At 54.1% G+C, this 55862-nt stretch carries 57 protein-coding genes and 4 pseudogenes (2 of these 61 only partly in view); 25 read left to right on the top strand and 36 right to left on the bottom strand.

Annotated elements, in window-relative coordinates; genetic code table 11:
* Window positions 1–545, top strand: partial view of a DUF2891 domain-containing protein gene (locus KGP22_RS10940; RefSeq protein ID WP_127730926.1) — the 3' portion only. It extends 451 nt beyond the left edge of the window; the window shows 545 of its 996 coding nt (coding positions 452–996); its start codon lies beyond the left edge, outside the window; its stop codon occupies window positions 543–545.
* A gap of 31 nt (window positions 546–576) precedes the next feature.
* Here the strand turns inward: KGP22_RS10940 and KGP22_RS10935 are convergent, their stop codons facing one another.
* Window positions 577–1992: an MFS transporter gene (locus KGP22_RS10935; RefSeq protein WP_223582312.1), complete on the bottom strand. Its 1416-nt coding sequence runs from the start codon at window positions 1990–1992 to the stop codon at window positions 577–579.
* Between the two features lie 117 nt (window positions 1993–2109).
* Between KGP22_RS10935 and KGP22_RS10930 the strand changes: the two genes are divergently transcribed.
* Window positions 2110–3015: a LysR family transcriptional regulator gene (locus KGP22_RS10930; RefSeq protein WP_223582310.1), complete on the top strand. Its 906-nt coding sequence runs from the start codon at window positions 2110–2112 to the stop codon at window positions 3013–3015.
* A 4-nt stretch (window positions 3016–3019) separates the two neighbouring features.
* Here KGP22_RS10930 and KGP22_RS10925 read toward each other — a convergent pair whose 3' ends face one another.
* Both KGP22_RS10925 and KGP22_RS10920 read right to left on the bottom strand, forming a co-directional pair.
* The gene (locus KGP22_RS10925; RefSeq protein ID WP_149366924.1) at window positions 3020–4474 is read right to left on the bottom strand and encodes a Cu(+)/Ag(+) sensor histidine kinase; all 1455 of its coding nucleotides are present in this window, start codon (window positions 4472–4474) and stop codon (window positions 3020–3022) included.
* Window positions 4464–5147, bottom strand: coding sequence for a copper/silver response regulator transcription factor (locus tag KGP22_RS10920; protein WP_111963563.1), 684 nt, complete (start codon window positions 5145–5147; stop codon window positions 4464–4466). The genes KGP22_RS10925 and KGP22_RS10920 overlap by 11 nt, the downstream gene beginning before the upstream one ends.
* Before the next feature lie 162 nt (window positions 5148–5309).
* On the opposite strand from KGP22_RS10920, the gene KGP22_RS10915 reads away from it, so the two are divergent.
* The 4 genes from KGP22_RS10915 to silA are packed head-to-tail and all read left to right on the top strand — an operon-like array spanning window position 5310 to window position 11478.
* On the top strand, window positions 5310–6695 hold the full coding sequence (locus KGP22_RS10915; protein WP_223582308.1) for an efflux transporter outer membrane subunit: 1386 nt from the start codon (window positions 5310–5312) through the stop codon (window positions 6693–6695).
* A gap of 28 nt (window positions 6696–6723) precedes the next feature.
* The gene (gene cusF / locus KGP22_RS10910) at window positions 6724–7065 is read left to right on the top strand and encodes a cation efflux system protein CusF (RefSeq protein ID WP_223582305.1); all 342 of its coding nucleotides are present in this window, start codon (window positions 6724–6726) and stop codon (window positions 7063–7065) included.
* Window positions 7066–7076: 11 nt separating this feature from the next.
* The gene (locus KGP22_RS10905; RefSeq protein WP_223582294.1) at window positions 7077–8327 is read left to right on the top strand and encodes an efflux RND transporter periplasmic adaptor subunit; all 1251 of its coding nucleotides are present in this window, start codon (window positions 7077–7079) and stop codon (window positions 8325–8327) included.
* A 10-nt stretch (window positions 8328–8337) separates the two neighbouring features.
* Window positions 8338–11478 carry a Cu(+)/Ag(+) efflux RND transporter permease subunit SilA gene (gene silA, locus KGP22_RS10900; RefSeq protein ID WP_223582428.1) on the top strand — a complete coding sequence of 1047 codons (3141 nt, stop codon included), beginning with the start codon at window positions 8338–8340 and terminating at the stop codon, window positions 11476–11478.
* A gap of 40 nt (window positions 11479–11518) precedes the next feature.
* Here silA and KGP22_RS10895 read toward each other — a convergent pair whose 3' ends face one another.
* From KGP22_RS10895 to KGP22_RS10880, 4 genes and pseudogenes are all read right to left on the bottom strand, one after another.
* Window positions 11519–12088 carry a hypothetical protein gene (locus KGP22_RS10895; RefSeq protein WP_111963558.1) on the bottom strand — a complete coding sequence of 190 codons (570 nt, stop codon included), beginning with the start codon at window positions 12086–12088 and terminating at the stop codon, window positions 11519–11521.
* A 15-nt stretch (window positions 12089–12103) separates the two neighbouring features.
* Window positions 12104–13069 carry a hypothetical protein gene (locus tag KGP22_RS10890; protein WP_111963557.1) on the bottom strand — a complete coding sequence of 322 codons (966 nt, stop codon included), beginning with the start codon at window positions 13067–13069 and terminating at the stop codon, window positions 12104–12106.
* Between the two features lie 154 nt (window positions 13070–13223).
* Window positions 13224–13328: pseudogene (locus KGP22_RS10885) on the bottom strand (AraC family transcriptional regulator); the annotation flags it as partial.
* Window positions 13329–13459: 131 nt separating this feature from the next.
* The gene (locus KGP22_RS10880) at window positions 13460–13969 is read right to left on the bottom strand and encodes an MFS transporter (RefSeq protein WP_223582292.1); all 510 of its coding nucleotides are present in this window, start codon (window positions 13967–13969) and stop codon (window positions 13460–13462) included.
* 289 nt (window positions 13970–14258) lie between these two features.
* Between KGP22_RS10880 and KGP22_RS10875 the strand changes: the two are divergent.
* Window positions 14259–15146, top strand: a pseudogene (locus KGP22_RS10875) (LysR family transcriptional regulator).
* Between the two features lie 22 nt (window positions 15147–15168).
* On the opposite strand, the gene KGP22_RS10870 reads toward KGP22_RS10875, so the two are convergent.
* Window positions 15169–16083, bottom strand: coding sequence for an AraC family transcriptional regulator (locus KGP22_RS10870; protein ID WP_223582290.1), 915 nt, complete (start codon window positions 16081–16083; stop codon window positions 15169–15171).
* A 264-nt stretch (window positions 16084–16347) separates the two neighbouring features.
* On the opposite strand from KGP22_RS10870, the pseudogene KGP22_RS10865 reads away from it, so the two are divergent.
* Window positions 16348–17355 (top strand): annotated as a pseudogene (locus tag KGP22_RS10865) (iron-containing alcohol dehydrogenase); the annotation flags it as partial.
* Here KGP22_RS10865 and KGP22_RS10860 read toward each other — a convergent pair.
* Window positions 17305–17487 (bottom strand): annotated as a pseudogene (locus KGP22_RS10860) (hypothetical protein); the annotation flags it as partial. The pseudogenes KGP22_RS10865 and KGP22_RS10860 sit on opposite strands and share 51 nt — an antisense overlap.
* A gap of 29 nt (window positions 17488–17516) precedes the next feature.
* Here KGP22_RS10860 and KGP22_RS10855 point away from each other — a divergent pair.
* The 3 genes from KGP22_RS10855 (at window position 17517) to KGP22_RS10845 (ending at window position 19478) form a co-directional block, all read left to right on the top strand.
* On the top strand, window positions 17517–18614 hold the full coding sequence (locus tag KGP22_RS10855; protein WP_223582288.1) for an alpha/beta hydrolase: 1098 nt from the start codon (window positions 17517–17519) through the stop codon (window positions 18612–18614).
* 106 nt (window positions 18615–18720) lie between these two features.
* Window positions 18721–18978: a hypothetical protein gene (locus tag KGP22_RS10850; protein ID WP_149366915.1), complete on the top strand. Its 258-nt coding sequence runs from the start codon at window positions 18721–18723 to the stop codon at window positions 18976–18978.
* 128 nt (window positions 18979–19106) lie between these two features.
* Window positions 19107–19478, top strand: a complete 372-nt coding sequence (locus tag KGP22_RS10845; RefSeq protein WP_223582286.1) for a DUF2255 family protein — start codon at window positions 19107–19109, stop codon at window positions 19476–19478.
* 355 nt (window positions 19479–19833) lie between these two features.
* On the opposite strand, the gene KGP22_RS10840 is transcribed toward KGP22_RS10845, so the two are convergent.
* The gene (locus tag KGP22_RS10840) at window positions 19834–20742 is read right to left on the bottom strand and encodes a LysR family transcriptional regulator (RefSeq protein WP_149366912.1); all 909 of its coding nucleotides are present in this window, start codon (window positions 20740–20742) and stop codon (window positions 19834–19836) included.
* Window positions 20743–20836: 94 nt separating this feature from the next.
* Between KGP22_RS10840 and KGP22_RS10835 the strand changes: the two genes are divergently transcribed.
* The 4 genes from KGP22_RS10835 to KGP22_RS10820 all read left to right on the top strand — a co-directional run bounded on the left by KGP22_RS10835 (window position 20837) and on the right by KGP22_RS10820 (window position 23296).
* Window positions 20837–21799, top strand: coding sequence for an NAD-dependent epimerase/dehydratase family protein (locus KGP22_RS10835; RefSeq protein WP_223582284.1), 963 nt, complete (start codon window positions 20837–20839; stop codon window positions 21797–21799).
* A gap of 75 nt (window positions 21800–21874) precedes the next feature.
* A complete protein-coding gene (locus KGP22_RS10830) occupies window positions 21875–22318 on the top strand; it encodes a PACE efflux transporter (RefSeq protein ID WP_223582282.1) in 444 nt (147 codons plus the stop codon).
* Window positions 22319–22412: 94 nt separating this feature from the next.
* A complete protein-coding gene (locus KGP22_RS10825; protein WP_127730896.1) occupies window positions 22413–22784 on the top strand; it encodes a VOC family protein in 372 nt (123 codons plus the stop codon).
* Window positions 22785–22933: 149 nt separating this feature from the next.
* Window positions 22934–23296: a DUF4406 domain-containing protein gene (locus KGP22_RS10820; RefSeq protein ID WP_223582280.1), complete on the top strand. Its 363-nt coding sequence runs from the start codon at window positions 22934–22936 to the stop codon at window positions 23294–23296.
* Window positions 23297–23334: 38 nt separating this feature from the next.
* On the opposite strand, the gene KGP22_RS10815 is transcribed toward KGP22_RS10820, so the two are convergent.
* Window positions 23335–24108, bottom strand: a complete 774-nt coding sequence (locus tag KGP22_RS10815; protein ID WP_223582426.1) for a DeoR/GlpR family DNA-binding transcription regulator — start codon at window positions 24106–24108, stop codon at window positions 23335–23337.
* 86 nt (window positions 24109–24194) lie between these two features.
* Between KGP22_RS10815 and KGP22_RS10810 the strand changes: the two genes are divergently transcribed.
* Together KGP22_RS10810 and KGP22_RS10805 are read left to right on the top strand one after the other, a co-directional pair.
* Window positions 24195–24779, top strand: coding sequence for a GDP-mannose pyrophosphatase (locus tag KGP22_RS10810; RefSeq protein ID WP_127730894.1), 585 nt, complete (start codon window positions 24195–24197; stop codon window positions 24777–24779).
* 304 nt (window positions 24780–25083) lie between these two features.
* On the top strand, window positions 25084–25776 hold the full coding sequence (locus KGP22_RS10805) for a LuxR family transcriptional regulator (protein WP_127730892.1): 693 nt from the start codon (window positions 25084–25086) through the stop codon (window positions 25774–25776).
* A 14-nt stretch (window positions 25777–25790) separates the two neighbouring features.
* On the opposite strand, the gene KGP22_RS10800 is transcribed toward KGP22_RS10805, so the two are convergent.
* Complete coding sequence (locus KGP22_RS10800; protein ID WP_223582278.1) at window positions 25791–26429, bottom strand: acyl-homoserine-lactone synthase; 639 nt, start codon at window positions 26427–26429, stop codon at window positions 25791–25793.
* A 437-nt stretch (window positions 26430–26866) separates the two neighbouring features.
* Here KGP22_RS10800 and tam point away from each other — a divergent pair, with 437 nt between their 5' ends.
* Window positions 26867–27625, top strand: coding sequence for a trans-aconitate 2-methyltransferase (gene tam / locus KGP22_RS10795; RefSeq protein WP_133295429.1), 759 nt, complete (start codon window positions 26867–26869; stop codon window positions 27623–27625).
* Window positions 27626–27630: 5 nt separating this feature from the next.
* Here the strand turns inward: tam and KGP22_RS10790 are convergent, their stop codons facing one another.
* The 6 genes from KGP22_RS10790 to KGP22_RS10765 form a co-directional block, all read right to left on the bottom strand.
* The gene (locus tag KGP22_RS10790; protein WP_223582276.1) at window positions 27631–28821 is read right to left on the bottom strand and encodes a cytochrome c biogenesis protein/redoxin; all 1191 of its coding nucleotides are present in this window, start codon (window positions 28819–28821) and stop codon (window positions 27631–27633) included.
* Between the two features lie 137 nt (window positions 28822–28958).
* Window positions 28959–30260 carry an ATP-binding protein gene (locus tag KGP22_RS10785; protein WP_149366907.1) on the bottom strand — a complete coding sequence of 434 codons (1302 nt, stop codon included), beginning with the start codon at window positions 30258–30260 and terminating at the stop codon, window positions 28959–28961.
* Complete coding sequence (locus tag KGP22_RS10780) at window positions 30257–30997, bottom strand: response regulator (RefSeq protein ID WP_223582274.1); 741 nt, start codon at window positions 30995–30997, stop codon at window positions 30257–30259. The genes KGP22_RS10785 and KGP22_RS10780 overlap by 4 nt, the downstream gene beginning before the upstream one ends.
* 44 nt (window positions 30998–31041) lie before the next feature.
* Window positions 31042–32037, bottom strand: a complete 996-nt coding sequence (locus KGP22_RS10775; protein WP_223582272.1) for an alpha/beta hydrolase — start codon at window positions 32035–32037, stop codon at window positions 31042–31044.
* A 145-nt stretch (window positions 32038–32182) separates the two neighbouring features.
* The gene (locus KGP22_RS10770; protein ID WP_223582270.1) at window positions 32183–32623 is read right to left on the bottom strand and encodes a GNAT family N-acetyltransferase; all 441 of its coding nucleotides are present in this window, start codon (window positions 32621–32623) and stop codon (window positions 32183–32185) included.
* Between the two features lie 12 nt (window positions 32624–32635).
* Window positions 32636–33106 carry a GNAT family N-acetyltransferase gene (locus tag KGP22_RS10765; protein ID WP_223582269.1) on the bottom strand — a complete coding sequence of 157 codons (471 nt, stop codon included), beginning with the start codon at window positions 33104–33106 and terminating at the stop codon, window positions 32636–32638.
* Window positions 33107–33224: 118 nt separating this feature from the next.
* Here KGP22_RS10765 and KGP22_RS10760 point away from each other — a divergent pair, with 118 nt between their 5' ends.
* Window positions 33225–33773, top strand: coding sequence for a GNAT family N-acetyltransferase (locus tag KGP22_RS10760; RefSeq protein WP_223582267.1), 549 nt, complete (start codon window positions 33225–33227; stop codon window positions 33771–33773).
* Here KGP22_RS10760 and KGP22_RS10755 read toward each other — a convergent pair.
* The 9 genes from KGP22_RS10755 to sad all read right to left on the bottom strand — a co-directional run bounded on the left by KGP22_RS10755 (window position 33761) and on the right by sad (window position 44128).
* Entirely contained in the window at window positions 33761–34675 is a 915-nt protein-coding gene (locus KGP22_RS10755; protein WP_111964594.1) for a bestrophin family protein, read from the bottom strand. The genes KGP22_RS10760 and KGP22_RS10755 overlap by 13 nt on opposite strands.
* A 201-nt stretch (window positions 34676–34876) precedes the next feature.
* Window positions 34877–36328, bottom strand: a complete 1452-nt coding sequence (locus KGP22_RS10750) for a tagaturonate reductase (RefSeq protein WP_223582265.1) — start codon at window positions 36326–36328, stop codon at window positions 34877–34879.
* Between the two features lie 117 nt (window positions 36329–36445).
* Window positions 36446–36973: a GNAT family N-acetyltransferase gene (locus KGP22_RS10745; protein WP_111964596.1), complete on the bottom strand. Its 528-nt coding sequence runs from the start codon at window positions 36971–36973 to the stop codon at window positions 36446–36448.
* Between the two features lie 82 nt (window positions 36974–37055).
* Entirely contained in the window at window positions 37056–38021 is a 966-nt protein-coding gene (locus tag KGP22_RS10740) for a sensor domain-containing diguanylate cyclase (protein WP_149366902.1), read from the bottom strand.
* Window positions 38022–38140: 119 nt separating this feature from the next.
* A complete protein-coding gene (locus KGP22_RS10735) occupies window positions 38141–39580 on the bottom strand; it encodes a GGDEF domain-containing protein (RefSeq protein ID WP_223582264.1) in 1440 nt (479 codons plus the stop codon).
* A gap of 113 nt (window positions 39581–39693) precedes the next feature.
* Window positions 39694–40050 carry a DUF4186 domain-containing protein gene (locus KGP22_RS10730; protein ID WP_223582263.1) on the bottom strand — a complete coding sequence of 119 codons (357 nt, stop codon included), beginning with the start codon at window positions 40048–40050 and terminating at the stop codon, window positions 39694–39696.
* Window positions 40050–40976, bottom strand: coding sequence for a glutaminase B (glsB, locus tag KGP22_RS10725; protein ID WP_111964600.1), 927 nt, complete (start codon window positions 40974–40976; stop codon window positions 40050–40052). The genes KGP22_RS10730 and glsB overlap by 1 nt, the downstream gene beginning before the upstream one ends.
* 62 nt (window positions 40977–41038) lie before the next feature.
* Complete coding sequence (locus tag KGP22_RS10720; protein ID WP_149366900.1) at window positions 41039–42628, bottom strand: methyl-accepting chemotaxis protein; 1590 nt, start codon at window positions 42626–42628, stop codon at window positions 41039–41041.
* 111 nt (window positions 42629–42739) lie between these two features.
* Entirely contained in the window at window positions 42740–44128 is a 1389-nt protein-coding gene (gene sad, locus KGP22_RS10715; RefSeq protein WP_223582262.1) for a succinate-semialdehyde dehydrogenase, read from the bottom strand.
* A gap of 98 nt (window positions 44129–44226) precedes the next feature.
* Here sad and KGP22_RS10710 point away from each other — a divergent pair, with 98 nt between their 5' ends.
* Window positions 44227–45105, top strand: coding sequence for a LysR family transcriptional regulator (locus KGP22_RS10710; RefSeq protein ID WP_223582261.1), 879 nt, complete (start codon window positions 44227–44229; stop codon window positions 45103–45105).
* On the opposite strand, the gene KGP22_RS10705 is transcribed toward KGP22_RS10710, so the two are convergent.
* The 3 genes from KGP22_RS10705 to KGP22_RS10695 all read right to left on the bottom strand — a co-directional run bounded on the left by KGP22_RS10705 (window position 45059) and on the right by KGP22_RS10695 (window position 47240).
* Window positions 45059–45541, bottom strand: a complete 483-nt coding sequence (locus KGP22_RS10705; RefSeq protein ID WP_111964604.1) for a GNAT family N-acetyltransferase — start codon at window positions 45539–45541, stop codon at window positions 45059–45061. The genes KGP22_RS10710 and KGP22_RS10705 overlap by 47 nt on opposite strands.
* A 91-nt stretch (window positions 45542–45632) precedes the next feature.
* Window positions 45633–46424 (bottom strand): PhzF family phenazine biosynthesis protein, encoded by a 792-nt coding sequence (locus tag KGP22_RS10700; protein ID WP_111964605.1) that lies wholly within the window; start codon window positions 46422–46424, stop codon window positions 45633–45635.
* Window positions 46425–46451: 27 nt separating this feature from the next.
* Entirely contained in the window at window positions 46452–47240 is a 789-nt protein-coding gene (locus tag KGP22_RS10695) for a PhzF family phenazine biosynthesis protein (protein ID WP_223582260.1), read from the bottom strand.
* Between the two features lie 177 nt (window positions 47241–47417).
* On the opposite strand from KGP22_RS10695, the gene KGP22_RS10690 reads away from it, so the two are divergent.
* Window positions 47418–48614 (top strand): sugar transporter, encoded by a 1197-nt coding sequence (locus KGP22_RS10690; RefSeq protein WP_223582259.1) that lies wholly within the window; start codon window positions 47418–47420, stop codon window positions 48612–48614.
* A 44-nt stretch (window positions 48615–48658) separates the two neighbouring features.
* On the opposite strand, the gene KGP22_RS10685 is transcribed toward KGP22_RS10690, so the two are convergent.
* The gene (locus tag KGP22_RS10685) at window positions 48659–49324 is read right to left on the bottom strand and encodes a MarC family NAAT transporter (RefSeq protein ID WP_032651801.1); all 666 of its coding nucleotides are present in this window, start codon (window positions 49322–49324) and stop codon (window positions 48659–48661) included.
* 255 nt (window positions 49325–49579) lie between these two features.
* Between KGP22_RS10685 and marR the strand changes: the two genes are divergently transcribed.
* From marR to marB, 3 genes are read left to right on the top strand one after another with little or no spacing between them, the layout of a single operon-like run.
* Entirely contained in the window at window positions 49580–50014 is a 435-nt protein-coding gene (marR, locus tag KGP22_RS10680) for a multiple antibiotic resistance transcriptional regulator MarR (protein WP_111964608.1), read from the top strand.
* Window positions 50015–50036: 22 nt separating this feature from the next.
* A complete protein-coding gene (gene marA, locus KGP22_RS10675; RefSeq protein WP_008502237.1) occupies window positions 50037–50417 on the top strand; it encodes an MDR efflux pump AcrAB transcriptional activator MarA in 381 nt (126 codons plus the stop codon).
* Window positions 50418–50450: 33 nt separating this feature from the next.
* The gene (gene marB, locus KGP22_RS10670; protein WP_223582257.1) at window positions 50451–50669 is read left to right on the top strand and encodes a multiple antibiotic resistance protein MarB; all 219 of its coding nucleotides are present in this window, start codon (window positions 50451–50453) and stop codon (window positions 50667–50669) included.
* A 32-nt stretch (window positions 50670–50701) separates the two neighbouring features.
* Here the strand turns inward: marB and eamA are convergent, their stop codons facing one another.
* Window positions 50702–51607, bottom strand: a complete 906-nt coding sequence (eamA, locus tag KGP22_RS10665; RefSeq protein WP_111964610.1) for an O-acetylserine/cysteine exporter — start codon at window positions 51605–51607, stop codon at window positions 50702–50704.
* A 194-nt stretch (window positions 51608–51801) separates the two neighbouring features.
* Between eamA and ydeE the strand changes: the two genes are divergently transcribed.
* Complete coding sequence (gene ydeE, locus KGP22_RS10660) at window positions 51802–52995, top strand: efflux MFS transporter YdeE (RefSeq protein ID WP_223582254.1); 1194 nt, start codon at window positions 51802–51804, stop codon at window positions 52993–52995.
* Window positions 52996–53041: 46 nt separating this feature from the next.
* Here ydeE and zinT read toward each other — a convergent pair whose 3' ends face one another.
* The 4 genes in view from zinT to urtC are tightly spaced (at most 52 nt apart) and all read right to left on the bottom strand, a layout consistent with a single transcriptional unit that may run on beyond the window.
* On the bottom strand, window positions 53042–53683 hold the full coding sequence (gene zinT / locus KGP22_RS10655; protein WP_223582252.1) for a metal-binding protein ZinT: 642 nt from the start codon (window positions 53681–53683) through the stop codon (window positions 53042–53044).
* A gap of 52 nt (window positions 53684–53735) precedes the next feature.
* Window positions 53736–54434 (bottom strand): urea ABC transporter ATP-binding subunit UrtE, encoded by a 699-nt coding sequence (gene urtE / locus KGP22_RS10650; RefSeq protein ID WP_111964612.1) that lies wholly within the window; start codon window positions 54432–54434, stop codon window positions 53736–53738.
* A gap of 9 nt (window positions 54435–54443) precedes the next feature.
* Complete coding sequence (urtD, locus tag KGP22_RS10645; RefSeq protein ID WP_133294404.1) at window positions 54444–55241, bottom strand: urea ABC transporter ATP-binding protein UrtD; 798 nt, start codon at window positions 55239–55241, stop codon at window positions 54444–54446.
* Window positions 55241–55862, bottom strand: partial view of an urea ABC transporter permease subunit UrtC gene (urtC, locus tag KGP22_RS10640; RefSeq protein WP_149366893.1) — the 3' portion only. It continues 452 nt past the right edge of the window; only the last 622 of its 1074 coding nucleotides appear in the window; the start codon falls outside the window, past its right edge — the gene reads right to left on this strand; the stop codon is at window positions 55241–55243. The genes urtD and urtC overlap by 1 nt, the downstream gene beginning before the upstream one ends.

Below are 55862 nucleotides of genomic sequence, written 5' to 3'. Positions count from 1 at the left end.
ATTACCTCGGCAAGCTCACCTATCCGATCCGCGTCGGGACGCACTACAACACCGCGTTTGCCCTCGCGCTGGCGCTCGATTACGGTCGCGCAGTGGGAGACAAGGCGCTTGAACAGGCGATTGTGGCAGCGGCGGAGCGGTTTTATCTCGCCGACACGCGCTATCCGGCTCATTATGAGCCCGGCGGAGACGAGTATATTTCCGGCGCGCTGACGGAGGCGCTGCTGATGAGCAAAGTGTCTGAAGACTTCCCGGCCTGGTTTGACGCGTTTCTCCCGGAGGTGGGTGCCGTTACGGCGCTGATGAATCCGGCGGAAGTGAGCGATCGCACCGACCCGAAAATTGCCCATCTCGACGGATTAAACCTCAGCCGCGCGTGGTGTATGAAGCATATTGCCAAAGCGCTTCCCGCTAACCATCCGGCGCAGCAGGCGCTGCGCGAGGCAGTGACTAAACATCTGGCCGCAAGCGTTGAGCATGTGGTCGGCAGCCACTACAGCGGCGGGCACTGGCTGGCGAGCTTTGCGCTGCTGGCGCTGGAGTAAATAAACGCGCTGCGCCGTGAGGCGCAGCCTGTTAAGCCGATGCCCGAACCGCAGGGCGCAGCCTGCTCAGGCTAAATAAGACCGATCCCGTTGAGGCAATCACCGCAATCCACAGCGCCAGATGCACGGCCCGGTCATCAAGCGTTTGATGATCTGACCCTGTCGTCACAGCCAGCAGCACCCCCACCGCGGCGGCACCGAGACACTGGCCGAATGTCCTGACGATAGAAAGCACGCCAGAGGCATAGCTGGCATATTCCCGCGCCACGTTAGAGAGCATTTCCCGGTTATTGGGACTCTGGAAGCAGCCAAACCCAATCCCACAAACCAGGCTGCGCAGGCAGATATTCCATACGGAAGGATTTGCCGGCAACGTCGCCAGCAGGACCAGCCCACCAACAAACACGATCAGCCCGAGGGTCGAGATCAGCGGCGCGGAAATGGTATCCGCCCAGCGACCCGCGTGCGGCGCGATCAGTACGATGCCAATCGGCCACGGGGTGAACAGCAGCGCGGACACTACAGGGCTGTAGCCATATACGCTCTGAAACAGGAACGGCAGCGCGACAAACGTGATCCCCTGGCTGACAAACGAGGCCAGCGAGGTCAGCGCGGCGAGGGTGAAGCGCCCGTTTCTGAACATCACCGGCGGCAGTAACGGATGTTGCGCACGCCGGATCCGCCAGGTAAAGGCGAAGGCGCTGACCAGCGCGAGAACGCCCCAGAAGATGGCCTGCGCGCTAATCTGTTGCGCCACGTGCTGAAGGCTGTCGGCCAGCATGATCGCGGAACCTAACAGGACGGCGGAGAGCACGGCGCCCGGCGCGTCAAAGGGAGTTCGGTCCACGGCCGATTCCCGCGGTAAGGCCCGCCATGCCAGCATCAGGGCGATGCTGCCCGGAATGAGGTTAATGGCGAACAGCCATTGCCAGCTCAGGGCGTCCAGTATTGTTCCTCCGAGCACAGGAGCAATCGCCGTGCTGGAGGCGATAAGCAGGGCGTGCAGCCCCAGAATGCGGCCAAGCAGTCGGCCAGGAAAAACCGAACGCAGGATCGCCGGGGCGATACTCAGGGTCGCCGCCCCGCCGATGCCCTGCAGGATCCGCATCCCGGTTAACATTTCCGGCGTTGTTGCCAGCGCGCAGCCGAGTGAGGTGAGCGTAAAGGTGGCAAGTCCGCTCAGAAAGACCGGGCGATAGCCCACGCGCGCCGCCAGCGCGGCGAAAATAGCCAGCGTCATCGCCGCTGACAGCAGATAGCCGTTGGCGAACCAGACCGCAACGTTCGCGGAGACCTGCATCGCCCTTGCCATAGAGGGGAGCGCGATGTTGATCATGGTGCCGTCAAAGACGCCCATCAGCGTGGTGGTCATAACGGCGGCCAGGACCCGGGCGCGTTCATGCCCGGGTAAACCTTCATCGCCAGGCTGGTTTGAAAAGAGCGTCATCGTCGTTACTCCGAAAAAGAATCGTGATGACGAAACTATAATCATGCGGTATACAGGGCGGAAGACGCAGCATTTGCACTTAATCATTGCGCGTAACGCCATATCTGAGGAGCCATCGTGTCCGATCCTGATTTTAACCTTCTGGTTGCGCTCGACGTTTTGCTGGCAGAAGCCAGCGTGGCGGGCGCGGCGCGACGTTTGAACCTGAGCACCTCCGCCATGAGCCGCACCTTGAGCCGGCTGCGGGAGGTGACCGGCGATCCTATTCTTGTACGGGCCGGTCGTCATATGGTGCTGACGCCCTGGGCCGAAGCCACCCGGGACCGCGCCAGAAGCGCCGTCTACGAGGCAAGGGCGGTTCTGCAGCCCTCCACCGACACGCTGAAGGTGGAAAATCTCGAACGGCTGTTCACCATCCGGGCCAACGACGGTTTTGTGGTGGCATTTGGGCCACTACTTATTGCGGCGGTGGCGGAGGTGGCGCCCGACGTCTGTATTCGTTTTTCGCCGAAACCTGAAAAAACGTCGCGCTATTTGCGCGAGGGGCTTGTCGACCTGGAGATTGGCGTGCAGAACAATATGGGGCCTGAAATACGGCTGCAAAGGCTCTTTCAGGATCGGTTTGTTGGCGCGGTGCGCAAGGGGCATCCGCTGTCATTACGGCATGATGTCAGCCTTGACGATTATGTCGCATGGGGCCATGTTGTAGCCTCTCCGAACGGATCGTTGCATGGGGCTGTCGATGACGCGCTGGCAGAACGGGGGATGAAACGCAAGATCGCCAGCGTGGTGCCCGGCTTTCCTACGGCGTTATCCGTGGCGCTGGCCTCCGATCTGATTGCCATGGTGCCTGCGTTGTACCTGCTCAATCAGCCGATGACCGAGCGCGTACACGTCTTTGAACTGCCCTTTAAAACCAGGACCATTACGGTGTCACAGATGTGGCATCCGCGCATGGAGCAGGACCCGGCGCACCGGTGGCTCAGAGAGAAAGTGCTGGAGGTGTGCCGTTCCGTGCGCTGAGCGCTCAGGCAACCTTTCCCGGCACGGTGAGGATGAAGCGCGTCGACACCGCATCCGATTCCACGCGAACTTTTCCGTTGTGCGCCGTGACGATGGACTTCACGATGGCAAGCCCAATTCCGCTGCCTTCGCCTTTGCGCTGCCTGGACGGGTCGACGCGATAAAAACGGTCAAACAGCTTCGACAGATGCGCCTGCGGGATCGGCGTACCGGGGTTTTCTGTCACCAGCTCAACGTTGTTATCCTGTGTTCTGATGGAGACCGTTACCGTTTTCCCTTCCGGCGTATAGCGCAGGGCGTTGGAGAGCAGATTATTGATTGCTCTCCTGAACATCTGCGGATCGCCTTCTATCAGGCAGGGCATCCCGTTAAATTTCAGAGCGATGTGGCGTTCTTCCGCCCAGGCTTCGAAGAAATCAAACACCTTCATGACCTCGCCGCTTAAATCAAACATCACCCGATCCGGTATAAGCTGATTATTATCCGCCTGAGCAAGGAACAGCATGTCGCTGACCATGCGGGTCATCCGGTTGTACTCTTCGAGGCTGGAGTACAACACATCTTCCAGCTCCTTTTGAGAACGGTTCTGGCTCAGCGCGATTTCCGTTTGCGTCACCAGGTTGGTGATGGGGGTTCTGATTTCGTGCGCGATGTCGGCGGAAAAGTTAGCCTGACGGGTAAAAACATCTTCAATCTTTTCGATCATCTGGTTGAAGGAGATGACCAGCTGCTCCAGCTCAACGGGGACGCGGGACGGCTCCAGCCGCGCGTCAAGATTTTCGGAGGTGATGTTTTTAATAGCGTTGCTGACGTTACGCAGGGGCAAATGTCCCTGGCGCACGGCGATGCGGATGACAAGAATAATCAGCAGGCTGATAACGGCGGCAATCGCCAGAAGGTTTTTTTTCAACGCCTCAAGGTAGTGCAGATGAAAATTAATGGAGAGCCCGATCAGCATCACGTAGCCCTGCGTTTTGCCCTGCAGCGTCGCCGTGCCTGAGGAGGCGATAATCCGGTACGTTTCCATTTTCATGTCGGACCCGCCGTGCATGGGGTCGGCCGGGCCTTCAACCGTCCAGAGAAACACATCCTGCGCGCGGCGGTGTTCGCTAAAGTTCGCCGTGTTCATCGCGGGGCGCAGTGCCGCTCCTTGCGCCGAGCTGAACAGGGTATTGCCCTGCGGATCCAGAAGCAGGACGGCCACGTTGCGGTAGCTGGCGATCGACTCTTTGATCTTGCTGATTTTCTTTTGGTCAGGATCGGCCGGTGACTGCAGGATGCGGTGCATCGCGGTGCTGATTTGCTGCAGGTCGCTGATATCCTGCTCGGCGAAGTGCTTTTCAACGGAATGCAGCATAAACCAGGTAAAGGCGAAAAAGGCCAGTATCGTGGAGAGGCTGATAAAAAAGGTCAGCCGCAGCGCAAGCGAGAACGGGCGTCGGAGGGGCTTAACGCGCATCCGGGACCTCCAGCATATAACCCACGCCGCGCACCGTCTGGATCAGCTTCGGTTCAAAATCGTTATCGATTTTCGCGCGAAGCCGTTTTACCGCCACGTCAATCGCGTTTGTGTCGCTGTCAAAATTCATGTCCCATACCTGGGAGGCAATCAGTGAACGGGGAAGCACCTCTCCCTGATGACGCATGAAAAACTCCAGCAGGCTGAACTCTTTGCTGGTTAACAGGATGCGGCTTCCGGCTCGGCTGACCTTTCTCGACACAAGGTCAACCGTCAGGTCAGCCACCTGAAGCTGGCTTTCGGCGATCACCGTATTTCCGCGCCTCAACAGCGTCCTGACCCGGGCGAGCAGCTCGGCAAAGGCGAAAGGCTTAATCAGATAGTCATCCGCGCCCAGCTCAAGCCCCTTAACCCGGTGTTCAATCGTACCGAGAGCCGTCAGAAGTAGTATGGGCATCCCTTTGCCGGCAGAGCGGAGCATGCGGACAATGTCCCAGCCGTTCACATCGGGCAGCATGATATCCAGAATCAGCAGATCGTATTCAGCGGTCATGGCGAGATGGTAGCCGTTCAGGCCATTAACAGCGTGGTCCACGACAAACCCCGCTTCAGTGAGCCCCTTGCTGAGGTACTCACCGGTTTTCATTTCATCTTCAACGATCAGTATTTTCATCTTGCTCCCCTGACTGGCTGCTGATGACATTCTATGGAGCCCGCAACCGTTCACAATGACTTACGTTAAAAATGACAACATTGTCATTATCCCGTCACCCGTCAAACAGGAAGCGTTCAGTAGAGTAGCCCTAAAAATACTCTGGACTTCATTTGAACCGCTATGTTCCTGTTAAAACGACTCAGCATCAGTACGGTATTTATCCTGGCGGGCTGCGTCTCGCTGGCCCCCGAATACCAGCGCCCGGCATCACCGGTACCCCAGCAGTTTTCACTTTCGCGCAACGGCCTGACGCCTGCGGTGGTGGGGTATCAGGACACCGGGTGGCGCAACTTTTTCGTCGACCCGCAGGTAGCCGGGCTGATTACAGAAGCGCTGAACAATAATCGCGATGTAAAAATGGCCGCTCTGAAGGTTGAAGAGGCACGGGCGCAGTTCAGCGTGACGGATGCGGATCGTTATCCACAGCTGAATGCCTCCTCGGGTATCATCTACAGCGGTGGGTTGAAAAGTGACAAACCGACCTCTCAACAGTACGACGCGGGTTTTGAGCTTAGCTATGAACTCGACTTCTTCGGCAAGCTGAAGAACATGAGCGAGGCCGGCCGACAAAACTATTTCGCCAGCGAAGAGGCCCGTCGCGCGGTGCATATCCTGCTCGTCTCTAACGTTTCACAGAGTTATTTCAACCAGCAGCTGGCGTTTAAACAGCTGCGTATCGCGCGGGATACACTGAAAAATTACCGGCAGTCTTATGCGTTCGTTGAGCAACAGCTGGTGACGGGCAGTACGAACGTGCTGGCGCTGGAACAGGCCCGGGGACAGATCGAAAGCACGCAGGCAGAGATTGCCAAAAGAGAGGGAGAGCTGGCGCAGGCCAATAATGCCCTGCAGCTGGTCCTCGGCACGTATCGCGCGCTCCCGGGCGAGAGCGGCATGAACGCCAGCGACGTTGCGCCGGTAAAACTGCCGCCTCATCTCTCCTCAGCGATACTGCTGCAGCGCCCGGACATTTTGGAAGCGGAGTATCAGCTTAAAGCGGCCGATGCGAATATCGGCGCCGCGCGTGCCGCCTTTTTCCCGTCAATATCATTAACCAGCGGGCTTTCAACTGGCAGTACGGAATTATCCAGCCTGTTTACCGCGGGCAGCGGGATGTGGAATTTTATCCCTAAAATAGACATTCCCATTTTTAATGCGGGCAGGAATAAGGCAAACCTGAAGCTGGCCGAAATTCGCCAGCAGCAGTCGGTTATTAATTACGAACAAAAAATACAGGCCGCATTCAAACAGGTTGCCGACGCGCTCGCGCTGCGGGACAGCATCAACCAGCAGCTTGCTGCGCAGCAGCGGTACCTTGATTCACTCCGCATCACTCTTCAACGTGCAGGTGGGCTATATTCCAGTGGTGCAGTCAGCTATATCGAAGTCCTGGACGCGGAACGTTCTCTTTTCGCTACACAGCAAAATATTCTCGACCTTATTTATGCCAGGCAGGTTAATGAAATTAATCTCTTCACCGCGCTTGGCGGCGGTTGGGTCGAATAACGTTATTTAATTAAACAGGAAAATAAGCATGCGCAATTCTCTTAAGGCCATTGTATTCGGAGCGACCTCCATTGTGTTTTCTGCCAGCATCCAGGCTGAGGTTCATCAGCACGAGGGGATGAACTCTACCAGCGAAGCGACCTCAGAGCAGCTCATCACCGGGACCGGCATCGTGAAGGATATTGATCTCACGAATAAAAAAGTCACGATTTCTCATGAAGCGATCCCGGCGATTGGCTGGCCCTCGATGACCATGCGTTTCACCTTTATTCAGGCTGACGAGAGTATCAATGCATTGAAAGTCGGCAGTCATGTTGATTTTTCATTTGTTCAGCAGGGCAATATCTCTTTACTGAAGAGCATTAAATAGCGAGAAACGGCATGGCCTCATTCAAAATAAAATATGCAGCCATGATAGTCAGCAGCCTTATTGCGGGAGGGCTGATATCCGTGACGGCATGGCAGACACTTTATTCATCTGAAAAAACAGCAAATAGCGTTGCGGAAAGAAAGGTCCTTTTCTGGTATGACCCGATGAAGCCTGACGTGAAATTCGACAAGCCCGTTAAATCACCATTTATGGATATGGATCTGGTCCCGAAATATGCGGACGAAAATAACGATAAAAGCGGTGGCGGTATCCGTATCGATCCGACGCAGGTCCAGAATTTAGGATTAAAAACGCAAAAAGTGACGCGCGGAACGCTGAATTATGCCCAGACGATCCCGGCCAATGTCAGCTATAACGACTATCAGTTTGTCATTGTGCAGGCGCGCGCGGAAGGCTTCGTTGAGAAAGTCTACCCGCTGACGACGGGCGATAAGGTAAAGAAAGGCACGCCGCTGATTGATATTACCATTCCGGACTGGGTAGAGGCGCAGAGCGAGTTTCTGCTGTTATCCGGCACCGGCGGAACGCCGACGCAAATCAAAGGGGTTCTGGAACGGCTTCGGCTGGCGGGTATGCCGGATGAGGATATTCAGAGGCTGCGTGAGACCCGCACGATCCAGACACGGTTTACCATCAAGGCACCGATCGACGGGGTGATTACGGCCTTTGACCTCCGTACCGGGATGAATATTTCGAAAGAAAAGGTGGTGGCACAAATTCAGGGGATGGATCCGGTCTGGATCGGTGCGGCGGTCCCTGAGTCCATTGCTTATCTGCTGAAAGATACCTCGCAGTTTGCTGTTTCGATACCGGCCTGGCCGGATAAATCCTTCCCGGTTGAAAAATGGAGTCTTCTGCCGAGCGTGGATCCAACCACCCGTACGCTGCAGCTGCGCCTGCAGGTCTCCAACAAGGATGAGCTGCTGAAACCTGGCATGAATGCCTACCTGAAGCTGAATACCCACAGTCAGGAAATGCTGCTCATTCCGTCTCAGGCCGTTATTGATACCGGCAAAGAGCAGCGCGTTATTACCGTTGATACGAACGGGAATTTTATGCCGAAAAGGATCCGCGTTCTGCATGAATCTCAGCAGCAGTCCGGCATTGGTAGCGGACTGGAGGAGGGGGAGTCGGTGGTGGTCAGCGGTCTGTTCCTGATTGACTCGGAGGCCAATATTACCGGTGCGCTGGAGCGCATGCGCCACGTTGAAGCCGCTGACGACGCGCATTCAGGCCATTAAGGAGACGATGATGATTGAATGGATTATCCGACGGTCAGTGGCCAATCGTTTCCTGGTCATGATGGGGGCGCTGTTCCTCAGCGTCTGGGGCACATGGACGATTATTAACACGCCGGTCGATGCCTTACCCGATCTGTCTGACGTGCAGGTGATTATCAAAACCCGCTATCCCGGCCAGGCCCCGCAGATTGTTGAAAACCAGGTGACCTATCCACTCACCACCACCATGCTGTCGGTTCCCGGCGCAAAGACAGTGCGCGGCTTTTCGCAGTTTGGTGATTCGTACGTGTACGTCATTTTCGAAGATGGCACCGATTTGTACTGGGCCCGTTCGCGCGTGCTGGAGTACCTGAATCAGGTTCAGGGCAAACTCCCTGCCGGCGTGAGCTCGGAAATCGGCCCGGACGCCACGGGCGTGGGCTGGATATTTGAGTATGCGCTGGTGGACCGCAGCGGAAAACACGATCTCGCCGAGCTGCGATCATTGCAGGACTGGTTCCTGAAGTTTGAGCTGAAAACGATCCCGAACGTGGCCGAAGTGGCCTCCGTCGGCGGCGTGGTGAAGCAGTATCAGATTCAGGTTGACCCGTTAAAGCTGGCGCAGTTCGGCGTCAGCCTGCCGGAAGTTAAGCAGGCTCTTGAATCGTCTAATCAGGAAGCGGGGGGATCGTCCGTAGAAATCGCGGAAGCGGAATATATGGTGCGGGCCAGCGGCTATCTGCAGACCATCGATGATTTCAATCACATCGTCCTGAAAACCGGTGAGAACGGCGTGCCGATTTACCTGCGTGATGTTGCCCGCGTACAAACGGGGCCGGAAATGCGCCGTGGTATTGCCGAGCTGAACGGGCAGGGTGAAGTGGCGGGCGGCGTGGTGATCCTGCGTTCGGGTAAAAACGCGCGCGAGGTCATAACGGCGGTGAAAGACAAGCTGGAGACGCTGAAGGCCAGCCTGCCGGAAGGCGTTGAGATTGTGACTACCTACGATCGCAGCCAGCTCATCGATCGGGCAATCGACAACCTGAGCGGCAAGCTTCTTGAGGAGTTTATCGTGGTGGCCATCGTCTGCGCGCTGTTCCTGTGGCACGTCCGCTCTGCGCTGGTCGCAATTATCTCTCTGCCGCTTGGCCTGTGTATTGCCTTTATCGTTATGCATTTCCAGGGGCTGAACGCTAATATCATGTCGCTGGGAGGCATTGCCATTGCCGTCGGCGCGATGGTGGATGCCGCCATCGTGATGATTGAAAATGCGCATAAACGGCTGGAAGAGTGGGACCACCGCCACCCGGGGGAGCCGATTGATAACGCCACCCGCTGGAAGGTGATCACCAACGCCTCTGTAGAGGTTGGCCCCGCGCTGTTTATCAGCCTGCTGATCATTACCTTGTCGTTTATTCCCATCTTTACCCTCGAGGGACAGGAAGGGCGGCTGTTTGGTCCACTGGCCTTCACGAAAACGTACGCCATGGCGGGGGCGGCCGCGCTGGCCATCATCGTGATCCCCATCCTGATGGGATTCTGGATCCGGGGTAAAATCCCCGCAGAGACCAGTAACCCATTGAACCGGTTGCTTATTAAAGCCTACCATCCGCTTCTGATCAGGGTGCTCCACTGGCCAAAAACCACCCTGCTGGTTGCGACCTTATCCATATTCACGGTTATTTGGCCACTTAGCCAGGTGGGCGGCGAGTTCCTGCCAAAGATCAACGAAGGCGATCTGCTGTATATGCCATCAACATTGCCGGGTGTGTCTCCGGCAGAAGCGGCCGCGCTCTTACAGACCACGGACAAGTTAATAAAAACAGTCCCTGAAGTGGCCTCTGTCTTCGGCAAGACCGGCAAAGCCGAAACGGCAACGGATTCCGCGCCGCTCGAAATGGTCGAAACCACCATTCAGCTTAAGCCTGAGGATCAGTGGCGACCCGGCATGACGATTGACAAGATCGTTAACGAGCTCGACAAGACCGTTCGTTTGCCTGGCCTGGCGAATCTCTGGGTTCCGCCCATCCGCAACCGCATCGATATGCTTTCAACCGGGATTAAAAGCCCCATTGGTATCAAGGTGTCAGGTACCGTTCTGGCTGATATCGACGCCACGGCGCAACGCATAGAGGCAGTCGCCAAAACGGTGCCGGGCGTGGTGTCAGCCCTGGCTGAACGTCTGGAAGGCGGGCGCTACATTGACGTTGATATCAACCGGGAAAAAGCCTCCCGCTACGGGATGACGGTGGGCGACGTGCAGCTGTTCGTCTCCACGGCCATCGGCGGGGCGACGGTGGGAGAAACGGTGGAAGGCGTCGCACGGTATCCGATTAATATTCGCTATCCTCAGGACTACCGAAACAGCCCGACCGCGCTGAGGCAGATGCCGATCCTGACGCCGATGAAACAGCAGATCACGCTGGGCGATGTGGCGGATATCAACGTCGTTTCCGGCCCTACGATGCTGAAAACGGAGAATGCCCGTCCTGCGAGCTGGATTTATATCGATGCCCGCGGCAGGGATATGGTGTCGGTGGTGAACGACATTAAGACTGCTATTAGTCAGAACGTAAAGCTGAGACCGGGCACCAGCGTCGCATTCTCTGGACAGTTTGAACTGCTTGAGCACGCCAATAAGAAACTGAAGCTAATGGTACCGATGACGGTGATGATCATCTTCATTCTGCTGTATCTGGCATTCCGTCGCGTGGATGAAGCGTTGCTGATCCTGATGAGTCTGCCGTTCGCGCTGGTCGGGGGGATATGGTTCCTGTACTGGCAGGGTTTCCATATGTCTGTGGCAACCGGCACCGGCTTTATCGCTCTGGCAGGGGTGGCGGCAGAATTTGGGGTGGTCATGCTGATGTATTTGCGTCATGCCGTTGAAGCGCATCCGAAGTTATCCCATCGGGAAACCTTCATCGTACAGGGACTTGATGACGCCCTTTATCATGGCGCCGTGCTGCGCGTGCGGCCAAAGGCGATGACCGTCGCGTTGATTATTGCCGGTCTGCTGCCCATTCTCTGGGGAACCGGTGCCGGATCAGAAGTCATGAGCCGGATAGCGGCGCCAATGATTGGCGGCATGATCACGGCTCCGCTGCTATCGCTGTTTATTATCCCTGCGGCGTATAAGTTGATTTGGTTGCGCAGGCTTAAAAAACCATAAAAAAACCGCCGTTAGCGGCGGGTTTTTACGTGATGAATGCTTAGCGCGCCTTGCTGATCAGTTTGCGCCAGGCTCTGTTATGCAGAGTAAATAGCAGCATCTTATAGAAAGCGGTAGAGAAGATGCAGCTGCCGCTAAGCCCCAGCATGACGGTACTCACCATCGCAGCGGCCAGACTGACGCCCGGAGCAGCGCTACCGCTCAGCGCGGCCAGCAGATAGGCTGCCGTTAATACCAGACTTATCACCGCCAGCGTAAGATGTAACCGCACGGCGCGCATGCTTCCTTTGCCAATCATAAACATCGTCACGCCGTTGATGCCTGCGAACAGTAGGGCGATCAGCACAATCCACACGAATACACGTTCGGCTGGCTGGCCGAGTGCGGCGAATACGCCATAGCCCAACCACAGCTGAGGAATCGCGAAGCTAACAATTACCCCGAGAGTACTTATTGCCGCCGGAATACCCATGGTGTGTAGACCCACAGGTTTGCCCATTTCTTCAGCCAACTGAGTCTTTAGCTGTTGCAGCTGTGTCGGGGAGGTATTGCTTATGCTGGTAGCCACCTCGTTACAGTGTTGCAGGCGACGGGTTAAAACTTTAAACATTTGAATACTCAGCGTTCAGTTAGGTAAAAATGATTGCAGCACACCAACCACATAGCGTCCTGACTGGACGGTATTTTGCGGATTGCGGATAGTCCCAGTGAGTGAGCTCCCCACAAAGGCCGATGCGTTGTTGACCGCACTCATCAGCTCGCGCTGCAGTGATTTTTGTAACGATTCGCTTGGGAAACGTTTCGGATAAACACCTGCGCGGATCGCGGCCTTTACCCCGGCACTGGAGATACCTGGATTCTGCGCTTTAATGATCTCTTCCGTGATGCGCTTACGCTCGGCACGGCTCAGGCTCTGGAACCAGGCGGTAACTTTACTTGAAGACGCCGCTTTCATCAGCTTGTACGTTTCTAAAGTACCTCTTAGCGCGGTTCCTGCCGCAGCAAGCGAAATAACATCCAGAACTGTCGTGGTAGCAACGTACCAGTCCTGGCTGTCAAGCCATGCAACGTCGGAACCATGGTCGTTATGGATAGCCAGCAGACGGCCCGCGCCAATCATGCATTGCGCTCCCGTAGCCAGCGTACCGGACAGGCTAATCGCCGCAATCACACCAGACCCGCCAGCGGTAAACGGTACTGCCGCACCGGCACCAAACGCCATGACAAGCGTAACAATCATCGCGCCACAGGCAAAACCGGTCGAGGTAATTTCCGTAGCAAGTGACGGAGTAGTTAGCGTCGCAACCACAGCTTTTTCTGCACTGATTTCCTTAGCATCTGGAATTTTACTGATGACTACATGGCTGACGGTGCTCTGATTCACATCAGCAATGCGTCGAGAGGGGCGAACCAGCCAGCGTTGCTTGCCATCATCAAAAATGATGCCGACATTGTAAAAATTACGCGAGCAGTCGAGTTGCGCGGCCAGCTTTTTAAAATCGATATCTGCACCGGCCTGTAGGCCAAGGCTTCGCGAGAGATCATATGAGGGAAGGGTGCTGTCAGGCGACTGCTGACCGGGTAAGTTCATCGAGGAAGCTCCTTCATTCCGTGAGGACTATTAATTAGCAGGATAATTTATTGAAAAAATTTATGATTCGAACACTAAGACTTAGATAATAGCAGCGTTAACTCGGTGATCAAATGATATTGCTTGACTTAAATGTAAACGATACCAGGGTGTATTAAAGCTTAGCGGCAGACTTTCTCAGCACAGTAATATCCCTCTTAGGTGATTGACCGAACATCCTCGTATATTCCCGACTGAAATGGGATAAGCTTTCGTAACCCGGTCCCGCGTCTTGAGTAGAACGCCAGATGGGTAATGTGAGTTTTTCTCACCATGAACTACTTAATATTGGCAACGGGGTATGGTGCCAGATAGCTTGAAAAGCCCCCTTTAAGGAGGCTAAGCGACGATTCATACAGGTACTGTTCTTAGCTTTGAGGTCCACAGAGTCAACATCGCTGAGAAAATAAGTATTCCTGCACTTAACGCAAATGTACTTTGAAAACCAAACTGATCAAACAAAATCCCGCCCACTGTAGACCCCAGTGCGATTGAGAACTGAACTGTTGCTACCATAAGACCGCCCCCTGATTCTGTATCTGACGCAGTGGCACTGGCAACCCAGCTCCACCATCCTACCGGTGCAGCTGTTGATAACACGCCCCAAAGTCCCAACAAAACACAGACGGTAGGAATATTGTTACCCATAGGGATCAGGATTACAGCGACTGTAGCCATGACAAGTGGTATCCCAACCAGTGTCTGATAAAGGCGATTTTTGATCACAAACCCAATCACTGTCGTTCCGGCAAGTCCAGCTACCCCAATCAGTAACAATATTAGCGTTACTTCATCAGAATTAACTTTCGTGACATTCTCCAGAAACGGTCGGATGTAGGTAAACAGAGTAAACTGCCCCATGAAAAAATGACCTTTTTATCCTGCGGGACTTCCTGCGCAAGTGCAGGGATTTGGTCATGCCCAAACAGAATTTTTACCGGCTTGTGATAGATGAAATCTTGCATAACAGTTACCTCAGGATCAGAGCCACAAACGCGTTATCAGAGTAATGACACGCTCACTATTGATGATGTGAAGGTAACATTTGATATAAAATTAATTAATCAGCATTTATTTCACTTACTTGTGAAAAATATTTGATAATTAACCATTGGCTGGTACGCTGGCTTCTCCCCTGGAGGAGGCGAGTGTGGATGAACTGAAAGTTTTTTTAAGCGTGGCCAGACTCAAGAGCTTTACTAAAGCGGCAGCAGAGATCGGTGTGACGCCCTCAGCTGTCAGCCATACAGTAAAATCCCTGGAAGAAAGGCTTGGGATCAGGTTGCTGGCCAGAACCACCCGCAGTATCTCCACCACAGAAGCGGGTGAAAGGCTCATCAACGAAATTGGCCCCTTGATGGAGCAGGTTGATGACGCAATTAGTCGGCTGAGTGAGCTTCGTGAAAAGCCCACTGGCATCATTCGCCTTACGGGTTCAGATGACGTTATCCAGTACCTGATCCGCCCGGTGTTGCCTGACTTCCTGAGCCGCTACCCTGACATTCAGATTGAAATCGGAATTGATTATGGATTTACCGACATCGTTGATCAGCGTTTTGACGCGGGGATCCGCCCCGGAGATGCGCTGAATAATGATATGATTGCCGTTAAAATCAGCCAGGACTGGCGGCAATTGATTGTTGCAGCACCGGATTATTTTCAACGCTATGGGAAGCCTAAAAAACCGCAGGATCTTTTGAACCACAATTGCATCAACGTCCGGTATTCCGACACGAGTGGTTTGTATGCCTGGGAATTCGAGAAGGAAGACCAGAAGTTCAGCCTGAAGGTGAAGGGGCAATATATTGCGAACAGCACGGTACATCAGCTTGATGCAGCTCTTGATGGCCTGGCGTAGCCTGCCTTCCAGAATATGTTGCGGATGAATATATCAGAAACGGCAGGTTGATTGTGGTACTGACCGAGTGGTGCCCCTGGTTTGAGGGCTACCACATCTTTTATCCTCACCGCCGACAGGATTCTCCCGCCTTTATGGCTTTCCTGCAAGTTTTGCGCAACCGGTACAATAACAGGATAAGGTAAAATACATTACGATAATACTAAAGCTTACCAGCTGACTTTCTCAGCACGGTTATATCCTTCTTGGGTGATTCCCCGAACATCCGCGTATATTCCCGGCTGAAATGCGACAGGCTTTCGTAACCGACAGCATAGGCTGCTGTGGTGACATCGTAATGTTCATTCAGCATCAGTCGCCTGGCTTCATTGAGGCGCAGCCATTTCTGATACCGTAGCGGGCTCATTCCCGCAAGCTGCCTGAAGTGTTGGTGGAAAGAGGGCGTGCTCATTTGCACCCGACTTGCCAGTTCTTCTACGCGTAAAGGTGATGCAATATTGGTCTTTAACCAGTCAATAGCTTTACCGATACGGTAGCCATGGCCGTCTACTGCTGCAATCTGTCTGAGATGATCGGACTGATCGCTCATCAAAAGCCGGTAATGTATCTCTCTTTGAATCAGCGGCCCGAGAACAGGAATAGCTTCAGGCTCGTCAAGCAAAGAAAGCAGACGGCAGAAAGGCTCCAGCAAAACATCAGTAATAATTCCTATACCGACACCCGTTCCCGCGTCTCGTTTTTTAACCGGCGGCAGGCTTCCCTGTGCAATTAATTCCATCAGTACGCGCTGGTCAAGTTTATAGGCTACGCCCACGCAGGGACGGGATGTCGAAGCCTGTAATACTTCCGAGCTGGCTGGCAGGTCAAGAGATGTGATCAGGAATTTTTCCGCATTGTATTCGTAAGGTTCACCACCAACCCACATGATCTTCGCGCCATCGGCCACCAGAACGATACTGGGAGGGACCAGGCAGCTCACCGGAGGAGCGGGTTCGTTTCGGCGGAACAATTCGAGTCCTTCTACGGCTGTAGGGAAATCACCGGTGCAGGGTGTGCGCTGAGCTATATCGACCGAAAGTTCACCCAGTAGTTTTTCAACCGACTTCTCAGAAATCATTCTGTAATGCCTCACATTTGTTACGCCTTTTGACGTTAACAACTTAGCAGCTATGAAAATTGAAATATACGCTTTGAGATCAGGTTCAGAGGATCAGGCAAATAATGCAGAGTATTTTAATAACACCCTTCATTAAAGACACTCAAAATAACAACACTGAAATGAGGCAGTGTCCTGTAAGTCAGGGTTCACCGCGAGCAAATTTAAACCGTTCAGGTTAAAGCCATTTTTAACTGTCAGGCAGGTTATCCGGAGGAGACATACGTGAAAGAGTTTACTTTCTACAACCCAACCCGAATCGAATTCGGTTCCGGAAAAGAGGATACTATCGGTGCACACATTGCCAGTGCTGGCGCACGAAAAGTCCTGCTGTGCTACGGAAGCGAACGTATTAAACGAGAAGGCCTGTTCGATACGATCAGCCAGAATCTTGCCGATAACGGCATCGAGTATATAGAACTTGGCGGTATCGTAAGTAACCCGGTGATATCCAAAGTCCGTGAAGGGGTGGAACTGGCCAAACAACATAACGTGGACGCTATCCTTAGCGTTGGCGGCGGCTCCGTACTTGACAGTGCTAAGGCTATTGCGGCCGGCGCACATTATAATGGTAACGTCTGGGATTTATTCGCTGGTAAAGGCGAGCTTTCCTCTGCTTTACCTTTGTTTGCCATTCTGACCCTGGCCGCAACGGGAAGCGAAATGAACCCGTATGCCGTTGTCACCAATGAAGAAACACATGAAAAATTATCGATCGGTAACGACTTTACACGACCGGTGGTATCCGTCCTGAGTCCGGCACTGATGGCGGGCGTCTCCCGCGATTACCTGGTCTATTCTGCCGCTGATATCATTTCACACCTTATCGAAGTGTACTTCACCGCAACCGTTCAGCCTGCAATTCAGTCGCGACTGGTTGAAGCACTGCTAAATACGGTAATTGAAACCACACAAACGCTCATCGCCAATCCGGAGGATGAGGCTGCGCGTGGGGAATTTGCCTGGGCGGCAACCCTGGCTCAAAACGGTTTGATCCTGTCAGGCTGCGCCGGATTCAGTTATCCGAATCATGCAATCGAGCACTCTTTATCCGCACTTTTCAACGTTCCACACGGGGCAGGGTTGTCCGTTGTTATGCCCGCCTGGATGAAATGGTACAAAAACCGAAATACACCGCAGTTTGAGCGTTTCGCAAAATATGTGTTCGGACTCAGTTCGGCAGACGACGGCATCGCAGCGCTTGAGAAGTGGTTCGAAGAAATTGGTACGCCAACACGTCTTGAACAGCTGAACATCAGGGAAGCAGATCTGCCCGCTATCGTTGAGAACGTCCAGATCAATGTCAAAGCGTTTGGTATCGCCAATGATTACCCACCGGAAGTTGTAACTGAAATACTCATGCATGCTGTCTGAAACATATCCCTCAATATCCAATGAAAGGTTTTAATATCATGACGCTAAAATCTTCAACGCGCTTTTTTAATGGCGCACTCCTTGCCGGAGCGATGGCTCTGATTTCAACAGAAGCTGCGGTCGCCCAGCCTGCACCAGGCACAGCAGATTCTTCAGTCCGTCTGGTTCAGACGTGGGATAAAACTTTCACAAGGAGCGAAAAAGTGGATCATCAAAAAGTTACTTTTAAGAACCGTTACGGCATTACGCTGGCCGCTGATGTGTATCTTCCTAAAGATCGCGGGAACAAGAAGCTTGCTGCGCTTGTGATTTCCGGGCCATTTGGCGCTGTAAAAGAGCAGGCTTCAGGTCTTTATGCTCAGACCCTGGCAGAGCGCGGATTCGTGACGCTGGCATTTGATCCGTCTTATACCGGTGAAAGCAGTGGTGAACCCCGCAATATTGCTTCACCTGATATCAATACCGAAGACTTCATGGCCGCAGTCGATTTCATTGGACTGCAACCTTATGTGGATCGTGAACGTATCGGTGTCATCGGTATCTGCGGCATGGGTGGGATTGCCCTGAACGCTGTTGCCGTGGATAAACGCGTAAAAGCGGTCGTTGCCAGCACCATGTATGATATGAGCCGCGTGATGTCGAAAGGCTACAACGACAGCGTAACGCCGGAGCAACGCGAGCAGGCGCTGGAGAAGATGAGCCTCCAGCGCTGGGAAGATGCGGCAAACGGTAAAGCTGCATACCAGCCAGCCTATAATAAACTGAAGGGCGGTGAAGCACAGTTCCTCGTGGACTATGCGGACTATTACATGACCAAACGCGGCTATCATCCACGAGCCGTCAACTCTGGTAACTCATGGTCCGTGACAACGCCGATGGCCTTCATGAATTTCCCGCTCATGACCTATATTAAGGAAATTTCTCCGCGCCCGATCCTGTTCATCCATGGTGAAAAAGCGCATTCGCTTTACTTCTCCAAAACGGCTTATGAAGCGGCAAATCAACCAAAAGAGCTTCTGATTGTTAAAGATGCAACACATGTCGATTTATATGATCGTATGGATAAGATCCCGTTCGATAACATCACTGCATTTTTCAACAAAAATCTTAATAAGTAAGCCATAGCACCGTCCGGTGTTTTCAGATGCAGTGTCTGTGCGACAAACGACAGACACTGCTCTCTTAGCATGGGGTGTTGTGTATTCCCCCTAAAGAGCGTGCCGAATGGATACTAAACAAACGTTTTCACTTAGCTATGATGGCCTGACCGGCGAATGCGTGAAGATGATAAAAGAACTTCAGACAAACGCAGACAGTCTTGATGGTATTGGATTTGCGCTCGAACAGGCAAAAATACAGGCAGTGCTGGTACTCTGGAGTCGACTGGCAACCGCAGGAAAGGCATGCCAGCTCAGTTTCATTATGGACCGCCAATATATTATTCAGTTGATAGTCGGTAATACCGTCGCTGAGATGCATTAATCCTAATTTTAATAACAGCCACTCTGCTGTTACTCGTGAAGCAGGCTCTAATTTCTCATGCAACATTAATTTATCGAGTTAATGCTGCAATAGAAAAAAAATAGCCGCATATGAAAGAGGAGAGGTTTATGTTCTGGAACTATGAAGTATTAACAAGAATAGATGAGGCCGATGACCTAAAAATCGCTCCGTATCATCCCGATATGAATACGACCGGTACGCCGACATGGATTTGGGAAGTGAAGGTGGGTAACCGACTTTTCGTCCGAGCCTATAGTGGTACCCGTTCAACATGGTATCAGGCTGCATTGTCCCAGCAGGCGGGTAAGATACTGGCTATTGGACAGGAGTTCGACGTCCTGTTTGCAAAACCATCAGACCCTGAGCTTGAAAGTAAAATAGATCAGGCTTACCAGAAAAAGTACTCCGGCAGCAGCTATGTTTCCGCAATGACAGGGACACGCGCCAGAGCGGCCACGATTGAGATTTTACCTTCGTGATTTCCTGTCGCAGTGATACTGCGTGTTCTGTGAGGCAAAAGTTAGTGGGAGTGTCTTGTGAACTTATTTACCACAGCAGGTGATTTAACATAATACACATTATGCGCACCGGTATGAAATCAGGGGAAATCTGGTGTTTTGTGGTCATCGTTAGCCTGGATGCCGATGGACTATTAAAGCGTCTTAGCTGACCATCTTATGTGCATCCAGCTTTTGCTCAACGTCTCAACCAAAGGCCGTGTTGAATACGCTCATCTGCCGCATCAGAACTTTGAACTGAACTTACGCATTTCACATCCCTTAAAACGCAGATAGCACGTCAGCTTGACGGTACTGTTCTTCCCAGCCTTATTATTTACCGTTTTGTCCTGTTGATATAAGCCTGCAAACCCTCCGCAAGATAATCAAACACCGTTTTACAGGCCTGGCTATGGCGTAAATCCTCATGCATCACCAGCCAGGTGTCGAGATGAAATGCAAAGAAATCAGGCATGACCCTCTGTAACGGCGGAGAAAAATCGGCCAGTTGTACCTGGCACATACCGATACCCGCTCCTGCACGAATGAGGTTTAATTGTGCAATATCACTGTCACTCCGCACGGTAAACAATTCACGGTTTAGCTGTGGATATTGTTTAAGTGCCTGTAAAATAAAGGGAGTCGTATTATCGAAACCCACGAGCGTATGGGTGAATAACTCATCAATACTTTCCGGAGCACCACATCGTGACAGATAGGCTGGCGCGGCATGCAGACCTATTTCAACCCTGCCCATCCGGCGTGCAATCAGTTGCTCCTGCACCGGCGTGGCCATGCGTACGGCAATATCCGCTTCCCGGTTCAGTAAATCCTGAACGCGATTAGACAGAACCAGTTCAATAACTATCTGCGGATATTCTTTCTTTATTTGTGCAATCACTGGAGGCAGAACCTCCGTGCCGATGATTTCACTGGCGGCGACGCGCACAATGCCTCGTAATCCGGTTGCGCCGGAACTGAAACTGGCTGCCGACCGCTCAATCATCATGGCCGTATTTTCCATCGACTGCGCATGGCCCTTCAGCTCAACGGCTGCATCCGTGGCCTGTAATCCTGTCTGTGAACGGGTAAATAAAACAAGGCCCAGGGCTGACTCCAGCGCCGCAATATGGCGCCCGGCGGTTGGCTGAGTAATGGCAAGCCTGCGTGCGGCCCCTGACAGAGACCCTTCCCTCATCACGGCCAGAAAGGTGCGATACCATTCCCACGGGATATTTAGCTTCATACAAAAATGAATACCTGCTGGCTTATATTATGCAATTACATTTAGCCCGTGCGGTCATTATGATGTCAAGCAGATATCCAATAAGGGTCAAACGATGAAAAACACAAATAAGGTACTGATACTGGGCGCAACGGGTGGGATCGGTGGCGAAATAGTCCGCAAATTGATCCGTGATGAATGGGATGTGCGTGCATTGCGCCGCAGCGCTCCGAAAACTGACGATCGCAACAAAAGCATTCCGTGGATAAGTGGTGATGCGCAGAATGCAGAACAGGTTGAGGCAGCGGCGTCCGAATGCAGCGTTATTATCCATGGCGTAAACCCGCCGGGTTATCGAAACTGGGAACAGCTGGTTTTGCCCATGCTTCATAACACCATAAATGCAGCGGAGCGAAACGGTGCGTTAATCGTTCTGCCGGGCACGATTTATAACTACGGTCCGGATGCTTTTCCCCTCTTACGCGAGGATTCTCCTCAGAATCCGTTTACCCGAAAAGGCGCTATACGGGTGCAAATGGAGCAGGAACTCGCAGACTATGCGCAGCGTGGCGGAAAGGTGCTGATTTTACGTGCAGGTGACTTTTTTGGTCCCCATGCCGGCAATAACTGGTTTTCGCAGGGATTGGTCAAACCGGGGCAACCGCCGAAGATAATTCAAAACCCCGGGAAAACCGGCGCAGGCCACCAGTGGGCTTATCTGCCGGATGTCGCCGAAACGCTCGTTGCACTGCTGTCGCGTCGGGAGGAACTCGAACCGTTTGCCAGTTTCCATATGCGCGGGCATTGGGATCCTGACGGGACAGCGATGACTGCCGCCATAAAGCACGTCGCGGAGCGTGCCGGTATTCAGGCGAAGGTGAAATCGTTTCCCTGGTGGCTTATCTCGGCGATAAGCCCCTTTAATACCACACTGCATGAAATGCAGGAGATGCGTTATCTCTGGGAGCAGACAATAGAAATGGATAATTCAAAACTGGTTTCCTTTTTGGGCCATGAGCCCCAGACCCCACTTATTGAAGCTGTACATTCCACATTAGCGGGCCTGGGCTGCATTTAACATAACCTGTGCGTTTAGAAAGGGTTGAACGATGTCTGATATACTTTAGCTTTTGAAAAACGTAGCCCTAAGCAAATGGAAATTGAATTAAATAAAAGTGTTAAAGAGAGAATTTTCCACGCAATCATTTTTGAAGTGATGGCCAACATTATTATCGCGCTGTCTCTTGCCTGGCTGATGAACGTGTCGATACTCCAGTCGGGCTCGTTGTCCGTGATATCCGCCCTTACCGCAACGGTCTGGAATTTTATTTTTAATAAACTCTTCGACTCGCTGCAGAAAAAATACCGCTTTCAACGGACGTTTCTCATTCGAGCGATCCATGCTGTAGGTTTTGAAACGGGACTCATCATCACCCTAATTCCTGTCGCGATGGTTATGCTGAATCTTACAGTGACTGAGGCATTTTTTGTTGAGATCGGTCTTGTACTGTTTTTCCTGCCGTACACGTTACTGTTTAACTGGATTTACGACTACCTGCGCTGGACATTTGTTGGGCGGAAACGGTCTGCTATGTAGAGAGATATCTGTCACATTGACACGCCTTTGATCGTATTCGACTCCTCTCACCTTCTATACTCTTCATTTCTCTATCTCTTTTGAGGAGTCGATAATGTTCGATCATGTGAAATTCGGCGTCAGCGATTATGAAAAAAGTAAAACTTTCTTCCTCGAGGCGCTTCGCCCGCTTGGGGTAAAAATCATCGATGAAGGCGCGCCGGAGTATGGTGTTGAAATGAGCTCCGGGGACGTTTCACTTTGCCTTTTCCATACAAATGACAAACCCGCGCCCCTGCATCTGGCGTTTGTGGCTAATACGCGTCAGCAGGTTGATGATTTTTTCCATGCCGCGCTTCGCGCTGGCGGACGTGATAACGGCGGGCCGGGATTGCGTTCGTACGGTGAAAATTATTATGCCGCTTTTGTCATCTCACCTGATGGTCATAACATCGAGGCCGTGTGCCATACGCCGGAGAGCGAGTAGCTCAACGAGTCTTCCAGTAACCGTCAAACGATTTACTCATGCAGTTTTTTGCACGATATTGCACGAAATACTGTATTCCTGGCCAGTGATGTCGTAAAGTCTCGTCTGTAAATGTGCATTTTCATGCAATAACACTGACAGAGGTATTTATGACACAACAGTTGATTTTAATTGCCGGTCCCTATCGCAGCGGTACCGATGGCGTTCAAGCACGAATTGATGAGAATCTGGCGCGTCTCGAAAGCGCAGCATTAGCCGTTTACCAGCGTGGCCACATTCCGGTCATTGGTGAATGGCTTGCTTTGCCGCTGGCAAAAGCCGCAGGCTCAATGACGGTGGGTGATGAAATCAGCGAAGCGATGCTGTACCCCGTTGCTCACCGGCTCATCGCAAAATGCGATGCGATTTATCGTATTGCCGGTGCGTCTAAAGGTGCCGATATGGATATTGAAGTAGCCCGAAAATATGGTCTCAGCGTTTATACCGCGCTTGAGAACATTCCAGAAGCTTAATCCGGAACGCCAGCCAGCCCGTGGTCAAAGGCTGGCTGTCAGAGGGGGTCAGGATCTGAGGTCAGCACGACGGATACGCCCTTTTCCGATACCGCGCGGATCCAGTCCTTATCTGTACCGTCTTCAACAACGATGGTATTTACCGAAGACACATCGCCAATCACAAACGAAGACGCGGTGTTGATCTTTTCCGGAGAAGCCAGAACGACCGTCTCCGCGGCTCTGCCGGAAAATGCACGTTTGATGCATGCCTCTTCGAAATCACCGGTTGTCAGCCCCGCGTCAGGATGAATGCCGGTCACGCCCATAAAGAACAGGTCCGCATGTATATTCGCAATGCCTTCGATGGCCGCAGCGCCGACCGCAACAATTGAATGTTTATACAAGCGTCCGCCGATCAAAATCACCTCAACAGAAGGATGATCAACGAGCCCCAGAGCAATACTCGGGCTGTGCGTCACCACGGTGATGCGCAAGTCAGGAGGGAAAAACGTAATCAGCTCGGAGGTTGTCGTGCCACCGTCGACAATCACCACCTGGCCTGATGAAATTAGCAGTGCCCCTTTCCGGGCCACCCTTTTTTTGGCATCCATCTTAACGGATTGCCGTTCGGCAAAAGGAGCAATAGCGGAAGATGACGGCAGCGCGCCGCCGTGAACACGCTGCAAACGCCCTTCTGCCGCCAGCTCGCGCAGATCGCGCCGGATGGTATCTTCTGAGACGTCAAAGAGAATGCTGAGCGCTTTTGACTGTACCTGACCTTCGGCACCAAGCTTTTCAAGGATCAATTGTTTTCGCTGACTGGTGAGCATCGTGAATTCCTGATGTTGCATGTTTCATCCTGAACATGCATGATAATGCTGTTTATGATCATTACTCTACGTAAGGAGGGACATTCGTGCAATCAAAACGTGCAGATGTGCGCATCATCGACAGTGAAACCCTGTCAGACAACTGGTACATCCTCAAAAAATACACCTTTGACCTGCAGCGGCGTGATGGTGAATGGCAGCGGCAGCATCGGGAAGTCTATGACCGTGGCAACGGCGCGACGATTCTACTCTATAACCGTGAGAAAAAGACGGTGATCCTGACGCGCCAGTTCCGCTTCCCTGTCTTTATCAACGGCCATGAAGACGATTTAATTGAGGCAGCAGCAGGATTGCTGGACAACATGGATCCCGAAAGCCGCATTAAAGCAGAAGCGGAAGAAGAGACCGGATTTCACGTTTCGCGCGTGCAGAAAATCTTTGAAGCCTATATGAGCCCAGGCTCCGTCACGGAGAAACTCTACTTTTATCTTGCCGAGTACCAACCACATGACAGAACCAGCGCAGGCGGCGGGATCAAGGCTGAAGGAGAAGATATCGACGTGCTGGAAATGACGCTTGAAGAGGCTTTACGCAGCATTGAAACGGGCAAGATTGTCGACGGTAAAACCATCATGCTGCTGTATCATGTTGCCCTTAAAGGTATTCTGTAACCTACTGGTTTAAATCCTGATTTATAGACGTATGTAAACGGTATGCTTGTACGTTACGCGTAAGAAAAGGGAAAACCTCCTAAATTTTGCAGCTACTATATTTAGTGAACGATTTCGCAATTCGATAAAATCATCAACAATTCCCTGAGTCATCTGCATTTACCATTCAAAAATGCCAAACGTTCACAAGGCTGCCCGCTGAGGTAGCCTGTCTTATCTGTTGTCTGGATTAAAATGCGACTCGCTACGGATAACGAAGCATATTATACTTGCTCCTCCATTCGAACAGGAGGCAGCAACTCACGTGAAGGATACATATTACAACGACATAACGATCAATACGCTAATTCAGAGTGAGCTTGACGCGTTTTTTGAGGATTTCAAAGGGATCGTCTTCGCCTACGCTATTATGAACAAGAAAGATCCTTCACAGATGAGGATAATCAATAATAGCCCTGAGTGGTTTAATATCTACCTTGAAAGAAAATACCAGTTCATTGACCCTGTCATTATTAGGGCTTTGCGCTGTGTTGAAGATTTTTTCTGGGAAAGTGATGTCGTACTGTCGGATGGTTATAACCTGACACGCATTTTCGACGAAAGTGTCCAGTATGATATTTACCAGGGACAGACGTTTCCTCTGCATGACTATCTGAATAATCTTGTTGTCTTATCCGTCATCAGTCCTAAGCATTCTGGCATTGACATAGAGAAGTATCGGCCGCAATTTCTACGCTTCCTTGTTCAGTTACATCAGAAGACACTCAATCTGTATAGTCAGCATCAGCAGAAAAAGAATGTTTTCTTGTCGCCACGTGAGCGCCAAATCCTTAAATGGGTCAGTGCCGGGAAAACGTACGCAGAAATTGCTGTTATTTTGTCTATTGCTGAGCGCACCGTTAAATTCCATATGGGCAATATAATGAAAAAACTCGGTGTGAATAATGCCAGACACGCAATAAAACTTGGAACGGAACTCCGGTTACTGGAGGAGTAAGCCTCAGCCACTGGTTATAAATGGTGTAGATGCTCGAGCATTTCACGAAGCCAGTGACTGGATTTATCTTTGCTAATAATGTCTTCAATAATGCCTATACTGGCAGGCATGTAAATATAGTAAATAACCTCCCCTTTTTCAGAAACACCGCGCTGAATAACTTCAACTTTCCAGTTAGCATGGCGAAATATGGCATACATCCCACGGCTGGCTACTGCGTACATCCCATGATATTTATTCTTAATGCAATAAATAATCATTGCAAGAAACAATGCTTTACTGGCGGGCACGCCCTGCAGGCTTGCGGAGTCTCGTATTTCTTTATCTAAAAATAAACGACTCACTTCACAGCAGGGAACATCTTCTGGAAAAACAATGGGATTATCGAAATAGTTGTGAAAGATCTCGCTTATCATTGTCGGCTGCGTTGCGTTAATAAATCGCGCGCCACATAGCAGCTGCCCATCATACATACCCAGTAAGTATGTCGTGTTATGGGAATCAAATTGATCCTTTTCCATACCTTCGACGCATTCCACCTTCCAGTCGAGTCGCTCCCGAAAAGTTTTTCTTCTGAGTCTGTAGAGTTCGCGCGCTAATGCTGGTGGTAAATCATCGTAGTCGTGTAAAAAAAATTCAATGACAGAATTCATTCTCTTGTTCCTGATAATAACACCTGAAACTAGTTTCACCTGTCTCTTAGGACAGCTTTCATTGTGCCGCATATTCCCTATACTTAAAAAGTACCTGACCACGAAGTTCTCGCAAAACTAAGCGGTCAGGAGGTCAAAGACCTATGAAACACCAGGGATATACCCATCGATTATTATCTAATATTTAAAGTTTCGGGTACAGAACATAAGAAGCACTTTGCCGATAAAATATTAAAAAACAATAATCATAAAATTATTACAATAAAAACATTGCCCCTTAATCCTTTAAGGGGTAATATTTCCTTTTTCTTATTTTTTTTCCTCTCTTTTGTTTCACAGAAACTGCGGAATTCATCTGCCCTGAACCTCTCCCGTACCGCTTTGAAGGCGCCTGCCTGTGCTATTCTTGCAGAAGCATGCCAAACGGAGAATTGATGATGACCGACTGGAACCCTTCTCTTTACCTGCAATTTGGCGCAGAAAGAACGCGTCCAGCTGCAGAACTGCTCGCCAGAATTCCTCTGGATGAGATCGCTACCATCGCTGATCTAGGCTGTGGACCAGGAAACAGCACGGCGCTGTTGAAGCATCGCTGGCCATCTGCACATATCACCGGGGTCGATAACTCCCCTGCCATGCTTGAGGAAGCACGCGCAGCCTTACCTGACTGCCACTTTATTGAGGCCGATATCCGTCAGTACAAGCCTGGCCAGCCGCTGGGCCTGATTTATGCCAACGCGTCGCTGCAATGGGTTCCGGACCATTACGATCTCCTGCCACATCTTGTCTCCCTGCTTAAGCTAAATGGCGTACTGGCGATCCAGATGCCTGACAACTGGCTGGAACCGACCCATGTGGCGATGCGTGAAGTGGCGCTTGAGCAAGACTACCCAGACCGTGGCCGCGAGCCTCTGCCAGGCGTACATGCTTATTACGATATTCTGTCGGAGGCTGGCTGTGACGTGGATATCTGGCGGACGACCTATTATCACAAAATGAGCTCTCATCAGGCCATTATTGACTGGGTAAGCGCCACCGGCCTGCGGCCCTGGCTCCAGGAACTGAATGAAAGCGAGCAGAAACGTTTCCTGAAACGCTACCATGAACTGCTGGAAGAGCAGTATCCGCTTCAGGAAAACGGGCAGATACTGCTGGCTTTCCCCCGGTTGTTTATCGTGGCTCAACGCCAGCCCTGAACGGGCTATGACCGAGCTTCTTTGAGCAACTGCTGGATAACCTTTTCCTGTTGCTCATAGTCCCCCTCGCCAAAGGCGGTATAGCGCAGCTGCCCTTTGGCATCAAAAAAGTAATGCGCTGGCCAGTACTGGTTGCCGAAAGCATTCCAGATTTTATAGTTGTTATCCGTGACCACCCGATACGGCAGTTGCCATTTATTCACCGCATTTTTAACCGACGAAAGCGGTTTTTCCCAGGGGTATTCCGGGGTGTGAACTCCGATCACCACCAGACCCTGCGGTTGGTACTTAATGGCCCACTCCCGCACATGGGGGAGCGTATGCTGGCAATTAATGCAGTCCCACGTCCAGAAATCAATAAGTACAACCTTCCCGCGTAACGATTCAGACGTGACAGGGTCACCGTTCACCCACCCTGTTCCACCGCTGAGCGAAGGCAGCTGACTGCTGGGCTCTGTAATCACTATCGGCTCAAGCTTCACCGGCGTGGCTGTGGGTTTCGTCAGATTTAACAGCGCGGTTTCAAGACGGTCCGAGACGCCGTTTGCCCCTTTAAGCAGCGAAGTCATCCCCGTCGCGTTAAATGCGACGGTCGCTAACATCACAACGCCTGCACCCTGTCGCAGCTTTTCCATTAGCGCCGATTTTGCCCTTAAAGGTGCCATCAGCGTGCGGCCTCCAATGACGAGTAATCCCAGCATCATTGCGCATCCGCTGCCATAGGCGGCCAGCAGAGCGCCGGTGGTAATAGCGGAATGCCCCGCAATGTTAATGCCGAAAATCGCACCCAGAATGGGACCGGCGCAGGGAGACCAGAGCAGTCCTACAGCAAGCCCGGCCAGAAAAGCCGATGCCATTCCGCGCGTTTGCCCGCTTCGGGTGTTGAGAACATTACCCGCGCTGACGGCCGGTCCCGCAATACGCTGGGCGAAAGACGGAAAAATTAAGGCTAGCGCGGCAGTGGCCAGAATGACGAGCGCGACCCAGCGCCCAACGATGGTTGCCTCTGCGATCCACTCGCTGGCGACGGTGACGGCCATCGCCACCAGGGTAAACATCACGATCATCCCAGCAAGCAGGGCCAGAATATGCCGACGCTGGCCCTGGAAACCGGCGAACAAAAGTGGAATAACCGGGAGCGTACATGGGCTGAGCAGGCTTATCATCCCACCCAGAAAAGCGATAACCAGAAACATAGAAACCTCACAATACAAGTCCTGCGACGCTGCAGTGAGGCTATTTAAGCGTGCGGATGTGTTCAGGATATGTGTAAATGCGAGGGTTTTGTCTGGCTCTGTATCGCCCAGGCAGAGAGATACAAAGCCGTACAATTTTACTCACGGCGCAGTAGCGTAATGGAGACGTCCAGCCCGCCCCCGTTACGGTTCGCCAGCCTGAGCTTTCCTTCCAGCTGAGCGGTGAGCTGCGCGGCGATCGCCAGTCCGAGTCCTGTCCCGCCAGTCTCGCGGTTGCGCGAGGTTTCAACCCGATAAAACGGCTGTAATACCGCATCAAGCTCGGCTTCGGGGATCCCCGGACCGTCGTCCACAATGTGAATAATGACCTCGCTGTCTGATGAATCGTCAATTGAAATCGCAGCATGCTCGCCGAATTTGAGGGCGTTATCCAGCAGATTGGTCATCACCCGGCGAAGCGCCTGCGGCCGCGTGACGATGGGCAAGCGGGCTTCGCCTGCCTGAAAGTGCACGTTTTTACCAATGTCCTGGTAATCGCAGGCGATGCTGTTGATCCAGGCGTTCAGCTCCAGCTTAAGCGACGTCTCCTCCAGTGATTCCGATGACCGGGCATACGCAATGCCCTCCCGCACCAGACGAGACATGTTATCAAGGTCGTTCAGGAGTTTGTCGCGAAGTTCAGGCTCTCCGGCCATTTCGACGCGGAGCTTCATGCGGGTAATGGGCGTCTGGAGATCGTGAGAAATCGAGGCCAGGATCTGCGCGCGTTCCCGGAGATAAGACTGAATGCGCGCCTGCATGGCGTTGAAGGCATGCGCTGCCCGCTGCACCTCAAGCGGCCCTTTTTCCGTCATTGGCGTGCTGGCCGCCGGATCCAGCGCATCCACCGCGCGGGTAAAGTGTGAAAAAGGCCGCACGACCTGCCGCACGGCTATCCAGGAGCAGACAGCCAGAACCAGCAGCTGCAGGATGAGAACGACCGGTAGCCAGCTGGCGACGGGCGGCATGCGCGGGATCAGGTCGATGGTCAGCGGTGCGCCATCGCGTAACGTAAGATGGGCCTGAATATGCGAAATGGCGCCGGGAACCGCGGTAAAGCTAAGCGGGTAATGCGCGGCAAGCGTCGCTTTTAAGGTTCGGATAGCATCTTGCGAACGCTTATCCGTCGGCGCTGCGCCAGGTTCCCCTGTGCCCAGAATATAACGATAGTTACCCCGTTCAAGCCGCGGCAGCCAGGCGGCACGTTCGCTCGCCGGTAAGCGGTCTAATATGGCGACGCTGGTTGCGACATCGTTTTCCAGATTACCAAGCATCACCGTGCGGGCGCTGTGCATGCGTTCAACCATGACCAGCGTCAGGCTCAGGGCGTTAGCCAGCAGCAGACCGGCCAGCACGACGAGCAGCAAACGGGCCAGCAGCGAGCGTGGCCAGAGCCTCATTCGTTAACCTCTTTGATGGTCACTGGCATCGTAAAAACGTAGCCTTCGCTGCGCACGGTTTTGATATAAGCGGGCATGCGGGCATCTTCGTTGAGACGCTGGCGAACCCGGCTAACCAGCAGGTCGATTGAGCGTTCAAACAGCTCGGCGTCTCGCCCCTGCGTCAGGTTGAGCAGCTGGTCACGGGTCAGCACGCGCTGCGGATGGTCAAGGAAAACGCGCAGCAGCCGATACTCCGCGCCGCTGAGCGCCACAATTACCCCTTCCGGATCGATTAAGTGGCGAGCGACGGTATCGAGCTGCCATTCACCAAACATCACTAGCCGCCCTGCTTCCGTCACCTGTAGATTGGGCGGCATCGTGCGAAAACGCCGTAAAATCGCTTTGATACGCGCCAGCAGCTCGCGGGCGACAAATGGTTTCACCACGTAGTCATCCGCGCCCATCTCCAGACCCAGGATCCTGTCCGTCTCCTCGTTGCGCGCCGTCAGCATCAGGATGGGGAGATCTTTATGTTTCCCGACGCGCAGCTCTCGACACAGCGTAAGGCCGTCATCGCCGGGCATCATGACATCCAGCACAACCAGGTCGATATGCTGTTTATCCAGCACGATGCGCATCTCTTTGCCGTTGGCCGCGCCCGTCGCGCGAAAACCAGACTTAGCGAGGTAATCGACAATCAGTTCACGAATATCCCTGTCGTCATCGACGACAAGGATATGATCAATATGCTCCACCGAAATCTCCAGACCGAAGGGTAACGTACTGAAAATAGCACATTTCAGAGTTTGTCAGCGTCAACAACGGCCTTAACGAAATCCTGCGGGTCTTCCTGAGGCGGGTTGTGCCCTACGGTTGCGCCGAAGGTGCGGTGCTCGTACTTACCGGTAAATTTACCCGCATAGGCCTGCGGTGCAGGATGCGGCGCGCCGTTGTTCCCACCTTCGATGGTGATCGTTGGAACGGTGATATTCGGCAGCGTGGCCAGTTTTTGCTCGTAGCTGTCGTATTTGCGCTCGCCTTTTTCCAGCCCTAAGCGCCAGCGATAGTTGCTGAGCGTCACGGCGACGTGGTCCGGATTGTCGAGGGATTTGGCGCTGGCGTTAAAGACAGCATCGCTAAATTTCCAGTCAGGCGATGCCTGAGACCAGATTAAACGGGCGAAGTCATGCGTGTTTTTCGCATAGCCTTCAGCACCGCGCGCGGTGGCGAAGTAGAACTGATACCACCACTGCTGCTCCGCTTTTGGCGGCAACGGCTGTTTGCCAATCTGCTGGCTGCTGATGAGATACCCGCTCACTGAAACAAGTGACTTAACGCGCTCGGGCCACAGCGCCGCAACGATATCTGCCGTTCGGGCACCCCAGTCATATCCTGCAAATACCGCCTGCTTAATATTCAGGGCGTCCATCAGGTTCACAATATCTTTCGCCATGGCTGAAGGCTGGCCGTTGCGCGGCGTTTGGGCTGACAGGAAGCGCGTGGTGCCATAGCCGCGCAGAGAAGGCACAATAACCCGATAGCCTTTTGCCGCCAGTGCGGGCGCAACCTCGGCGTAGCTGTGAATATCATAGGGCCAGCCGTGCAGTAAAATAACCGGCTGACCGTCTTTCGGGCCGAGGTCGACATAACCGACGTTCAGATCGCCGGCGTTAATTTGCTGCGGATGATCAAAGGCGGCCGCGATATTCGTGCCGGTGACTTCAGCCTGACAGGACATCACGGTGCCAAGAGAAATGGTCAGTGCAAGGGTCGAGTACGCGAGTTTGCTAAACATGTTGGTATCTCCGGTTGATTACAATTCACGGGGATATAACAACACTGCAGTGTATAGCGGATATGTGCGAAAGCGGGTTTATTGCAAGCCTGTGTATGTATCCGGGACCTTGATACAGTGTGATACAAACACAGGCGTTGTCGCCTTAAAGGGAGAGGCGATAGCGGACGTAATCGTCAGCCTCACCGTATTTGTCATAGAGTTTACGCGCCGGGTTGTTCTCCCGGGTGACCCAGTACAGTTTTGACCACCCTTCGAGCTTGCCTTCCTCAATCAGGGCGTCAATGAGCGCTTTACCTGCTCCCGCCCCGCGTTCATCGGCATCAACAAACAGATCTTCCAGGTAGCAGATGGGCGCGGTAGACCAGGTTCCTTCATGCAGAATACACATCGCGAAACCGATGACCTTTTGGTCCTTCTCTACCACCCGGCAGAACATCGGTGAATGCGCTGAGAGCGCCCTTTCCCACGTCGCTGCGGTGACGGATTCCTCGAGGTAGCAATCATAAAAATGGGTATAGCCATCCCACAGCGGTCGCCATTGGGAATAATCGTTTTCGCTTAGAGGTCTTACCGTGACGGCCATGTGTTCCTCACATTACAAGTCGATCGCCATTTCGAAACAGCGTAAATCAGACCCCGCCATACGCGAGTGATGATAGTTTTCGCGCAGCGTGACAAACCCCAATTTCTGATAAAACAACTGGGCGTTAGGCGTTGCATCCAGCCTCAGACGGGTTATCCCCCGGCTACGGGCTTCATTTTTGAGCGCCTCGATAATCCGGGTCGCCATCCCTTTACCGAATGCCGCGGGCAAGGTGAATATCGCCTCCAGACAGTGGGTATCCAGATCCAGATAGCCGGTCGCCGCAACGTCGCCCTTTTCATCTTCCACCACGTAAAAAGGGTATTCAATGACCATCTGCCGATAGCGTTCGGGCATGAGATCCGGCGTCCAGCGCGCAATGACGTCGGCATCGTAACTGGTTTTACAGCCGTGACGAATCGCCTGGTTGCGAATGTTCCAGAGTGTTTCGGCTTCCTGCGGGTTGGCTCGTCTCAATGCCATAGTGACCTCTGCAAATGATAGTAGGATGGAAAGGTGAGCTAGCTGAGATAGAGTGCTTTTAAGATGAAAATACCAGAACGCAAACAAAAGCATAACGCCTAAATAGGGAGATCCGCGCATGACGATACCGACGCTCACGACAGAACGCTTACTGCTGAAACCGCTGGTAGCGGAAGATGCCGTCCAGATACAAACGCTTTATCCGCGCTGGGAGATCGTCCGTTATATGGTCTCCTCCGTGCCCTGGCCCTACCCGGATAACGGCGCGGAAAACTATGTCAACAACGTGGCGCTGCCGGATATGGCAAAAGGGATTGCCTGGTTCTGGAGCATCCGGCGACGCGATATGCCGGATGAATTGATGGGCATTATTTGCCTGTACGACGTCGAGGACAACAACCGCGGGTTCTGGCTCGCGCCGGAATTTCAGGGGCACGGATATATGCGCGAAGCCAGTATTGCCGCGACGGATTACTGGTTCAATACGCTAAACAAACCCGTATTGCGCGCACCGAAAGCCGCCGCCAACAGCCGCTCCCGGCGTATTTCAGACAGTAGCGGCATGCGGCTTATCAGGACGGAAAAGAAAGCCTACGTCAGCGGGATGCTGGACTCCGAGCTGTGGGAAATCACCCGCGAAGAGTGGAACGCCCGTCAGGTCAGCTGATAATGTTTATCCGGCATCAGCCTTTCCGGGATGTTCTCTTCATCGTTCATCTGCAGCAGATCGCGTTCCATCATATTGCAGATGGCGTCCAGCGGCAGGTCATTATCTTCGGTGCCAAATGGATCTTCCAGCTCTTCCGCCAGGGTGTCCAGCGAGATAAAGGTGTAGGAGATCAGCGCCGAAACGAAGGGCGTCATGTAGTGCAGGTCCACAACCAGCGCGAACGGCAGCATGATGCAGAATAGATACACAGTGCGGTGCAAAATCAGCGTATAGGCAAACGGCACCGGCGTGGTTGCAATGCGCTCGCAGCCGGAAAGGACGATAGACATGTCGTTCAGACGATTGTTCAGGCTATGGAACAGAATGTCTGAGAGTTGCCCGTTTCGCCGCCGCACGGCCAGCCACTCCCCCATGATCAGTAAAATACGGTTCGCCGGTGAGTTGGCGCTCATCACGTGACGTAAATCATCCGCAGCAAGATAGCGAGAGAGTTGCTCGGCGTTCAGCTCCCGGCGCAGGGTCATGCGCAGGCAGTTGGCAAAAGCAATCTGCAGGCGGACAAATTCGCCCAGGTGCTTATCGTCAGGCAAGGTGTTTTTTACCTCGCGAAACAGCGAGCGTGCCGCTATCATCAGCTGCCCCCAGAGCAGCCTCGCCTCGACGTAGCGTGAATAACAGGCGTTGTTTCTGAAACCCAGAAAGATAGCGATCGCCACGCCGAGAATGCTAAATGGCGCCACTGTAAATTTGATCCCCAGCGAGGTATACCACGGCAGCATAAGGATAACGGCGATAGAAAGCAGGAAGTTGAGCAGCAATCGGGTATAGATCTTGGGAAGTACCGAACCGTGCCAGACAAAAATCAGTTGTAGCCAGTGCTGTTTAGGACGAACGATCATAGTGAGTTTCAGGAAAGAAAAGAGCGAGGCTATTAAACGTGATCCCCGTCACCGTTGCAAGCATGTTAACGGAACATTGCATTTTCTCCCCTGAGTAGCGAAAACCGCACGGTGCTGCATGTGATTTTTTAAAAACAAAGCACATAGTATGTTGTAACTAAATGGTACCTATTCAAACCCGGCCGAAGCCGGGTGAACGCATTAGCAAAGCGGTTTAACCGCGGCGCGCATGCCCTTAAGCAGAATGGCATCCAGATCCAGCGTCACCTGGTCGACAAGACCGTTCACCTGCGTCAGATCCTGTTCCCAGTGCTCACTCACGCTGAGCACCGACTGCACCAGTTCACGGGTGCTCAGCTGCCGATCGCGGTGCTGCGCCCACAGCTGCTGATAACGTTCCAGCCAGCATGCATCATCCTGCACCGGATAGCTCTCCCCATTACGCTCCGCGCGATAAAACGCGATCAATGCGGCCAGAGCAAACGTCAGGCGTGCTGGTAATTGCCCCGTCGCCTTCTGCCCTGCCAGCAGCTGCGGCAGGATGCGGGTGCGGTATTTGGTCATGCCGTTAAGCGCGATGGAGAGTAGCTGGTGTCGGATGTAGGGGTTTCGAAAACGCCCAGTTACCGCACTGGCGAAAGATTCCAGTTCTTCACGCGGCAAATCGAGGACCGGAATGATTTCCTGATAAATCGCTTTTTCGACGAACGCGCAGACCTCGGCATCATTCATCGCCTCGCCTACCGTATCCAGCCCGGCCTGGAAGGCGACCGGCACCAGCGCCGTGTGCGCGCCGTTCAGAATGGCCACCTTGCGTTCTTTGTAAGGCCCGATGTCATCGACAATTAGCACGTTTAACGGGTACTTATCCAGACGAAGTTCGTGCGCAAGGGATGCGGGCCCCTGGATAACGAACAGATAGAAATGTTCAGCCGTGTCCAGGAACCCATCGTGATAACCAAGCTCAGCTTCAAGCGCAGCCGCTTCATCGCGCGGGTAACCGGTCACGATACGGTCTACCAGCGTCGAGCAGAAGCAGTTGGCGTCGTTTAGCCACCGGAAAAAGGCCGCAGGCAGCGCCCATTCCTGCGCATAGCGCAGAACGAGTTCACGTAAGGCGTCTCCGTTGTAGTCAATCAGTTCGCACGGAATGATAATCCAGCCTTTATCCGGCGCACCGTTAAAGTGGCTGAAGCGCTCAAACAGCAGTCGCGTCAGCTTCGCCGGATAGCTCACTGCAGGGGCATCGTCGAATTTGTCACCTGCGTGGTAGCTTATACCCGCTTCGGTGGTATTCGAGAAAACAAACCGCATATCCGGATTGCGAGCCAGTTTCAGAAACGCGTCATAGTCATCGTAGACGCTGATTTCACGGTTAACGGAGCGGATAAGACGGCTCTCGCTCACCGCTTCCCCCTGCCCGTTCAGGCCACGAACGATAGTGGTATAGAGACCATCCTGAGTGCTCAGCGACGGTGGAAAATCGCTCTGAATAGGACGGACGATAACCACGCCGGCATTAAGATCGGTATGTTCATTTAGCAGGTCGATTTGCCAGTCGACAAACGCACGCAGGAAGTTGCCTTCACCAAACTGAATGATGCGTTCTGGGTATTGAGCACCGGGAAAATCACGACGGTTGAGCGTGTTCACAAGGGGTTCCTTTTATGATTAGTCATACAGCCTGATAAGATTGGTACGATAACTTATCAAAACTTAACGACCAGAAACCCTGTTTTGATCAATACGTCGCGTAGTTGTGCAGAATATTTACAGGAACTTATAAAACACGGACGTGGCCGTCATGGCACCGTCCGGCATCAGCGCGTAGCGCGGGATCTCACCAACCTTTTGCCAGCCGGCACGCTGGTAGAAGGTCTCGGCCCCGCTACCGGTGGAGGTATCAAGCACCAGAACCGAAATATCTCTGGCCCGGGCCTCAGCTTCCAGCGCTTCCATCAATGCCATCGCGGCCCCTTTCCGGCGCGCTTTCTCATGAACCAGCAGCTTTGCCACATCGGCCCGATGCGGCTGGTTTTCCGGCTGGTCTGTGATCAGCTGCACCGTTCCGATGACGCCGTCCTGCGCATCGACGCAGACAAGCACCAGCCGCTCGCCTCGCGCTACGCTTTCGGCAATACCGCGCCAGAAAATACGGGCCTTATCCAGGCTATAAGGGAGCATAAAGCTGACGGATGCCCCGCCGTTTACGCAGTTTTCGAGGATCCCGGCCAGCGCATCAATATGGGTAAGAATTTCGTCTCGGGTGAGGTTTTTGATTTGCAGTGAGGTATTCATTGTTTTTCCTTACGTTGAATACCATCACTGTGCATTTAACATCTTCTTAACGCAAACGGATCGAACATAGGCTTTTGTTATGTCACCGGGCGCGCTGGCGCTGCTGTTTCATGGCATACATCTTTTCATCGGCATCTTTTAACCACTGCTGCAGATCGTTGCCGTTATGATCGAATTCGCTGAGCCCCCATGAGAAGTGAAGCGACCAAGGGTGAAGCTTACGGGCGTTATAACTTTCTACCTGCTCGGCGAGATACTGCATAGCAATCCAGGCGCCCTGCTCATCCGTATCCGCAAACAGCACGGCAAACTCGTCTCCGCCAAAACGCACCAGCAGATCTGCTTCACGGAATGAGCTACGCATCAGTTGCGCCATGGCTTTCAGCGCCTTATCTCCCTCTTCATGGCCGTAGCGATCGTTAATTTCCTTAAAACGATCCAAATCCAGCCAGCCAAGCGTCAGCGGCTCAGCCCGGCGCCGGGCAACGGAAAGCGTGAAACGCACAAGCTGATTAAAGCCCCGACGGTTGAATAACCCGGTTAATTCATCCGTGGTCGCCGCACTGATGGCAGCAAATTCATCTTCCGCCAGCGCGCCCAGGTCCCCCAGCACGGCGAGGTCGGACGCTGAAAACTCACGGGGAGCGTAATCAATCAGGCACAGCGAGCCCACGCTCGCGCCGTCACGCAGGCGCAGCGGGAAGCCCGCGTAAAACCGCACGCGCGGCTCACCGGCCACCAGCGGATTATCCGCAAAGCGATCGTCCTGAAGCATGTCCCCCACCACCAGCGGCGCTTCGGTGAGGATCGTATGTCCACAGAATGAGATGTTACGCGGAACGGCGCTCGGTGCCTGACCATCAGCCGACTTGACGATCAGCGAATGCTCATCGATAAGATTGACCATCGCCAGCGGCACCTGGAAAAAGCGTTTTGCCAGACGCGTTAAGCGGTCAAACGCCGGGGAACTGTCAATCTCAAGCAAACCAGACTCGCGCAGCGAGTTGAGACGTTCCGTTTCATTTTCAGGGGTTGCAGGTGCTTTCATAATGTCTCCTGACGTAAAGCGTTACTAAAAGCGTAGCTTAAACAGAAACATTGTCAGTGTTCTGACGTCCTGTTAAGCCGCTTACTATTCACGTCAATGCCTTATGACGATTAACGCAGCTATGTTTCACTCCCGGAAGGCGTAGCAATTTGCTCGTCCGCCACCCGGGCGCTGGTACGGTTTCGACCCGCTTTTTTTGAACGATAGAGATGATCGTCCGCCTCGGCCATGAGCTTGTTGAAGACCTCGGTCAACTGCCATGACTCTGCCTTCCCACTTCCGAGGCCAATACTGACCGTCAGATAGAGGGTCTGGTGACGCCATGTAAAAGGATGGCTGGCCACGGTGGACCGGATACGTTCAGCCAGTTCAAAACCGTGCTGCGCGTCGCCTGAGTTGACCACCACAGCGAACTCTTCCCCGCCCATGCGCGCCACCATGCCGTCTTCGCCGACGACCTGCTGAACCTGTCGGGCAAACGACGCCAGCACGCGGTCTCCGCACTCGTGGCCGAAGTTATCATTAATGCTTTTGAAATAATCAATATCCAACAGCATGACGGTCAGAAAACGCGTATGGCGGTAGGTTTCTTCCTGCTTTAACGCCTCGTAAAGCCCGGAACGCGAGTAGACGTGCGTTAAAAAGTCATAATCCGCCCTCAGCGAAACCTGGCGGATCAGGGAATTAATCGCCGCCATGCTGACGGAAACCATCACCGGACAGATCGCCATTGTGGCGATGCCCAGCCGGGCTGAAAACATCATTGGCGTCGTAAACGGCGTCGCCACGGCAATGTTAATAATCGAATTGGCGACCAAAATGATTTCAGTGGCGCCCGTGATAAACGTCAGCAGGCAGGTCGCAGGCAGCGAGTAGCGAACCGCACACCAGATAAGTGCAGGCAGAGGAAACGAGAGGCTCCCCGCTCCGCCAATCACCACCGAAGCGACCACCGAGACGATCAGCGCCATCACAGGCAGCAACTGCTCCAGACGTAACCTGAGTTCACGCCCGGGCATACGTAACGTGAGCATACAAGGCACAACAAGCACGCCGGTTGAGAACTGCTCGCTAAACCAGTCGGCAAACAGCGGCCAGAAGGTGTGACTGTCAATCCCAACCGACCCCACCGCGCCGAGCAAGGCACAAAGCAGCGCGGCAATCAGGCAGTAGTTAAACAGGCGCAATGCGTTAAGCGGATCGGGGGTTTTCTTCATTAGCCGCTTGTCGCGCTGAATCAGCACGGCGACGGCAACGATAAAGATCATGTTAGAGAGGTTGATCACCGCTGAAGCGATCCCCCAGTTGGTCGTCACCGCGTCGTACAACAGCATCGCGACATAACATACCGCATAGTAATGCAGGCGATTCAGGTAAACATAGCGGGCGAAGATCCCTGCCATGACGCCATTCAGCGGCCAGAACAGAGAGAGGGCCTCAACGAGCCGTAACTCCGCGCCCACAAAATAGAATAAGGTGGTGAGGATAAAGATCGTCGATGCATTTCGCAGCGGCGTGTCAACCTGGAACGGCCTGAAGGCAGTAAGAGCAGAACGCATTAAATATCATTCCATATGAAAGCTTATGGCAATTATTGCGGTCGTAAGCACGATTGGGACTAACTTAGGATGCATCTATAACACAAATAACACAGGAGCATAACTCGTCAAATTTAGGCGTTCATTTGCAACACCAGCCAGTGATGAATAACGCCGACAATATAATTTTGCTGCTGCGCAGTGAGCGTTACACCCTGTGGAATGTTATGCCATTTTGCCAGACAGCCCCGACAACAGGTGGCCGTGGCATGCTGGGCGATAAACACCGGGTGTCCGCGCATGGGCGTCTGCTTGCCGTCGTTTGCAGGGTGTGCAGGCGCAAGGCGCTTTTCGACAAAATCCGCGGCATGCTGGTCAATGGTTTCGGGGCCTTTGTTCCAGCAGTACTGTCGTTCCTTATCGCCTAAGCGAAAGCGCGAGCGAAATGTCGATCGCGCCAGGCGGGAAAAAAGAGGATTAAGATCGGACATCAGTATACGGAACGTCCCAGACGCTGGGTCAGTTTCTCCAGAACCGCGACACCGGCAAGCGAATTTCCCGTTTCATCCAGTTCCGGGCTCCAGACTGCAATCGCCATTTCGTGCGGCACAATCGCCACGACTCCGCCGCCAACGCCCGATTTAGCTGGCAATCCAACGCGCCAGGCAAACTCACCGGCGTTTTGATACATCCCGCTGGTGGCCATCAGCGCGTTAACCTGGCGAGCCTGCAGAGGAGAAACCACTTCCTGATCGAGATGCGGCGCATGACCCTGATGCGCAAGGAACAGGAACGTCTGAGCCAGCTCAACGCAGCTCATTTTCAGTGCGCAGTAATGGAAGTAGTTTTGCAGGACGGTCGCCACGTCGTTGTGGAAATTACCGAAGGATTTCATCAGCCACGCGATAGCCGCGTTACGGGCGGAGTGTTCAAACTCCGAGCGCGCTACCAGCGCATCATAGGCAATATCGTCAACGCCCGAGAGCTGACGAACAATCTCAAGCATTCGCTGGCGCGGAGCGCTGAGGCGGCTTTGCAGCATATCGCAGACCACCAGCGCCCCGGCGTTGATGAAGGGGTTTCGCGGTTTCCCCTGTTCTATTTCGAGCTGAAGCAGCGAGTTAAAAGGCTGGCCGGAAGGATCTTTACCCACGCGCTGCCAAATCTCTTCTTCTTCGTACTGGCGCATCGCTGCAACCAGACTCAGCACTTTCGAAATGGACTGAATGGAAAAACGTTCAGTGGCATCGCCTGCCTGGAATCGCTGTCCGTCGATAGTACAGATAGCGATGCCCAGCTTATTCCCGCTTACCGAGGCAAGGGCCGGAATATAGTCGGCAACCTTCCCCTTTCCAATTAACGGACGAACCTGCGCCAGAATCTCGTCCAACATCTCATTATGGATGACCGCAGCCACACTTTGCTCCTTGCCCTCAGGCTAAAACGGGCTGCGAGTATAACAGAGGCTTATGTATTACGTCAGGCGCTAAGACGAAAACGCGAAACGGCCTGCAATAAAAGATCGGATTGCTTTTGCAGCCGCTCTGAGGCATCCGAGGCGTCAGAGACCAGCAAATCCGTCTGACGGGAGACCTGATTCAGCGCCTGAAGCTGACGCGTCATCTGGTGAATACTCTCTCCCTGACTGAGCGTGGCAGCGGAGATCTCATTAAGCAAACTGCTTAGATTACCCACCAGCCCGGTGACCTGCTGGAGATTCTCTTCCATCAGGGTGACGGCGCGGGAACCGTCTTCAATGCCCTGCAGCGAGCGGTTGATCAGCTCCTGTATGGTCTGCGTCGAGTGGCTGCTCTTTCTGGCCAAAAGACCGACCTCCCGGGCGACGACGGCAAACCCACGTCCCTGGTTTCCTGCATGGGCAGCTTCGATGGCGGCATTGAGCGCCAGGATGTTGGTCTGAAACGCCACGCTGTCGATCATCGCCACGATCCCACGCATCTCAGACGATCGGTCGACGATCGCCTGCATGGACGCGTTTACGGTTAACATCATCTGGTCGCCGCCCACGGCGGCCTGGCGCGCCTCATCGGCCCGCGAGCTGGCGAGCCTGGCATAGCCGGTATTCCCTTCCACATGGCTTTCCAGCGACGCGATATGCGCCGTCACATCCTCAAGCTCTTTCGCCTGACGCGCTGACTGCTGATACAGTTTCTGGTTACCCTCCGCGAGGGAGCCGATGTTTTCCACCATCGTGGCGGTGGCATGGCTGACCTGCGTCACCAGCTGCTGCAGGCCGTGCTGCATCGTGGCGATACTGTCGCTGAGCTGCCCTATCTCCCGGTTGAAGCGCATGACGTTGGGCGGCTTGCCGGAGAGATCCCCTGCTGCCAGCCGGTTGATATGCGCGATGAGTCGACGAAGCGGCGTAATCACCCATCTCGACATGCCGAACCACACGATAACCGCGATGGCGAGCAACAGCACAGGCGCAAACAGGAACAACGTTTGCAGGCCGGAGAGCTGCGCCATGAGGCTCTGGCGCCCCTTCATGGCCTGCTTCTCGCTTGCCTGCTGATAGCGCGCATAGTTGTCATTAAAATCAGACTGAAACGCCTGAGCAGGTACGGCAAAAAAAGCGTCGATGGTGTTGGTTTTGACCAGACCTTCAGCCTGCTCTTCGATCGCGCCGTAGAAAAGTTGATAGCTGTTCACCAGCGCGTCGTCTTTCGGCGGATTCAGCGCCAGCCAGGCCTTCCATGCCTGCTGAGAAATCTTCAGCGCCTTTTGCGCATCATCCATCAGGCTATGCCAGCTCCCGTCGGATCCGGTCTCTTTATCCTGCATAAACCAGACGCCGGACCGGTTAAGCAGGTCGCTTGCCGCCAGCAGGGAAACACGGGCCTGATCCAGCTTGCTCTGCTGCTGCCATGCCAGAAGGTTTTGCTGCTCGTTGCGCTGGGCGTCGTTCAGGGAGGCGTTAAGCAGAAATGACGAGGAGAGCTGCAGCGCGGAGAAAAGGCCAATAATGCAAAAGATCCCTGTCAACAGGCCAAAGTGACGGGGAGTAAGACGCTGCGCAATACGGCGAAAAATTTGCGTTAGGTTCATAATTAGCTTCATTTACAAGGCGTTAGACGCGAGCGAGTCTACGAAATGAAAATGACAGAACCATTGCAGATTAGTGACAACGGCCCTCGCTCTGAGGGCCGAAATTAAGGATTACACGCGATCCTTCCATACCGTCTGCGCGTTACAGAACTCGTGCAACCCAAAGTGGGAAAGCTCGCGTCCAAAGCCGCTTTTCTTCACGCCGCCGAAGGCCACGCGCGCATCGCTGGCGCTATAGCCGTTGATAAACACGCCGCCGCACTCCAGCTCGCGTGAGAATTTATCCGCAAGCTCTGCGTCAGCGGTGAAGACCGTCGCAGACAGGCCAAAGTCGCTGTCGTTGGCAAGCGTCAGGGCGTGATCCGCGTCTTTCGCGACCGTAATGGCCGCGACCGGACCAAACAGCTCCTGGCGGAACGCCGTCATCGACGGGGTAACGTTCGCCAGCACGGTTGGCGCGTAATAGTTCCCCTCACCGCCGATCTTCTCTCCGCCCAGCAGCAGCGTTGCCCCTTCTGCAAGCGTGGCCTGCACCTGCTGATGCAGTTCATCGCGCAGGTCAAACCGCGCCATCGGGCCCAGGTAGTTCTCTTCTTCTTCCGGCGCGCCCATCTTTAACGCAGAAACTGCATCGACAAAGCGCTGTGTAAAGGTCTTCGCAATACCCTCTTCCACAATAAAGCGTTTGGCCGCCGCGCACACCTGCCCGGTATTCTGATAGCGACCCGCCACCGCCGCCTTCACGGCAAGATCCAGGTCGGCATCGTTGAGGACGATAAACGGGTCAGAGCCGCCCAGCTCAAGCACGCATTTTTTCAGCGCGGCCCCCGCCTGAGCACCAATGGCTGCCCCGGCACGCACGCTGCCGGTGACGGTCACCGCTGCAATACGACGATCGTTAATCGCCTGGCTGACGCCGTCATTGGTGGCGTTCACCCAGCCGAACACGCCTTCTGGGAAACCCGCATCCGCAAAGATCTGCGCGATAAGATCCGCAGAGCCGAGCACGTTGGGGGCGTGTTTGAGCAGATAGCTGTTACCGGCCAGCAGAATTGGCACCGCGCCGCGCAGCACCTGCCAGAGCGGGAAGTTCCACGGCATCACCGCGAGAATCGGCCCCAGAGGACGGTATTCAATGACCGCGTTCTGGTTTTCCACCAGCGTAGGCTCCGCACGCAGCATCGCCGGGCCGTGCTCGGCATACCAGTCGCACAGACCCGCGGACTTTGCCACTTCCGCCCGCGCCTGCAGGATGGGTTTGCCCATTTCACGGGAGATCGTCTGCGCCATCTCTTCCGCGCGGTTTCGCAGCGCGGCGCCAAGATCGCGCAGCTTTTGCGCCCGGTGGGCAACGCTTTCTCGACGCCACTGCCGGTACCCGGCGTCGGACTGAGAAATTGCGCGGTCAACCTGTTCCGGCGTTGCCCAAGGCCAGGTTGAGAGGGTTTCACCCGTGGCCGGGCTGACAGAGAAGGCATGTGTAGCAGATGAATAAGTCATGTTGTTCTCCACGTGTTTCGGTTGATTAATTGTGGCTCACTCTGCTATTTCTTAAAAATGAATAATACTAACCACCTTATTCACGAAACGAGAACATTATGGATTTAACCCAGCTTGAAATGTTTAACGCCGTCGCACTGACGGGCAGTATCACCCAGGCGGCGCAGAAGGTGCATCGCGTGCCGTCTAACCTGACGACCCGCATTCGCCAGCTGGAAGCCGATCTTGGCGTTGAGCTGTTTATTCGTGAGAACCAGCGTTTGCGTTTATCCCCGGCCGGGCATAACTTCCTGCGCTACAGCAAGCAAATCCTCGCCCTGGTAGATGAAGCGCGCATGGTTGTAGCGGGAGATGAGCCGCAGGGGTTATTTGCCCTCGGCGCGCTGGAAAGTACCGCAGCCGTGCGCATTCCTGAAACGCTGGCGCAGTTTAACCAGCGCTATTCGCGCATCCAGTTTGCCCTTTCTACCGGGCCATCCGGGACGATGATCGATGGCGTACTGGAGGGAACCCTCAGCGCCGCCTTCGTCGACGGGCCGCTGTCGCACCCGGAGCTGGAAGGCATGCCGGTCTATCGGGAGGAGATGATGCTGGTCACGCCTGCCGGGCACGCGGAGGTCGCACGCGCCGCGCAGGTTAGCGGCAGCGACGTTTACGCTTTTCGCGCCAACTGCTCGTACCGTCGACACCTGGAGAGCTGGTTTCATGCTGACCGCGCCGCGCCCGGCCGCATTCATGAGATGGAGTCCTATCACGGCATGCTCGCCTGCGTTATCGCGGGCGCAGGCATCGCGCTGATGCCGCGCTCAATGCTGGAGAGTATGCCAGGGCATCATCAGATTGAAGCCTGGCCGCTGGCGGAAAACTGGCGCTGGCTCACCACCTGGCTGGTGTGGCGACGCGGGGCGATGACCCGCCAGCTGGAGGCCTTTATAGCGCTGCTAAACGAACGTCTTCAACCAGCGCCTTCTCCATAAACAGGCTGAGCGGGTCGTCAACGTACGGGGCAAACGCCGGGCGTAAATCGTATCCGCACTGTTCATAAAGACGCACCGCGGCGCGCTGTTTAATACCGGTCTCCAGCCGTACCGTGTGGCAATGACGGCTCAGGGCCTCATCTTCCAGGGCGGCCAGCAGCGTCTCGCCGAGATGCTGCCCGCGATGGGCCGGATCGATATAAACCCGCTTCATCTCGCCCGTTCCGTCGCCGTTGAGCACGATTGCGCCGCAGCCAACGGCCTGAAGCTGCTGGTCGCGAATGATCATCAGGATCAGCGAAGCTTCCGGCAGCGAAGCCAGATCGAGCAGATGATTACTTTCAGCGGGATAGAGTTCGCTCTGATAGCGGTCAAGCGCCGCGATCAGGCTAAGAATATCCGGGTGACGTGCAGATTCAGAGGTAATGGAATACATGGCAGGCTCCTTGCTTTTTTATGAGGCTAAATTTCAACATAGCGCAGGCCTGCCAGGGTGCTTCATAGTATTAACTTATCGCTCCGCCCTGTTAGCGCAAAAAGACACGCCCTTTCAGATACAGGGTGGCCTGACCGCCTATGAGCACGCGGTCGCCCTTCAGCTCGCAGCGCAGATCTCCGCCACGGTGTGACACCTGGCGAGCATTGAGCGACGTTTTGCCCAGCTTTTCGCTCCAGTAAGGGATCAGCATGCTGTGGGCAGATCCGGTGACCGGGTCTTCCGGCACCCCTTCGCCCGGGCAGAAGAAGCGGCTGACGAAGTCATATTCTTCTCCCGGCGCCGTCACGCAGACCATTTTATCCAGCGGAAGCAGCGCCCCAATATCCGGCGTTAACGCTTCCACCTGCTGCTGGCTCTCCAGCACCACCAGGTAATCACGTCCGACGCGCACCTCTTTTGCCTCAGTGATGCCCAGCGCGCTAAACAGCAGCGCAGGTGGGTTCTCGACAACCTCCGTTGACCACGCCGGGAAGTTCAGCGTCAGCCAGTCGCCGCTGCGTTTCACCGTCAGCTCGCCCACGAAGCGCGTGGTGAAGGTGATTTCGGTGTGCGGATAATCAAGGTATTCGAAAATAACGTGCGATGCGGCCAGCGTAGCGTGACCGCAGAGGTTAATTTCATCCAGCGTGGTGAACCAGCGCAGCTCAAACCCGCCGTCGGTGCGCACGAAAAAGGCGGTTTCAGACTGGTTATGCTGCTGCGCCATTTTGAGCAGCGTCTCGTCCGGCAGCCACTCTTCCAGAGGACATACCGCTGCCGCGTTGCCGCCAAAGGTTTTGTCGCTGAAGGCATCCACCAGATAAAAATCAATTTCCTGCATTGTCTCTTCCTCTCTTGTTATGGATATTTAGCGCAGAAAAACTGTGCCTTTCAGATAAAGCGTGGCCTGCCCGCTCATCAGCACGCGCGAGCCTTTCAGCTCACAGCGCACGTCGCCGCCGCGCGCGGAAACCTGACGGGCAAGCATGGCTGTTTTCCCCAACTGTTCACCCCAGTACGGGATCAGCATCGTGTGCGCGGAGCCGGTGACCGGGTCTTCCGGAACGGAAACGCCGGGGGAGAAAAAGCGGCTGACAAAATCGTATTCCCCCTCACCGCGCGCCGTCACGCTCACCTTATGCTCGCCCGGCGTCATCGCCGAAAAGTGTGGCGCAAGCGCCTCGACCTGCTGGCGATTTTCCAGCACGATCAGCCATGCACGCCCCTTACGGGCTTCAACGTAGCGGCTGATACCCAGCGCCGAGAGCATCTCCGGCGGAGGTGTCTCTTCATGGGTTGGACATGCCGGGAAGTTCAGCGTCATCCATTCCCCCTCCCGGGTTACCGTCAGGCGACCAGAGGCGGTGTCAAAGTGGATCCGCGAGTCGGGGTAATCCAGTTCATTAAACAGAACGTACGCAGCGGCAAGGGTGGCGTGGCCGCAGAGATTGACCTCTGTAAGCGTGGTAAACCAGCGTAGCTCAATGCCCCCTTTAGTGCAGACGAAAAAAGCCGTTTCCGACTGATTATGCTGCTGTGCCATCTTCAGCAAAGTCTCATCGGGCAACCATTCCTTGAGCGGACAAACGGCAGCCGGGTTGCCGCCGAACGTGATATTGCTGAACGCATCGACCAGATAAAAATCAATCTCCTGCATTGTCTTACCGCCTGTTTTTATTGTGTTGTTCTTTTATATTCAATGAAAACAGCGTTGCCGGCTACCGCTTTCACAAGGTAAATTTTGAGATCTGCATCACATAATGATTGAGTTTTCGCCGTTCAACGTTTTAAGATCGTCTCCTCTTCTTTTCAGCAACGAATCTCCGACATCCCTATGACAACGAACACAGTTTCCCGCAGGGTTGCGTGGCTACGCGTGGTCACGCTGGCCATTGCCGCGTTTATTTTTAACACCACAGAATTTGTGCCGGTTGGGCTGTTGTCTGACATCGCTGAAAGTTTTCAGATGGAAACGGCTCAGGTAGGCATTATGTTGACCATCTACGCCTGGGTAGTGGCGCTGATGTCCCTGCCGTTTATGCTGCTGACCAGCCAGATGGAGCGACGCAGGCTGTTGATCGGCCTGTTTGTCTTGTTTATTGCAAGCCACGTACTGTCGTTTATGGCGTGGAATTTTACGGTGCTGGTCATTAGCCGCATCGGCATTGCCTTTGCCCATGCGGTGTTCTGGTCGATCACCGCCTCGCTGGCTATTCGACTCGCACCGGCGGGTAAACGCGCCCAGGCGCTGAGCCTGATTGCCACCGGTACCGCACTGGCGATGGTGCTGGGTCTCCCGATTGGCCGCATCGTGGGGCAATACTTCGGCTGGCGTACCACCTTCTTCGCTATCGGCATGGGCGCGCTGGTGACGCTGGTGTGTCTGATTAAACTTCTGCCCGCGCTGCCGAGCGAACATTCCGGCTCGCTGAAAAGCCTGCCGCTGCTGATGCGCCGCCCTGCGCTGCTGAGTATCTACCTGCTGACCGCCATCGTCGTGACGGCACACTACACGGCGTACAGCTACATTGAACCGTTTGTGCAGGTGGTGGCGGGCTTTAGCGCCAACTTTGCCACCGTATTACTGCTGATCCTCGGCGGCGCGGGTATTATTGGCAGCGTGCTGTTCGGCAAGCTGGGTAACCGGCATGCCTCGACGCTGGTGAGCTGCGCTATTGGTCTGCTGCTGGCCTGCCTGCTGTTGCTGATGCCTGCCGCGGGCAGCGAAAGCAATCTGGCAATCCTCAGCCTGTTCTGGGGCGTGGCGATCATGATTATTGGCCTGGGCATGCAGGTGAAAGTCCTGGCCCTGGCACCGGATGCAACGGATGTCGCCATGTCGCTGTTCTCGGGAATTTTCAATCTCGGCATTGGCGCGGGTGCGCTGGTGGGAAATCAGGTCATACTGCATGTGTCGATGTCGGCAATTGGCTATCTGGGTGCCATTCCGGCACTGGTGGCGCTGATCTGGTCAGTGCTCATCTTCCGTAAGTGGCCGGTGGCGCTGGAGGAACAGGGGCAGCACGGGTAAGGTTTATTTATGCCGGGTAGCGCTGCGCTTACCCGGCAATCACATCAATGATAGGTCTTAATAATCTCCAGCACGCCGTTAATAATAAACTGAACGCCCATACAGACAAGTAAGAAGCCCATCAGACGGGAAATTGCCTCGATACCGCCCTTACCTACCCAGCGCATAATAGCGCCGGAGCTGCGCAGCGACACCCACACGATAAGACCGATAATCGCAAAAATCAGCGGCGGTGCCACCGTCAGCACCCAGTCCGGGAACGTTGCGCTGTCGCGCACCGTCGACGCGGAACTGATGATCATCGCGATGGTACCCGGCCCCGCCGTGCTGGGCATGGCAATCGGCACAAAGGCGATATTCGCACTCGGTTCGGTTTCCAGCTCTTCCGATTTGCTGGTCGCTTCCGGCGACTCATGCGCTTTTTGCGCCGGGAACAGCATGCGGAAACCAATGAAGGCCACAATCAACCCCCCGGCGATACGCAGGCCAGGGATGGAAATCCCGAAGGTATTCATCACCACCTGTCCGGCATAGTAAGCCACCATCATGATGGCAAACACATAAACCGAGGCCATCATCGACTGATGGTTGCGCTCGGCGCTGTTCATGTTCCCTGCCAGCCCGAGGAACAGCGCTACCGTTGTTAACGGGTTAGCCAACGGCAGCAAGACCACCAGCCCAAGGCTGATTGCTTTTATTAAATCCAACATAGTGCGTTGTCGTCCTTATCCATATTTAACACAGCAATTATAGGGGGAAAGTGTGACATTCAGCCATGGGCGCAACGTAACGATTATTTTCCTTCTGAAAAGATAACAGGAAGTTATCTCTATGATTTGAAACACCTTAAAAAAAGTTCATGAAACGTTTTAGCAATTCGTGGCATCGGCTGGTTCATTCAGTTGACTTATACTTGCCTGAGCAATAATATCTGCCGTGACTAACTACTTGCCAGGGCAACCATTGTGAAAAGCACCAGTGATATCTTTAACGACGTTGTTCCGCTGGGTCGTCTTATTCATATGGTCAATCAGAAAAAAGATCGCCTGCTCAATGACTACCTGTCACCGCTGGATATCACCGCAACACAGTTCAAAGTGCTGTGTTCCATTCGCTGCGAAGTGTGTATCACGCCGGTTGAGCTCAAAAAGGTGCTCTCTGTCGATCTGGGTGCGTTAACCCGCATGCTCGATCGTCTCGTCTGCAAAGGATGGATAGAACGAAGCCCTAACCCGAATGACAAACGCGGCGTACTGGTGAAGCTAACCAGCGATGGCGCGGCCATGTGCGAGAAATGTCATCAATTAGTAGGACAAACACTGCATCAGGAACTAACAAAAAACTTAACGGCAGATGAAGTGGCAACCCTTGAGCTTTTGCTGAAGAAAATCCTGCCGTAAACAGAAAAAAAGAGGTATGACGATGTCCAGACGCAATACTGACGCTATCACCATTCATAGCATTTTGGACTGGATCGAGGATAACCTGGAATCGCCGCTCTCCCTTGAAAAAGTGTCAGAGCGTTCGGGTTACTCCAAATGGCACCTGCAACGGATGTTCAAAAAAGAGACCGGCCATTCATTAGGTCAATATATTCGCAGCCGCAAGCTGACGGAGATTGCCCAGAAACTGAAAGAAAGCAATGAGCCGATCCTTTATCTGGCGGAGCGTTACGGATTTGAATCGCAGCAAACCCTGACGCGTACTTTCAAAAACTATTTTGACGTGCCGCCTCATAAGTACCGAATCACCAGCGTGCCGGGCGAATCCCGATACCTGTATCCGTTAAAACACTGTAGTTAATTATCGCCTGTAACAGACGTAACCGAGGAAATCATGAAAGTTATCGCCTCCGCCGCCCTCGCCTTGCTGGTGCTGTTCTCCAGCCAGACCTTCGCGGAGCAAACCCCTCGTGCAACGCAGCAAAATAATCCTGATTCGATGATTTTGCCGTCAGCACATGACCAGTCGCCTTATGATTTCAACCACATGGGTGCTGGTAGCGACAAATCCGACGAATTAGGCGTGCCTTATTATAATCAGCACGGCCTCTGATTCGTTTTTGCCCCGCAGATGCGGGGCTTTTTTTATGCCTTTTCGCTTACCCGCGTCGTCCGACGCACCCGCAGACCAAACACGTTAATGTACAGCCCGGCCATGATCAGCACGGCGCCAAACAGCTGCAGCGCGCTCAGCGTTTCATCCAGCAATATCGCCGCACTGGCAAGTCCTACCACCGGCACCAGCAGGGATAACGGCGCGACGCGCCAGGTTTCATAACGCCCCAGCAGCGATCCCCAGATTCCGTAGCCCACAATGGTGGCGACAAAGGCCAGATAGACAAGAGAAAGGATCGTGGTCATATCAATGTCGACAAGGCTGTTCAGCATCACCGCCGGACCGTCCAGAATGCACGACGCCAGCAGAAACGGGATAACCGGGATCAGCGCACTCCAGACCACCAGCGACATCACCGCCGGGCGCGCCTCGTGCTGCATGATCAGCTTGTTGAAGATATTCCCGCAGGCCCAGCTCAGCCCCGCAGCCAGCGTCAACATAAACCCGAGCAGCGCCACGTGTTGACCATTCAGGCTGGCCTCGATCAGCACCAGCACGCCGAACACCGCCAGGGTGATCCCCGCCAGCTGTTTGCCCTGCAGGCGCTCGCCAAACACAAACGCCCCGAGAATAATGGTAAAGAACGCCTGCGCCTGTAACACCAGCGAGGCAAGACCCGCCGGCATACCGAACTTGATGGCGCAAAAGAGAAACGCGAACTGGCCAAAGCTAATGGTCAGACCGTAGCCCAGCAGCAGTTTAAAGGGGATCTTTGGACGCGCCACAAAAAAGATGGCCGGAAAAGCGACCAGCATAAAGCGTAAGCCGGCCAGCATCAGCGGCGGCATGTTGTGCAGCCCCAGCTTGATGACCACAAAATTGAGCCCCCATACTACGACCACCAGCAATGCCAGCAGCCCGTCTTTACGCGTCATACCCTGCCCCTGAATTATTAATATTTTGTTAACACTTCAAGGTAACAGAAAAAAGCACGCTGCGAGAAGATCATTAATTCTGGCAGGCAGCTGAAGCACTTAGGGATAAATCAGGCGCTATACAAGCCCCTTATGTCATGGTAATCCTGTTAACACACATCTAATAAAAGCATAAGCAACTGTCGGGCAGGAATATGAAACCATCTCTCAGGCGCTCAACCGCAGCGCTGCTGGCATCGTCATTGTTGTTAACCATCGGTAGAGGGGCAACGCTGCCGTTCATGACCATTTATCTCACGCGCGTCTACAGCATGAGCGTTGAGAATATTGGTTATGCCCTGACCGTGGCGCTGACCATTGGCGTGGTATTCAGCCTGGGATTTGGCATTCTGGCCGATAAGTTTGATAAAAAACGCTACATGCTGATCGCGATCGTGGCGTTTATCGCCGGCTTTGTGGCGATCCCGCTGGTCAATAACGTCACGCTGGTGGTGCTGTTCTTTGCGCTGATCAACTGCGCCTACTCCGTCTTTTCGACGGTGCTGAAAGCCTGGTTCTCCGACGTGCTCACCTCCAGCCAGAAGGCGCGGGTCTTCTCGCTTAACTACAGCTTCCTGAACATTGGCTGGACGGTCGGCCCGCCGATTGGCACCCTGCTGGTGATGTACAGCCTGCAGCTGCCGTTCTGGCTGGCGGCCTTTTGCGCCGCCCTGCCGCTGGGCTTTATCCATTTCTTTGTACAGAAAAGCGTGGCGTTAGATACCGCAGAGGAGAAGACGCCGTGGCAGCCGTCGGTATTGCTGAAAGACCGCGCGCTGTTCTGGTACACGCTCTCGGGCCTGCTGGCGTCGTACGTGGGCGGATCTTTCGCGAGCTGTATTTCGCAATACGTTCTGGCCGCGCATGCGGACAGTGATTTCGCCGAAAAGGTGGTCGCCGTGGTGCTGCCCGTCAACGCCGCCGTGGTGGTGACGCTGCAATATGCGCTGGGCCGCAAGCTCTCAGCCAGCAATATTCGCCCGCTGATGACCCTCGCCACCCTGTTTTTTATCCTGGGGCTGGGCGGCTTTATGCTCTCCGGGGAAAACCTGGTTTACTGGGGCATCGCTGCCGCCATTTTCACGCTGGGGGAGATTATCTATGCGCCGGGTGAATACATGCTGATCGACAACATTGCCCCACCGGGAATGAAGGCGAGCTATTTCTCCGCCCAGGCGCTGGGCTGGCTCGGCGCGGCGGCAAACCCGATGATCACCGGTATTATCCTGACCAATCTGCCGCACTGGTCCTTGTTTGCGATCATGATGGTCGCCATCATCATGGCCTGGCTGATGATTCTGCGCGGGATGAGCGTGAAGGCATGGTGCGAGTCACCCAAAGCGGCGTAGCAAATGTAGGCCGGGTAAGGCGAAGCCGCCACCCGGCAATAAAGCATCAGTGGTGCAACATCTCCTCCACCACCTGCTCTTTGTACATCTCATTCGGGTAATAGGTCGGCCAGTTATCCATCTCTTTCAGCAGCGCCTCGTGGGAGGTATTGCCCATGAAAATGTGGAAGTGCGAAGAGGCCTTCGGTCCGATGGTGTGGTCGCTGAACTGCACAAATTTCGGCGCCTTGCTGCTGGCGTCCTTACACTCAAACAGATAGCGAACGCCTTTCTTACCTGACGCGTAGGTCAGAATTTTGTAACCGCTGTAATCATACTGACAGCGGCTGACCGCTTTGCCCTGATGGAATTCCATCACGTTATTTTCGATACCGATGGCATCCACGTCCGTCGCATAACCCTTACGGTAGTAATCTTTCACCTCGTCAAAGGATTTGCTTTTATCCTTCTGCGCTTTCTGCTTAAAGACCGGATCCAGCGAACCATCGAGCAGGAACGGATAGACCGACTGCCAGGTCCCGTCCCAGTCAGACAATGCTCTGTCCTTCACGTCCTTATCCTCAAACACGCCGTTCGCCGCCTTCTGTTCCGCTTCGGTCATCTGATGGCCGTGCGAATGAGCAAACAGCTGGCCGCTGACCAGCAGCGCCCCCAGAGTCATGGCAAATTTTCCAATATGTGCAGCCAAGATAACATCCTCATTCCGTTTTATAAGAATGAGGATGTTATATTATAACATTTCAGATCGCAACCAGGCCGCGAACGCCCTCCTGCTCCATGTTTTCACCCCGCCCGCGCTGAATAATCGTGCCGCGCGACATCAGCAGATAGCTGTCGGCCAGCTCGGCGGCAAAGTCGTAAAACTGCTCCACCAGCAGGATCGCCATGTCGCCTCTGCTTGCCAGAGTACGGATCACGTGGCCGATCTCTTTAATGACGGAAGGCTGTATGCCTTCAGTCGGCTCATCCAGGATCAGCAGCTGCGGACGGCTCGCCAGCGCGCGACCAATCGCCAGCTGCTGCTGCTGTCCCCCGGAGAGGTCCCCCCCGCGACGATGCTTCATCTCTTTGAGCACCGGGAACAGCTGCCAGATCTCCTCCGGCACCTGCTTCGCCTCGCGTGCGGAAAATCGCGACAGCCCCATCAGGAGATTCTCCTCTACGCTCAGGCGCGGGAAAATCTCTCGGCCCTGCGGGACATACGCCACGCCAGACTGCACCCGCTGGTGCGGTTTGCTATGGGTGATCGTTTTTCCCTGCCAGATGACCTCCCCGGTTTTGGCCGGGATCAGCCCCATCAGACACTTCAGCAGCGTGGTTTTCCCTACGCCGTTGCGCCCCAGCAGGCAGGTGACTTCGCCGGTGACGGCCTCAAAGCTCACGCCGCGCAGGATATGGCTGCCGCCGTAATATTGATTCAGTTCATTAACCTGTAACATCATCGCTCCTTAACGTCCCAGATAGACCTCAATCACCTGCTCGTTGGCCTGCACCTCGCGAAGTGAACCTTCCGCCAGCACGCGCCCCTGATGCAACACCGTCACGCGATCGGCGATGGTTTCGACAAAGCCCATATCGTGCTCAACAACCATCAGGGAATGCTTGCCTGCCAGCGTTTTGAACAGCTCTGCGGTGTATTCGGTTTCCGCGTCGGTCATCCCGGCTGCGGGTTCATCCAGCAGCAGAAGATGCGGGTCCTGCACCAGCAGCATGCCGATCTCCAGAAACTGCTTTTGTCCATGGGAAAGCAGCCCGGCGCGGCGGTCGCGTTCGGCGGTCAGCCGAAGTAAAACCAGCATCTCATCGATCCGGTCGAGCTGCGCGCCGTTGAGTTTTGCCCGCAGGCTCGCCCAGACGGATTTATCCGTTTTCATCGCGATCTCAAGGTTTTCCCACACCGTCAGCGCTTCAAAGACCGTGGGCTTCTGGAATTTACGCCCGATGCCCTGGCGGGCGATGGCCGCAGGCTCCAGCGCGGTCAGGTCAATGGACTGATCGTAAATCGCCCTGCCGCTCTTTGGCCGCGTTTTGCCGGTTATGACGTCCATCAGCGTGGTTTTACCGGCCCCGTTGGGACCGATCACGCAGCGCAGTTCGCCTACGCCGATATTCAGCGAGAGATCGGTCAGGGCCTGAAATCCATCAAAATTAACGTTAATGGATTCAAGCTGAAGTACAGGATCAGTCTGGTCCCGGTAGCGATCGCCGGGCAGCTGGCGGGTGAATAACCCTTCGGCTGGCTGCATTATTTTTCTCCCTTACGAAACAGTCCATAGACGCCGCGCGGTAAAAACAGCGTAACGGCGATAAAAATCAGCCCCAGAAACAGCTGCCAGTATTCCGGCATCGCGACGGTGAAGAAACTTTTCGCCCCGTTCACCAGCGCCGCGCCAATCACCGGCCCCACCAGCGTGCCGCGCCCGCCCAGCGCTACCCAGATGGCGGCCTCTATCGAGTTCGTCGGCGACATTTCGCCCGGGTTGATAATGCCCACCTGCGGGACATAGAGCGCCCCCGCCAGACCGCACAGCACGGCAGAAATCGTCCACACCAGCAGCTTGAACCCGCGCGGATCGTATCCGCAAAACGTCAGGCGGTTCTCGGCGTCGCGAACGGCGGTCAGAATGCGGCCAAACTTGCTCTTCGCCAGCGCAAATCCGCAGCCCAGGGCCAGGAGCAGCAACAGCACGGTCGCCAGAAACAGCGCGATACGGGTGGTCGTTTCCGTTACCGAAAACCCGAGCAGCGTGGTGAAGCCGGTAAAGCCGTTATTGCCGCCAAAGCCGGTTTCGTTGCGAAAGAACAGCAGCATCCCGGCATAGGTCAGCGCCTGGGTCATAATCGAAAAATAGACCCCTTTGATCTTC

The sequence above is a fragment of the Enterobacter sp. JBIWA005 genome (genome assembly GCF_019968805.1).
Lineage (GTDB): Bacteria > Pseudomonadota > Gammaproteobacteria > Enterobacterales > Enterobacteriaceae > Enterobacter > Enterobacter vonholyi.
Note: the sequence above shows the minus strand (reverse complement) of the source record. Positions and strands in the feature narration are given on the sequence as shown.

Bases quoted from the DNA above. Each gene is read 5' to 3' on its own strand.
- tam (WP_133295429.1), top strand. From the start codon at position 26,867: ATGACCGACTGGAACCCTTCTCTTTACCTGCAATTTGGCGCAGAAAGA.
- KGP22_RS10915 (WP_223582308.1), top strand. From the start codon at position 5,310: ATGTTCCTGTTAAAACGACTCAGCATCAGTACGGTATTTATCCTGGCG.
- KGP22_RS10925 (WP_149366924.1), bottom strand. From the start codon at position 4,474: ATGCGCGTTAAGCCCCTCCGACGCCCGTTCTCGCTTGCGCTGCGGCTG.
- KGP22_RS10855 (WP_223582288.1), top strand. From the start codon at position 17,517: ATGAAAGGTTTTAATATCATGACGCTAAAATCTTCAACGCGCTTTTTT.
- KGP22_RS10840 (WP_149366912.1), bottom strand. From the start codon at position 20,742: ATGAAGCTAAATATCCCGTGGGAATGGTATCGCACCTTTCTGGCCGTG.
- KGP22_RS10685 (WP_032651801.1), bottom strand. From the start codon at position 49,324: ATGTTGGATTTAATAAAAGCAATCAGCCTTGGGCTGGTGGTCTTGCTG.
- KGP22_RS10820 (WP_223582280.1), top strand. From the start codon at position 22,934: ATGACACAACAGTTGATTTTAATTGCCGGTCCCTATCGCAGCGGTACC.
- KGP22_RS10755 (WP_111964594.1), bottom strand. From the start codon at position 34,675: ATGATCGTTCGTCCTAAACAGCACTGGCTACAACTGATTTTTGTCTGG.
- KGP22_RS10830 (WP_223582282.1), top strand. From the start codon at position 21,875: ATGGAAATTGAATTAAATAAAAGTGTTAAAGAGAGAATTTTCCACGCA.
- KGP22_RS10735 (WP_223582264.1), bottom strand. From the start codon at position 39,580: ATGCGTTCTGCTCTTACTGCCTTCAGGCCGTTCCAGGTTGACACGCCG.
- KGP22_RS10800 (WP_223582278.1), bottom strand. From the start codon at position 26,429: ATGAATTCTGTCATTGAATTTTTTTTACACGACTACGATGATTTACCA.
- KGP22_RS10920 (WP_111963563.1), bottom strand. From the start codon at position 5,147: ATGAAAATACTGATCGTTGAAGATGAAATGAAAACCGGTGAGTACCTC.
- KGP22_RS10890 (WP_111963557.1), bottom strand. From the start codon at position 13,069: ATGAACTTACCCGGTCAGCAGTCGCCTGACAGCACCCTTCCCTCATAT.
- KGP22_RS10740 (WP_149366902.1), bottom strand. From the start codon at position 38,021: ATGAAAGCACCTGCAACCCCTGAAAATGAAACGGAACGTCTCAACTCG.
- KGP22_RS10895 (WP_111963558.1), bottom strand. From the start codon at position 12,088: ATGTTTAAAGTTTTAACCCGTCGCCTGCAACACTGTAACGAGGTGGCT.
- KGP22_RS10700 (WP_111964605.1), bottom strand. From the start codon at position 46,424: ATGCAGGAAATTGATTTTTATCTGGTGGATGCCTTCAGCGACAAAACC.
- cusF (WP_223582305.1), top strand. From the start codon at position 6,724: ATGCGCAATTCTCTTAAGGCCATTGTATTCGGAGCGACCTCCATTGTG.
- KGP22_RS10815 (WP_223582426.1), bottom strand. From the start codon at position 24,108: ATGCTCACCAGTCAGCGAAAACAATTGATCCTTGAAAAGCTTGGTGCC.
- silA (WP_223582428.1), top strand. From the start codon at position 8,338: ATGATTGAATGGATTATCCGACGGTCAGTGGCCAATCGTTTCCTGGTC.
- KGP22_RS10695 (WP_223582260.1), bottom strand. From the start codon at position 47,240: ATGCAGGAGATTGATTTTTATCTGGTCGATGCGTTCAGCAATATCACG.
- urtE (WP_111964612.1), bottom strand. From the start codon at position 54,434: ATGTTACAGGTTAATGAACTGAATCAATATTACGGCGGCAGCCATATC.
- KGP22_RS10935 (WP_223582312.1), bottom strand. From the start codon at position 1,992: ATGACGCTCTTTTCAAACCAGCCTGGCGATGAAGGTTTACCCGGGCAT.
- KGP22_RS10845 (WP_223582286.1), top strand. From the start codon at position 19,107: ATGTTCTGGAACTATGAAGTATTAACAAGAATAGATGAGGCCGATGAC.
- KGP22_RS10880 (WP_223582292.1), bottom strand. From the start codon at position 13,969: ATGGGGCAGTTTACTCTGTTTACCTACATCCGACCGTTTCTGGAGAAT.
- KGP22_RS10690 (WP_223582259.1), top strand. From the start codon at position 47,418: ATGACAACGAACACAGTTTCCCGCAGGGTTGCGTGGCTACGCGTGGTC.
- sad (WP_223582262.1), bottom strand. From the start codon at position 44,128: ATGACTTATTCATCTGCTACACATGCCTTCTCTGTCAGCCCGGCCACG.
- urtD (WP_133294404.1), bottom strand. From the start codon at position 55,241: ATGCAGCCAGCCGAAGGGTTATTCACCCGCCAGCTGCCCGGCGATCGC.
- KGP22_RS10720 (WP_149366900.1), bottom strand. From the start codon at position 42,628: ATGAACCTAACGCAAATTTTTCGCCGTATTGCGCAGCGTCTTACTCCC.
- KGP22_RS10705 (WP_111964604.1), bottom strand. From the start codon at position 45,541: ATGTATTCCATTACCTCTGAATCTGCACGTCACCCGGATATTCTTAGC.
- KGP22_RS10730 (WP_223582263.1), bottom strand. From the start codon at position 40,050: ATGTCCGATCTTAATCCTCTTTTTTCCCGCCTGGCGCGATCGACATTT.
- KGP22_RS10770 (WP_223582270.1), bottom strand. From the start codon at position 32,623: ATGGCCGTCACGGTAAGACCTCTAAGCGAAAACGATTATTCCCAATGG.
- KGP22_RS10905 (WP_223582294.1), top strand. From the start codon at position 7,077: ATGGCCTCATTCAAAATAAAATATGCAGCCATGATAGTCAGCAGCCTT.
- KGP22_RS10745 (WP_111964596.1), bottom strand. From the start codon at position 36,973: ATGAATACCTCACTGCAAATCAAAAACCTCACCCGAGACGAAATTCTT.
- KGP22_RS10825 (WP_127730896.1), top strand. From the start codon at position 22,413: ATGTTCGATCATGTGAAATTCGGCGTCAGCGATTATGAAAAAAGTAAA.
- KGP22_RS10850 (WP_149366915.1), top strand. From the start codon at position 18,721: ATGGATACTAAACAAACGTTTTCACTTAGCTATGATGGCCTGACCGGC.
- KGP22_RS10870 (WP_223582290.1), bottom strand. From the start codon at position 16,083: ATGATTTCTGAGAAGTCGGTTGAAAAACTACTGGGTGAACTTTCGGTC.
- KGP22_RS10785 (WP_149366907.1), bottom strand. From the start codon at position 30,260: ATGAGGCTCTGGCCACGCTCGCTGCTGGCCCGTTTGCTGCTCGTCGTG.
- KGP22_RS10710 (WP_223582261.1), top strand. From the start codon at position 44,227: ATGGATTTAACCCAGCTTGAAATGTTTAACGCCGTCGCACTGACGGGC.
- KGP22_RS10775 (WP_223582272.1), bottom strand. From the start codon at position 32,037: ATGTTTAGCAAACTCGCGTACTCGACCCTTGCACTGACCATTTCTCTT.
- marA (WP_008502237.1), top strand. From the start codon at position 50,037: ATGTCCAGACGCAATACTGACGCTATCACCATTCATAGCATTTTGGAC.
- eamA (WP_111964610.1), bottom strand. From the start codon at position 51,607: ATGACGCGTAAAGACGGGCTGCTGGCATTGCTGGTGGTCGTAGTATGG.
- ydeE (WP_223582254.1), top strand. From the start codon at position 51,802: ATGAAACCATCTCTCAGGCGCTCAACCGCAGCGCTGCTGGCATCGTCA.
- KGP22_RS10765 (WP_223582269.1), bottom strand. From the start codon at position 33,106: ATGGCATTGAGACGAGCCAACCCGCAGGAAGCCGAAACACTCTGGAAC.
- marB (WP_223582257.1), top strand. From the start codon at position 50,451: ATGAAAGTTATCGCCTCCGCCGCCCTCGCCTTGCTGGTGCTGTTCTCC.
- KGP22_RS10835 (WP_223582284.1), top strand. From the start codon at position 20,837: ATGAAAAACACAAATAAGGTACTGATACTGGGCGCAACGGGTGGGATC.
- KGP22_RS10760 (WP_223582267.1), top strand. From the start codon at position 33,225: ATGACGATACCGACGCTCACGACAGAACGCTTACTGCTGAAACCGCTG.
- KGP22_RS10790 (WP_223582276.1), bottom strand. From the start codon at position 28,821: ATGTTTCTGGTTATCGCTTTTCTGGGTGGGATGATAAGCCTGCTCAGC.